Source organism: Microcoleus sp. N9_A2 (genome assembly GCF_036701775.1).
Classification (GTDB): Bacteria; Cyanobacteriota; Cyanobacteriia; order Cyanobacteriales; family Microcoleaceae; genus Microcoleus.
In genome coordinates this window covers 115,344-171,838 of record NZ_JAUBRH010000012.1, presented here as the reverse complement: position 1 = coordinate 171,838, position 56,495 = coordinate 115,344, and the positions used below count along the sequence as shown (strand labels likewise).

48 protein-coding genes and 1 tRNA gene (1 of these 49 only partly in view) are annotated in these 56,495 nt (G+C 45.7%); 22 read left to right on the top strand and 27 right to left on the bottom strand.

Annotated features, from left to right (window positions below):
- The first annotated feature begins 185 nt into the window (after nucleotides 1–185).
- The 3 genes from QUA44_RS10460 to fba all read left to right on the top strand — a co-directional run bounded on the left by QUA44_RS10460 (nucleotide 186) and on the right by fba (nucleotide 2,466).
- Entirely contained in the window at nucleotides 186–1,055 is an 870-nt protein-coding gene (locus tag QUA44_RS10460; RefSeq protein WP_445243651.1) for an aldose epimerase family protein, read from the top strand.
- Between the two features lie 67 nt (nucleotides 1,056–1,122).
- A tRNA-Lys gene (locus tag QUA44_RS10455) sits at nucleotides 1,123–1,194 on the top strand.
- 192 nt (nucleotides 1,195–1,386) lie between these two features.
- A complete protein-coding gene (gene fba / locus QUA44_RS10450; RefSeq protein ID WP_333250087.1) occupies nucleotides 1,387–2,466 on the top strand; it encodes a class II fructose-bisphosphate aldolase in 1,080 nt (359 codons plus the stop codon).
- Nucleotides 2,467–2,632: 166 nt separating this feature from the next.
- On the opposite strand, the gene QUA44_RS10445 is transcribed toward fba, so the two are convergent.
- The gene (locus tag QUA44_RS10445; RefSeq protein ID WP_333250324.1) at nucleotides 2,633–4,015 is read right to left on the bottom strand and encodes an NB-ARC domain-containing protein; all 1,383 of its coding nucleotides are present in this window, start codon (nucleotides 4,013–4,015) and stop codon (nucleotides 2,633–2,635) included.
- A 316-nt stretch (nucleotides 4,016–4,331) separates the two neighbouring features.
- Here QUA44_RS10445 and QUA44_RS10440 point away from each other — a divergent pair, with 316 nt between their 5' ends.
- Both QUA44_RS10440 and QUA44_RS10435 read left to right on the top strand, forming a co-directional pair.
- Complete coding sequence (locus QUA44_RS10440; protein ID WP_333091127.1) at nucleotides 4,332–4,868, top strand: hypothetical protein; 537 nt, start codon at nucleotides 4,332–4,334, stop codon at nucleotides 4,866–4,868.
- 706 nt (nucleotides 4,869–5,574) lie between these two features.
- Nucleotides 5,575–5,880, top strand: a complete 306-nt coding sequence (locus QUA44_RS10435; RefSeq protein ID WP_333262627.1) for a hypothetical protein — start codon at nucleotides 5,575–5,577, stop codon at nucleotides 5,878–5,880.
- A 116-nt stretch (nucleotides 5,881–5,996) separates the two neighbouring features.
- Here the strand turns inward: QUA44_RS10435 and QUA44_RS10430 are convergent, their stop codons facing one another.
- Genes QUA44_RS10430 through QUA44_RS10415 form a run of 4 tightly spaced genes read right to left on the bottom strand, consistent with a single transcriptional unit; the run spans nucleotide 5,997 to nucleotide 7,849 of the window.
- A complete protein-coding gene (locus QUA44_RS10430; RefSeq protein ID WP_333250090.1) occupies nucleotides 5,997–6,350 on the bottom strand; it encodes a hypothetical protein in 354 nt (117 codons plus the stop codon).
- Nucleotides 6,351–6,406: 56 nt separating this feature from the next.
- Nucleotides 6,407–6,691 (bottom strand): type II toxin-antitoxin system mRNA interferase toxin, RelE/StbE family, encoded by a 285-nt coding sequence (locus QUA44_RS10425; protein WP_333151983.1) that lies wholly within the window; start codon nucleotides 6,689–6,691, stop codon nucleotides 6,407–6,409.
- Entirely contained in the window at nucleotides 6,688–7,101 is a 414-nt protein-coding gene (locus tag QUA44_RS10420; protein WP_333276481.1) for a hypothetical protein, read from the bottom strand. Before QUA44_RS10420 ends, QUA44_RS10425 begins: the two co-directional genes overlap by 4 nt.
- 46 nt (nucleotides 7,102–7,147) lie before the next feature.
- Nucleotides 7,148–7,849, bottom strand: a complete 702-nt coding sequence (locus QUA44_RS10415) for an alpha/beta fold hydrolase (RefSeq protein ID WP_333250094.1) — start codon at nucleotides 7,847–7,849, stop codon at nucleotides 7,148–7,150.
- 145 nt (nucleotides 7,850–7,994) lie between these two features.
- On the opposite strand from QUA44_RS10415, the gene QUA44_RS10410 reads away from it, so the two are divergent.
- Entirely contained in the window at nucleotides 7,995–8,474 is a 480-nt protein-coding gene (locus QUA44_RS10410; RefSeq protein ID WP_333250096.1) for an NUDIX domain-containing protein, read from the top strand.
- A 599-nt stretch (nucleotides 8,475–9,073) separates the two neighbouring features.
- Complete coding sequence (locus QUA44_RS10405; RefSeq protein WP_333250098.1) at nucleotides 9,074–10,780, top strand: hypothetical protein; 1,707 nt, start codon at nucleotides 9,074–9,076, stop codon at nucleotides 10,778–10,780.
- 262 nt (nucleotides 10,781–11,042) lie between these two features.
- On the opposite strand, the gene QUA44_RS10400 is transcribed toward QUA44_RS10405, so the two are convergent.
- Nucleotides 11,043–11,780 (bottom strand): class I SAM-dependent methyltransferase, encoded by a 738-nt coding sequence (locus QUA44_RS10400; RefSeq protein WP_333250100.1) that lies wholly within the window; start codon nucleotides 11,778–11,780, stop codon nucleotides 11,043–11,045.
- Between the two features lie 7 nt (nucleotides 11,781–11,787).
- Nucleotides 11,788–11,985 carry a hypothetical protein gene (locus tag QUA44_RS10395; RefSeq protein WP_333030091.1) on the bottom strand — a complete coding sequence of 66 codons (198 nt, stop codon included), beginning with the start codon at nucleotides 11,983–11,985 and terminating at the stop codon, nucleotides 11,788–11,790.
- 569 nt (nucleotides 11,986–12,554) lie between these two features.
- Here QUA44_RS10395 and QUA44_RS10390 point away from each other — a divergent pair.
- The 3 genes from QUA44_RS10390 (at nucleotide 12,555) to QUA44_RS10380 (ending at nucleotide 17,148) form a co-directional block, all read left to right on the top strand.
- The gene (locus QUA44_RS10390; RefSeq protein WP_333250102.1) at nucleotides 12,555–15,098 is read left to right on the top strand and encodes a mannose-1-phosphate guanyltransferase; all 2,544 of its coding nucleotides are present in this window, start codon (nucleotides 12,555–12,557) and stop codon (nucleotides 15,096–15,098) included.
- A gap of 411 nt (nucleotides 15,099–15,509) precedes the next feature.
- Nucleotides 15,510–16,544, top strand: a complete 1,035-nt coding sequence (locus tag QUA44_RS10385) for an RRXRR domain-containing protein (protein ID WP_333250104.1) — start codon at nucleotides 15,510–15,512, stop codon at nucleotides 16,542–16,544.
- 46 nt (nucleotides 16,545–16,590) lie between these two features.
- Nucleotides 16,591–17,148, top strand: coding sequence for a single-stranded DNA-binding protein (locus QUA44_RS10380; protein WP_333250105.1), 558 nt, complete (start codon nucleotides 16,591–16,593; stop codon nucleotides 17,146–17,148).
- A gap of 162 nt (nucleotides 17,149–17,310) precedes the next feature.
- Here the strand turns inward: QUA44_RS10380 and QUA44_RS10375 are convergent, their stop codons facing one another.
- The 4 genes from QUA44_RS10375 to QUA44_RS10360 form a co-directional block, all read right to left on the bottom strand.
- Nucleotides 17,311–17,655, bottom strand: coding sequence for a hypothetical protein (locus QUA44_RS10375; protein ID WP_333250107.1), 345 nt, complete (start codon nucleotides 17,653–17,655; stop codon nucleotides 17,311–17,313).
- Between the two features lie 112 nt (nucleotides 17,656–17,767).
- Nucleotides 17,768–18,538, bottom strand: a complete 771-nt coding sequence (locus QUA44_RS10370; protein ID WP_333250109.1) for an RNA-guided endonuclease TnpB family protein — start codon at nucleotides 18,536–18,538, stop codon at nucleotides 17,768–17,770.
- Nucleotides 18,495–18,995: a transposase gene (locus tag QUA44_RS10365; RefSeq protein WP_333250111.1), complete on the bottom strand. Its 501-nt coding sequence runs from the start codon at nucleotides 18,993–18,995 to the stop codon at nucleotides 18,495–18,497. Before QUA44_RS10365 ends, QUA44_RS10370 begins: the two co-directional genes overlap by 44 nt.
- A 413-nt stretch (nucleotides 18,996–19,408) precedes the next feature.
- Nucleotides 19,409–19,642: a hypothetical protein gene (locus tag QUA44_RS10360; protein ID WP_333250113.1), complete on the bottom strand. Its 234-nt coding sequence runs from the start codon at nucleotides 19,640–19,642 to the stop codon at nucleotides 19,409–19,411.
- A 222-nt stretch (nucleotides 19,643–19,864) separates the two neighbouring features.
- Between QUA44_RS10360 and QUA44_RS10355 the strand changes: the two genes are divergently transcribed.
- Complete coding sequence (locus QUA44_RS10355) at nucleotides 19,865–20,086, top strand: helix-turn-helix domain-containing protein (RefSeq protein ID WP_332984474.1); 222 nt, start codon at nucleotides 19,865–19,867, stop codon at nucleotides 20,084–20,086.
- Nucleotides 20,087–20,131: 45 nt separating this feature from the next.
- Here QUA44_RS10355 and lipB read toward each other — a convergent pair whose 3' ends face one another.
- Entirely contained in the window at nucleotides 20,132–20,809 is a 678-nt protein-coding gene (lipB, locus tag QUA44_RS10350; protein ID WP_333250115.1) for a lipoyl(octanoyl) transferase LipB, read from the bottom strand.
- A 149-nt stretch (nucleotides 20,810–20,958) separates the two neighbouring features.
- Between lipB and hpf the strand changes: the two genes are divergently transcribed.
- A complete protein-coding gene (gene hpf, locus QUA44_RS10345) occupies nucleotides 20,959–21,588 on the top strand; it encodes a ribosome hibernation-promoting factor, HPF/YfiA family (RefSeq protein ID WP_333250117.1) in 630 nt (209 codons plus the stop codon).
- A 134-nt stretch (nucleotides 21,589–21,722) separates the two neighbouring features.
- Here hpf and QUA44_RS10340 read toward each other — a convergent pair whose 3' ends face one another.
- The 5 genes from QUA44_RS10340 to QUA44_RS10320 all read right to left on the bottom strand — a co-directional run bounded on the left by QUA44_RS10340 (nucleotide 21,723) and on the right by QUA44_RS10320 (nucleotide 29,689).
- Entirely contained in the window at nucleotides 21,723–22,181 is a 459-nt protein-coding gene (locus tag QUA44_RS10340) for a peroxiredoxin (protein ID WP_333250119.1), read from the bottom strand.
- 73 nt (nucleotides 22,182–22,254) lie between these two features.
- The gene (locus tag QUA44_RS10335) at nucleotides 22,255–25,920 is read right to left on the bottom strand and encodes a helicase (RefSeq protein ID WP_333250121.1); all 3,666 of its coding nucleotides are present in this window, start codon (nucleotides 25,918–25,920) and stop codon (nucleotides 22,255–22,257) included.
- Nucleotides 25,920–28,946: a hypothetical protein gene (locus QUA44_RS10330; RefSeq protein WP_333250123.1), complete on the bottom strand. Its 3,027-nt coding sequence runs from the start codon at nucleotides 28,944–28,946 to the stop codon at nucleotides 25,920–25,922. Before QUA44_RS10330 ends, QUA44_RS10335 begins: the two co-directional genes overlap by 1 nt.
- A 13-nt stretch (nucleotides 28,947–28,959) precedes the next feature.
- Nucleotides 28,960–29,229, bottom strand: coding sequence for a YciI family protein (locus QUA44_RS10325; protein WP_333250125.1), 270 nt, complete (start codon nucleotides 29,227–29,229; stop codon nucleotides 28,960–28,962).
- A gap of 22 nt (nucleotides 29,230–29,251) precedes the next feature.
- Nucleotides 29,252–29,689 (bottom strand): DUF29 family protein, encoded by a 438-nt coding sequence (locus QUA44_RS10320; protein WP_332965834.1) that lies wholly within the window; start codon nucleotides 29,687–29,689, stop codon nucleotides 29,252–29,254.
- Between the two features lie 177 nt (nucleotides 29,690–29,866).
- On the opposite strand from QUA44_RS10320, the gene QUA44_RS10315 reads away from it, so the two are divergent.
- Nucleotides 29,867–30,439: a Uma2 family endonuclease gene (locus tag QUA44_RS10315; RefSeq protein WP_333250127.1), complete on the top strand. Its 573-nt coding sequence runs from the start codon at nucleotides 29,867–29,869 to the stop codon at nucleotides 30,437–30,439.
- Nucleotides 30,440–30,686: 247 nt separating this feature from the next.
- Here the strand turns inward: QUA44_RS10315 and pheT are convergent, their stop codons facing one another.
- The gene (pheT, locus tag QUA44_RS10310) at nucleotides 30,687–33,131 is read right to left on the bottom strand and encodes a phenylalanine--tRNA ligase subunit beta (RefSeq protein ID WP_333250129.1); all 2,445 of its coding nucleotides are present in this window, start codon (nucleotides 33,129–33,131) and stop codon (nucleotides 30,687–30,689) included.
- 533 nt (nucleotides 33,132–33,664) lie between these two features.
- On the opposite strand from pheT, the gene QUA44_RS10305 reads away from it, so the two are divergent.
- From QUA44_RS10305 to QUA44_RS10290, 4 genes are all read left to right on the top strand, one after another.
- Nucleotides 33,665–35,296 carry a serine/threonine-protein kinase gene (locus tag QUA44_RS10305; RefSeq protein WP_333250131.1) on the top strand — a complete coding sequence of 544 codons (1,632 nt, stop codon included), beginning with the start codon at nucleotides 33,665–33,667 and terminating at the stop codon, nucleotides 35,294–35,296.
- A gap of 169 nt (nucleotides 35,297–35,465) precedes the next feature.
- On the top strand, nucleotides 35,466–38,537 hold the full coding sequence (locus QUA44_RS10300) for an MASE1 domain-containing protein (RefSeq protein WP_333250132.1): 3,072 nt from the start codon (nucleotides 35,466–35,468) through the stop codon (nucleotides 38,535–38,537).
- 25 nt (nucleotides 38,538–38,562) lie between these two features.
- A complete protein-coding gene (locus tag QUA44_RS10295; RefSeq protein ID WP_333250134.1) occupies nucleotides 38,563–40,371 on the top strand; it encodes a PAS domain-containing sensor histidine kinase in 1,809 nt (602 codons plus the stop codon).
- A gap of 314 nt (nucleotides 40,372–40,685) precedes the next feature.
- Nucleotides 40,686–41,198, top strand: coding sequence for a hypothetical protein (locus QUA44_RS10290; protein WP_333250136.1), 513 nt, complete (start codon nucleotides 40,686–40,688; stop codon nucleotides 41,196–41,198).
- 123 nt (nucleotides 41,199–41,321) lie between these two features.
- On the opposite strand, the gene QUA44_RS10285 is transcribed toward QUA44_RS10290, so the two are convergent.
- On the bottom strand, nucleotides 41,322–41,810 hold the full coding sequence (locus QUA44_RS10285; RefSeq protein ID WP_333250137.1) for a WbuC family cupin fold metalloprotein: 489 nt from the start codon (nucleotides 41,808–41,810) through the stop codon (nucleotides 41,322–41,324).
- Between the two features lie 76 nt (nucleotides 41,811–41,886).
- Between QUA44_RS10285 and QUA44_RS10280 the strand changes: the two genes are divergently transcribed.
- The gene (locus QUA44_RS10280) at nucleotides 41,887–43,110 is read left to right on the top strand and encodes a tetratricopeptide repeat protein (RefSeq protein WP_333250139.1); all 1,224 of its coding nucleotides are present in this window, start codon (nucleotides 41,887–41,889) and stop codon (nucleotides 43,108–43,110) included.
- 278 nt (nucleotides 43,111–43,388) lie between these two features.
- Here QUA44_RS10280 and QUA44_RS10275 read toward each other — a convergent pair whose 3' ends face one another.
- Nucleotides 43,389–44,261 (bottom strand): S-methyl-5'-thioadenosine phosphorylase, encoded by an 873-nt coding sequence (locus QUA44_RS10275; protein ID WP_333250141.1) that lies wholly within the window; start codon nucleotides 44,259–44,261, stop codon nucleotides 43,389–43,391.
- 209 nt (nucleotides 44,262–44,470) lie between these two features.
- On the opposite strand from QUA44_RS10275, the gene QUA44_RS10270 reads away from it, so the two are divergent.
- Nucleotides 44,471–44,677: a hypothetical protein gene (locus tag QUA44_RS10270; RefSeq protein ID WP_333069727.1), complete on the top strand. Its 207-nt coding sequence runs from the start codon at nucleotides 44,471–44,473 to the stop codon at nucleotides 44,675–44,677.
- A gap of 147 nt (nucleotides 44,678–44,824) precedes the next feature.
- Here the strand turns inward: QUA44_RS10270 and QUA44_RS10265 are convergent, their stop codons facing one another.
- The 4 genes from QUA44_RS10265 to QUA44_RS10250 all read right to left on the bottom strand — a co-directional run bounded on the left by QUA44_RS10265 (nucleotide 44,825) and on the right by QUA44_RS10250 (nucleotide 48,131).
- Nucleotides 44,825–45,664, bottom strand: coding sequence for a Tab2/Atab2 family RNA-binding protein (locus tag QUA44_RS10265; protein ID WP_333250143.1), 840 nt, complete (start codon nucleotides 45,662–45,664; stop codon nucleotides 44,825–44,827).
- Nucleotides 45,665–46,037: 373 nt separating this feature from the next.
- Nucleotides 46,038–47,243 carry an adenylate/guanylate cyclase domain-containing protein gene (locus tag QUA44_RS10260; RefSeq protein ID WP_333250145.1) on the bottom strand — a complete coding sequence of 402 codons (1,206 nt, stop codon included), beginning with the start codon at nucleotides 47,241–47,243 and terminating at the stop codon, nucleotides 46,038–46,040.
- A gap of 21 nt (nucleotides 47,244–47,264) precedes the next feature.
- Complete coding sequence (locus QUA44_RS10255) at nucleotides 47,265–47,807, bottom strand: peroxidase-related enzyme (protein ID WP_333250147.1); 543 nt, start codon at nucleotides 47,805–47,807, stop codon at nucleotides 47,265–47,267.
- 96 nt (nucleotides 47,808–47,903) lie between these two features.
- The gene (locus tag QUA44_RS10250; RefSeq protein WP_333250149.1) at nucleotides 47,904–48,131 is read right to left on the bottom strand and encodes a hypothetical protein; all 228 of its coding nucleotides are present in this window, start codon (nucleotides 48,129–48,131) and stop codon (nucleotides 47,904–47,906) included.
- Between the two features lie 253 nt (nucleotides 48,132–48,384).
- Here QUA44_RS10250 and QUA44_RS10245 point away from each other — a divergent pair, with 253 nt between their 5' ends.
- Both QUA44_RS10245 and QUA44_RS10240 read left to right on the top strand, forming a co-directional pair.
- Nucleotides 48,385–49,734, top strand: a complete 1,350-nt coding sequence (locus QUA44_RS10245; RefSeq protein WP_333250151.1) for a valine--pyruvate transaminase — start codon at nucleotides 48,385–48,387, stop codon at nucleotides 49,732–49,734.
- Between the two features lie 263 nt (nucleotides 49,735–49,997).
- Nucleotides 49,998–50,558, top strand: a complete 561-nt coding sequence (locus tag QUA44_RS10240; protein ID WP_333250153.1) for a Uma2 family endonuclease — start codon at nucleotides 49,998–50,000, stop codon at nucleotides 50,556–50,558.
- Nucleotides 50,559–50,844: 286 nt separating this feature from the next.
- On the opposite strand, the gene QUA44_RS10235 is transcribed toward QUA44_RS10240, so the two are convergent.
- Together QUA44_RS10235 and sat are read right to left on the bottom strand one after the other, a co-directional pair.
- Nucleotides 50,845–53,019, bottom strand: coding sequence for a caspase family protein (locus QUA44_RS10235; protein ID WP_333250155.1), 2,175 nt, complete (start codon nucleotides 53,017–53,019; stop codon nucleotides 50,845–50,847).
- Between the two features lie 207 nt (nucleotides 53,020–53,226).
- Nucleotides 53,227–54,408, bottom strand: coding sequence for a sulfate adenylyltransferase (gene sat / locus QUA44_RS10230; RefSeq protein ID WP_333250157.1), 1,182 nt, complete (start codon nucleotides 54,406–54,408; stop codon nucleotides 53,227–53,229).
- A 135-nt stretch (nucleotides 54,409–54,543) separates the two neighbouring features.
- On the opposite strand from sat, the gene QUA44_RS10225 reads away from it, so the two are divergent.
- Complete coding sequence (locus tag QUA44_RS10225) at nucleotides 54,544–55,332, top strand: FkbM family methyltransferase (RefSeq protein WP_333309660.1); 789 nt, start codon at nucleotides 54,544–54,546, stop codon at nucleotides 55,330–55,332.
- A gap of 186 nt (nucleotides 55,333–55,518) precedes the next feature.
- Here the strand turns inward: QUA44_RS10225 and QUA44_RS10220 are convergent, their stop codons facing one another.
- Nucleotides 55,519–56,495 carry the 3' portion of a glycosyltransferase gene (locus tag QUA44_RS10220; protein WP_333250161.1) on the bottom strand. Its footprint extends 136 nt past the window's final position, so the window shows 977 of its 1,113 coding nt (coding positions 137–1,113); its start codon lies beyond the right edge, outside the window; it ends in the stop codon at nucleotides 55,519–55,521.

Here is a 56,495-nt window from a genome sequence, read left to right as displayed (position 1 = left end):
GCTCTTTCCCTGATACCCCTGTAGATGAATTTTATGCCTGTAATTCCTCCTAATTGTAAAAAACCTACACCTGTCAGGGGGGAGGATAGGGGCGGTAATGGGTGAACATCAAGATACTAGCGACCAATTATTAACGACTGATTTACTGACAACCAATGATCAATGACCTACTACCGATGACAAATGTGTTTGCGATCGCGCTCAAGCAAAAGCAGTACAAAACCTATATCCTCTCCGACGAAACCGCTAACTCTACTCTAGAAGTTGTGCCGGAACGGGGCGGTATTGCCACTAGCTGGCTGGTTGAAGGCAAAGAAATCTTCTATTTGGACGCGGAACGGTTCGCCAATCCCGATCTAACTGTACGTGGCGGGATTCCCATCCTGTTTCCCATCTGCAGCAATCTCCCCGACAATACTTACACCCACAAGGGAGTGCAGCGTAAGCTCAAACAGCACGGCTTTGCTCGAGACTTGCCTTGGACAATAGGCGAACAAGTTACGGAGGGTTGCGCCGCTCTGACGCTGATTCTCGACAGCAGCGACAAGACGCTCGCTGTTTATCCCTTTGATTTCCAACTAGCCTTCACTTATCAGATTAAAGGCAATTCTTTGGAAATTTTTCAGCGCTACACAAATCTGTCTGACGAACCCATGCCGTTTTCTAGTGGTTTGCACCCCTACTTTTTGGCGACGGAAAAATCTAAGCTGCGCTTTGAGATTCCGGGGATGCAGTACAGAGATCAGAACACCCATTCCAAGGGTTACTTCACTGGGGTTTTTGACCAGACGTTGGATGAAATTGATGTTTCCTTTGACGAGCTCACTGGTCTTGCTGCTACTGTCACTGACGCGGCCCAGAACTTGCGGCTCACCCTCAGTTACAACTCCAGCTATGGGAAGTTGGTTTTCTGGATGGTGAAGGGCAAGGATTTTTACTGTTTGGAACCTTGGACTGCTCCTCGAAATGCCCTCAACACTGGCGAACACTTGATTTATTTGCAGCCGGGAGCGACTTGCGAGATGCTGGTTCGCATGACTGCAAATTTTATTTAAAAAACACTTGCTATTTCAAATGAGGGGTGCTACTATTAGAAATTGTGTGCGGTAACAATGTTTTCGCGGGTCGCTAGCTCAGCGGTAGAGCATTCGGCTTTTAACCGATTGGTCTCGGGTTCAAATCCCGGGCGACCCATAAAAAATTTGTGAGTTAAAAATTTTGAGTTCTGAGTGGAATGCTCGGAACTCAAAATTTTGTTTTTTGAACTTTTAAGTAAATCTGGAAAGATAGTGCGCGATCGGCTACAAATTGTCTTAAGATTATCCTAAGAATTGAGCTTGTCTAAAATTCACGGCCCAGAAACACAAATAACTAGGAGGAATATCTATGGCGCTTGTACCTATGCGACTGCTGCTCGACCACGCGGCTGAAAACGGTTACGGCCTACCGGCTTACAACGTCAACAACATGGAGCAAATCCAAGCCATCATGCGCGCTGCTGACGAAACCAACAGCCCTGTGATCTTGCAAGCTTCTCGCGGCGCTCGCTCCTACGCTGGGGAAAATTTCCTGCGCCATTTGATTTTGGCGGCAGTTGAAACCTATCCTCACATTCCCATTACAATGCACCAAGACCACGGCAATGCCCCCGGCACTTGCTATTCTGCCATGCGCCAAGGTTTCACCAGCGTGATGATGGACGGTTCTCTGGAAGCGGATGCTAAGACTCCCGCCAGCTACGAGTACAACGTTGAAGTTACTCGCGAAGTTGTGAAAGTGGCTCATTCGATCGGCGTTAGCGTTGAAGGCGAACTGGGTTGCTTGGGTTCTCTGGAAACAGGAATGGGCGAAGCAGAAGACGGCCACGGCTTTGAAGGTGCGCTTTCTCACGATCAATTGCTCACAGATCCCGAAGAAGCTGTTAATTTCGTTGAGCAAACCGGCGTTGATGCTCTCGCAGTGGCGATCGGCACTTCCCACGGCGCTTACAAGTTCACTCGCAAGCCGACTGGCGAAATTTTGGCAATCAGCCGCATTGAAGAAATTCACCGCCGCTTGCCGAATACTCACTTGGTAATGCACGGTTCTTCTTCTGTACCCCAAGAATTGCTGGAAATCATCAACAGCAACGGCGGCAAAATCCGCGAAACCTACGGCGTACCTGTGGAAGAAATCCAAAAGGGTATCAAGTGCGGCGTTCGCAAGATCAATATCGATACTGACAACCGTTTGGCGATTACCGCTGCGGTGCGCGAAGCTTTGTTTGCTAAGCCCGAAGAATTCGATCCGCGCCACTTCTTGAAGCCGTCGATCAAGTATATGCAGAAGGTTTGTAGCGATCGTTACAACTCTTTTGGTTGCGCCGGTAACGGTACAAAGATCAAGCAAGTTTCTTTGGACGATTTCGCAGCTAAGTATGCTAAGGGCGAATTGAGCTCTTCTGTTAAGAAGACTGTAGCTGTTTAATAATTTTAGGTTGAGATTTGAGATTTATCTGAAGTCTCAAGTTTAGATTGCCGGGTAGCTGTGAAGTTGCCCGGTTTTTTGTTTGTGCGATTTTATGTGTTTAATCACTCTGCGATTGAAATTGCTATACAAACTAAGTCTGCCTCCGGAGACTAAGAGATATCAATTACACCGCACAGGCGATCGCATATTGCTTCAGTACAGGTGAAATCGTGTAAAAATTTGCTTGTTGTTCTATCAAGCAGCGCCGCGATAGAGATTGCAAGGCATTTAGCAAATCTGAAGCCGGAATTATGTCATTTTCTAGCAATTTTGCCCGGTTGATGGGCTGGCTTTCTTTGGCTAATAAGGAGATTACTTGTTTTTCTAGTTCGGATAGGCGATCGAACTGATGCTGTAAAACATCTTTCAAATCTTCTGGCAACAATATGGTATCATTTGGTAATAACTCTGTCACGCCTCCTCCCAAGTCTTGAATCATATTCGCCACGCTTTTTAACCATAGGGGGTTGCCTTGGTAGCGATGAATGAGTGCTTCACTGCTGTCGCTTTCTTCTAACCCATAATCTCTGAGTATTTCTCGTCCGGCTGCGATGTCTAAACCTTTGAGTTGTAAGGTACGAATAGAAGTATTTTGGTTTTTAACTTGAGTCACTTCTCTCGGTTGTTCCCAACTGATTAACGTCAAGCAGCTTTGATGGGGTAATTTTTCTATTTGTTTGAACAAAGAGCGATATTTTTCGCATTCAGGTTTATATTTTCCTGCCAATTCGCCACTACAGAAAAGGTTGTGAACGTCATCTAAGACGATTAAACAGCGATGGTTTTGTAAATACTTAATCAGCGGTAAGCGTTTCTGGTTGGTTGGGAGTGAATCTTCTTTTTCGGAATGGGAAAAAAGCTGTATTAGGTTAGATTGAAATTTTTCTAGGGATGGGAATTCGTCTAGAGTGTACCAAACTGCGTACTCAAACTCGTGTTTGATTTGTTGTACGAGTTGTACTGCTAGGGTGGTTTTGCCGATACCGCTGATGCCAGTGAGGGTTATGAGGCGACAGTGTTGTTGTAGAATCCAGGTGGTGAGGGTTTGGAGTTCGGGAGTGCGATCGTAAAAATTACCCAATTCCGGCATCTCGCTTAAATCTTGATGTAGAGTTTGAGGTTGTTTTGGGTTAGATGTTTCCTGATTTGGTGGGTGTGAATTTGGTATGTTTGGCGGGTGTTTAGCTTCTCCACAGGTGTTAAAAATACCAATCCCTACAACGTCTTTTGCAAAATTGGAGACATTTGAAACTTGCCACCTCTCCATTGCCGATCGAATATTTGATTTACTGACTTGTTCTCCAAACTCTTGTGAAAGTATCCGCCATAATTCCGAACCTGCATTCCTAACACGACTTTCTGAACAGTCAAAATCTTTAGCTATTTGCTTGTATGTCTCATGTTGTAGAGTTCCGCGCAGTACCGCCTCTTGTAAATCGTCAAGGTGTTGACCCGTTTTCTCGAAGACTATGCGATCGGCGAGGTTTAGCATTTCTTTCAGATTCATCGGGTCAAGAGGATGGGATTTTTTGGGTATCATATCACATTTTTAGATATTTTAGTATATTTTTATATATTTTAGTACACAACTAGATTTAAAGAGAGTGAAAGTAGGAGAAAGTTATCGGCAAAATAGGACTTTTTTTACTAAAAAAAGCCCGGATTTATTAATAAATAATGGGAAAATTATTTAAACCTAAGTTTATGGTTAGAATGCTTGCCGTTTTATACCCTGTAGTAGCGTGTTATGCCGCTGTTGCGGTCTAATAAATAGTTAGCTAGAAGATTGACGATTTTTGTACATTTTTAGCTGGGAGGCCATTATGAAAATACTCATGAGACTTTTAATTTCTATCGGTGTCGTAGCTACAGTTTTTAGTTCGATTGAAGCAGCATATTCACAAATATCTGGATTACGAGGAAAGTTTGATGGCACACAAACTCAGGAAGCTCGGATTCGAGAGGTAGGCTCTCTTGCTGTAGCAGTAGAAGTTAATGATGGTAAAACCTGGCAACAATGGTATGCAACCCGTCGGGGAGATACGAACTTCTCAAAAATAGTTAGTTGTACTGTTGGTGAATTCAATGGTGATAAAAAGTCCGATATTGCTTGTCTGTATGACTATGGAAACTTTGATGTTGGAATATGGGTATTGACCTCGGACGGGAAGAACTTTAACTCTAGCATCTGGTGGAGAAGCGGTAAAGGTAACTTGAACCCAAATTCTGTTGTTGGGCGGATTGAGTCCATCGATAATAATAATGATGGTCTGTCTGATCTGAAAATGCCCTACCTTTATCCCAATGGTATCCGTAACGATATTGTTTTTTATTCCGATGGTCAGAAATTTTACCGCTAGTTTTTGGGATTTATTTTACCCAGTAAATTAGGCTGGATGTGCTAGTATGTTGGGTTTCATGAATTCAACCCAACTTTTTTTACAATCACAATTTTATCATTTCCACCATTCTCATGGGATGCTTGTAAAGATAGCGATCGCATCACCAATCATAAAGAGCGATCACTATTTGCTTTTTCTGATAACCATTGGTGACAAGTTAAGACTTAATTGCATTTGTCAATCAGTAATATTACTCAAAAAAACTGTTTTTTTAGGAGTGGAACATTCACGATTTGAGAGGGAGTAAGTATAAATATCACCCTCGGCACGATCGCACGATCGCCCAAATCTCAGTTTTGGGCTCAAAATCCAAGTAAATGTTGAGCATAATTGCTGATTGACAAATGCTTTCTTAGCTTAACTTGTTACCAATGAGCAAGATGTGAGAATTTTGTATATTAGATCACTTTTTAACAACATTGTACAAAACTGTACTAAATAAATTTAAACAGAGTACAAAAAATCAAAAATTGTGAACAAATTGAATTTTTTTTATAAAAAATATCCTGATTTCTAAGAACCATAGGAGAAAAATTAAACAGTAAATTTAGGGATTAAACGCTTGTCGTTTAATCCCTGTAATAGTGTATTAAGCCGCACATTGACTATTAGGGTATGGTGTAAAGATATGAACGGGATTATTAAGTTCTTAGATCATAATGGAATGCGTCCTATTATTGCTTTGGTTGTGATTATTGGTGCTCTGGCGATCACTCTCAAAAGTGATAAAATTTGTGTAGTGCAAGTAGAATACCCCCCAGTTACTTCAAGAGCTGCTGGAACTCAACCCCAAATCATTTTTAGAGACAATCCTGTTTGCTCAAAGTATTTTGAAATAGCAGCATTGGTACTGGGTGGACTTCTGGGATTAACCGCACCAGATAAATCGAGCAGATATCAATCGGAAGATGAGGCGGCCAGAGAGAAGCAAACAACATCTGAGAAAAAGCAATCACCGAGGGATGATTGATTTATGAGCTGGTAGGTTGGGTTGACGCAATGAAATCCAACCTCTTTTTCCACTCACAATGTTACCCATTTCTACCATTCTAATGCGATGATTGCCCTAATAGCGATCGCCCTTACCTAATTCACAGCCAACAAACCCGACATATTCAGCACTTTCTCCGACCAAATCCTTCCTTGTTCTCCCACTCTCATTCGTTGTTCTGCATCCTCCCAAATCCTTGCCCAAGAATACTGCCAGCAAGCTAACTGAATCTGCAACTCAACTAACTCAGCAGCTATTTCTATCTCTGCATCTTGAGGAGTCCATTCAATAAACAGCTTACTTTCTTGCAGCAGACTTTCAATTATTTCGCCATTAGCTGCATTTTGACAGCGAGATTTAATTCGTGCCAAATTAGATGCTAAATTTCTCAAACGAATGGGTAGATCATCTCGCAAATAGCGTTCCTTTAAAGTATTCCCATCTCTCATAATCCTCCTAATAACTGTATGAGGATCGAGTTACGTCTCTTGATTAAAGGATGAACTCAATAAACTTCGTCATGGCTACCAATATCAATCAGAAGGATCTCTTCAACATCTGAATCTGAATATTTTTTGAAATTGAAGACTATTCGACAGTCGTACTCTACAGTACAAGCCCAAGCACCAGATAGTTTACCTTTCAGCTTGTGGGTTTTAAGTGAGGGATGAAATGGATCATTTGCCAATAGTTCTAGTCGCTCAGCTATTTTTTCCTCCATTTCAGGTTCTTGGCGGATTAAGGATTTGAAAGCTCGTTTGAACGAAGAGGCTAAGACAAGAGTTCTCATCTTTTTAATTCTGCCATGATATCATTTACTGTGCCTCGGAATACTTGTTCATGCAAATACTCTTCATCGGCACGAACAATATTAAGAGCGATCTCATCTCTCCGTTTTTCTTTAAGTCGTCGTCCGATCAAATCGATGAGAGTGATCTGTTCGTCATCAGACATTTCTTCGACTAACTCTATAATGGCATCAAAGCTATAGGTTTTCATTGTTCTAAGCTTCGTAAGTCTACAATTATCAGTATAACAAATCACTGCACCCAAGCGATCGCCCCTCGCACCAAATACCAAACACTGCGATGATTCTACGAGTGGCGATCGCACATAATCATCATCCCTAATTTTTGATCGACCTCCCGCATCAATTCTCCACCAAGCATCCGGCTCAAATTCGTTATCTGCGTCCCGCACAGTAGCACGGGAACGGCTTCGCCGAACGCGTCTTCGCGGTTCATTTCTAACGCAAATACTCAATCCAAGCCGGCAAAACCTCCGGCGAACCGTACCACTTCCCCGAAGAACGAGGCGAATGCCAAACCCCCTCCAACACCAAATTTTCGGCCCCGTCCAAAACAGCAGCTTCCACCGGCGTAATTCCATCTCCCCAAGTTTCGCCCTTCCCCACAGTCAACTCGTAACTTTTATAAGCCAGCCAAGTTCCAAAACCCCGCTTGCCAAAAACCGCCTTCCCAGCAGCGCACACGTAGCGCACCTGCGGGTGAAAAGCGCCCGGATAGTGAATTTTGACAAAATCTAGATTTTTGCGCGTCCAGCGCTCTTGAGAGACGTGCGGCGTGCCTAAAGTGATTAAAGTATTCACATACGGGTGAGCTTCCCACAAACCCGCGTCCTCAAGCACGTCGCCGTGAATTGTGTAAGGCTTTTCGCCCAAATAAATGCGAGAAATCCAGCCGCCGGCGGAATGACCGACGAGATTGATCTGGGGAACGCCGTATTGCTGTAACATTTGTTTGACCGTGCGATCGAGCTGTCGCAAAATTGGCACCATCGACCGCCCGCCAAAAGTCGGCAACCAATCTCCCTTGCCCAGAGGCACTGTTACTGTTGGGAAACCTTGATCGACCAGAGACTTTTCTAATTCGCGATAGTCGGAAGCAGCAGCAAAATATCCTGGTAAAATCACGGTTGGTAATGGCATTGTCAATTTTAGATTTTAGATTTTAGATTTTGCGGCCGGAGTGCTACGATCTGTTTTTCAAGTTCAAAGACGCTTGCCGAAGCATCCTTTGAATTGCTAACATCTGTCCCTCGTTAAACCTTTTGCTTAGGGAATATCTACTTCTATGGCTCGCGAGCCGATTCAAACATGGTATTTTACCCTAGTTGTCGTTCACTTAGAAGACCGTTTTCTACTGGTACAAGAGCGCAAGTACGAGCAGCAGTGGTATCTCCCAGCAGGGCGAGTGGAAAAAGGGGAGACTTTGCTCGAAGCTGCTATGCGTAATACCATTGAGGAAGCGGGCATTTCCATCATCGTTGAGGGAATTCTCCGAGTAGAGCACACAGTGATGCCTAGGGGCAATGTGCGCCTCCGAGTCATTTTTGTGGCTCGTCCACAAGATAAGACGCCGCCCAAGAGCAAGCCGGATGAGCATACTTTGTGCGCGGGCTGGTATTCTCTCAAGGAATTAGACCAGTTGTCGTTGCGGGGAGAGGAAGTTCGGGAAATGTTTCAATATATGGCAAGTGGTGCTCCAATTTATCCCATCGACTTGCTCACCATCGAGGGAGCTCCTTTTAAAAATTACCGCTATCGCTGGTGAATCAAGGGAGTTTGGAGATGGCCGCCCCAGCCGGCGCGTACAACGCGCAGCCACTCGATGAGTTTTGAGTTTTTTGATGCCGTAACCGAATTGGAAACGCCGATCGATCCGTTTGCTCGATCGTGTTTAATGAATTAGTGGCGCTCCAGATCCCGGAAAAAGACGGTATAGCAGCGGTGCAGTCTGTTTTTTAGATCACCCCAGTCCGGCCCGCCTGACGCCCGCTGACCATTCTCAACAATACCTGAGAAACCGCGTATAGGATTCGGCCAAAGGCATTCGGCAAGAAAAACAATGGTTTGAGCAATTAACAACGTCCTCACCCTATTTGCGGTTGCTATACAAGCGTGGAAGCAGTCAAAAAACCGGGTTTCTAAGCTTGAGTGCTTGATGTGAGGGTCGCGAAATCTTAATAAAAGTCGATCGGGCAATTTCCATACCGACCGTGCTAAAATTATACCTTTGAATTATCCAACAGCAACTTTTAAAATCACTCAAAAAAAATATCAATTAATAACTATTAACTTCCAATTCCCAATTATCAATTCTCAATTACCAATTACCAATTACCAATTCCCCATTCCCCATTCCCCATAGTCATGACTGACTCTTCCTCCCTAGCCAACACCCTTTCCGAACCGCTGCGCCAGCCTTTTTGGTGGGCAGCCCTAGCTTCTGTCGGCCTCCACGGAGTGCTCGGAGCAACCGCCCCGACGCTCTCAAACATACTTTATGGTGGAAATTCCTCAAAAAATATCCCCGGTTCTGTCGGCTTAGTAGAACTAACTCCCACAGAAGCCAGCCGCCTCCCACAAACCATACCACCGAGACCCTCTAATACGCCGTTTTCGATCGCACCAGTTCCCCTTCTGCCAGCGCCAAAGTTAGCCCCGCCCTTGCCCCCCGCACCTGATACCATCAACTTGCCCGCCATGCCGCCGGGAATGCCCCCTCCTGGATTCTTTTCCCCTCTGCCTTATTCCCCTCTCCCGCCCTTCACAGCCCCAACAGCCCCGCCACCTCCCAAAACTCCATCCCCAACAGTCAGAGCACCCTCCCAGCCAACACCCACTTTCGTCCCACCCGTACCTCCCAGCGGTTTTCTTTTCCCGCCCTTACCCGGTAATTTTGATCGCAATATTCCGCCGCCACCATCGCTGAATGAAGTGCCCCAGCTTCCCGGCGACGCCTCGGAAGACGAAGCAGAGACACTCAAAAGGATTATAGCCAGTAGAGGCGGACTCCCACTATTTCCAGACGGAGCTCCAGTCTTTACCCCCGAATTCCCAATTGGCAGGAATGTGGGACCCGATGGAGTGCCGAAATTGACTCAAAAAGATCCGAATAAAAGGAATCTCATCGCAGAAACTCCCGAAGAAAGAATCAGGAGACAACAATTTGAAGAGGGACAGCGACAGCTAGGACAGTCCGGCCAACCGGCTTCAACCTTACCCACCGACAGAGAGACACAGCTTGCGGCTGCAGATACCTATGTTGCTTTGTTTGAGAAATTCAAAAAAGCTTATCCTGACTTGGAAATGACGGTGCCAACTCCTGTGAATGTCCCTTATCCCGTCACAGCTTGCTCGCAAAAACTCCAAGGAAGAGCAGTTTTTGGAGCAGTTGTCAGCCCTCAAGGCTTGCTCAAGGCCGAGCCACAGCCGATCGTCCCCACGGGTTACAGTATTCTCGATAATGCGGCTAAAATTGCGATTATTAGCCCTTCTCTAACATTTTCTGCAGCCAGCACGCACAAGCTTTACCAACTGGCTGTCGAGTTTAAGTACGACGAAAAACTTTGTAGTGGCATTCCTGTCACCCCAACCAGGCCCAACCCACCAGGTCAGCAGCAGCCAGCGCCCGCCCCCACAGCGCCCAGCAGACCAACAGGCCAGCCGCCCTCCCCAGCGCCTACTGAAGTGAAACCGCAGTTTGAGAAGCCGCCGGCCCCCTCAAACAAACCGCAGCCAGGGGCCCAACCGTCGCCGCCCGCACCCAAGCCTGCGGCTCAACCGTCGCCCTCGCCTGAACCGAAACCAGCCGCGGAACCGTCGCCTTCTCCTCAACCGCAACCCGCCGAAGAGTCCCCGCAGCCCGAAGCAGCACCATCTCCGGCCGCCGAAGTGTCCCCGCAGCCCGAAGCAGCGCCATCTCCGGCCGCCGAAGTGTCCCCGCAGCCCGAAGTGTCGCCATCTCCTGCCCCGGAAGTGTCGCCATCTCCGGCAGCCGAAGTGTCGCCACCTCCGGCAGCCGAAGTGTCGCCGTCGCCTGAAGCTGCGCCTTCTCCTGCCGCTACCGAAAATTAATTGGGCATCGGTAATTGGGCATCGATAATTGGCAATCCGGTATGGGAATGGGTAATATCCAATCTGCTTGCTTGACTATTGTGAGTTAGTAGTTAGTAGTTAGTAGGGTGCGTCAGCTTGAATATTTGTTGCTTCTCAAACTAATTTCTACTTGCTGACGCACCCTACTTTCTCCACTAAGAATGAAGTTTTTTTTCGTTTGCCCGGCCCGGGGCGATTGAAGTTTTGACTACAAAACTAATTACCTATTCCCCTTAACCTCTCAATTGTATTCAACTTTATACATTTGAAATAAGTCGCCACTTTGCTTTTTGACAACCTTAGCGCCCGCAGCTTTAATCATTTTTTCCCAATCTTCTATTGTCTCTAAAAATACTTCGCCGGCTCGATAAGTTTCCAAAATTGCCCAATCTTCTGCTAGGGGAGAATTGGGATTGAGGACATCAAAAACAAAATGACCGCCCGGTTTTAGTACCCGCTTTACTTCTCCCATGACAATACTCCAATAGTCTATGGGATAGTAACAGCTAAAGCCTGTAGCGAGGCATAAATCGAACTGAGCCTCTTCGTAATTTAACTGGTGAGCGGGAGCCCATTCTACCCCTTTGAACAGCTTAGAATTGAGCTGAGGGCCGCGAGCGTTTAAGGCGTCTCGCGCTGCGCTGCTGATTTCTTGACCGTAAAAAAGGGCTTCCCAATCCCGCCAAGGGTAGATGAGAAAGCTGACTCCGCAGCCAATGTCTAAACAGCGCTGATTTTTTTGAGGTTTGGCAATTTTCCAGAAGGGAGAAACTGTTTTTTCTTGGAGAGTTCCTGCAACTGATTCTAGGAAAATCGGCATTGCTTCGACTTCTTCGGGTAAGGCGAAAGCTTCTCCTCGGTATTCGCGATCGAATCGAGAAGCGACTTGCGACAATAAAACTTGCCAGCTATCTGATTTTCCTTTAGCAAACCAAGTCTGCTCCTGGCCCGCTACTGGGCGATCCGACTTTTTAGACATTCTTGAATTACCTTTTAGAAGCTTTGAGAGCTTTTGTAAAGTTTTGGCGGTAAGGCTTATTAAAAATTAACGCGGGCCAAAGCAGGGACAGCTTCAGGCGATTTGCAAAACTTCTGTCGAAGTTAGTGCGATCGAAACCATTCCAAAATTTCCAAATACCGCCACCGTAAGCGATCAGCAATGCCAAGCTAATTAACGTACTCATTTAAAAAACCCCTAAGCAATGGATAGGATTTTGGGTCAGCTAGTCAAAGCGCTACCCTTAATCTATCATTTATCAGACGCCAAGGCGCACCGATAGCCGTAGTAATTCCACCTTCAGAAAGAGACTGCAAAATCCCCGTTGGCCACAAACTTAAAAATAACAGCCAGGAAATAGCTTTCACCGAGCAAGCAAAAAGGGACTTCTGCCAAAAGTTGATGATTCTGAGGACTTATAAGATTGAAAATTGAAGAATGAAAGAATTGGGAATGACTGATGACAGAAGGGTTTCGAGCACGGGCCTACAGTTGCATTCTTTTTTTTTACTGGTATTATCCAACATCCCTTACAAATCCGAGCTCGACCGGGGGATTGGTGGGATGCCGCAAGTTCTAATTCGGTTGAAATCGGTTGCTGTTGGGGGACGGCCTGGCCGAAGGGGATTTCCCAGACGTGTCACTACTCGAAGATATTTAAGTAAGAACTGATTGCTGGCGGCCCACGAATTACAGCAGGCAAACTTTTTCTAGCGGACAATAGCGGTAGAGAGCTTTCTAAGCAAGGAGGATTTTATGCGTGCAGTGCTGATGGCTGGGGGGTCGGGAACGAGGCTCAGACCCCTGACGTGCGATTTGCCCAAACCGATGGTGCCGATTCTAAATCGCCCGATCGCCGAACACATTATTAATTTGCTAAAAAGGCATCAGATTACGGAAATTATTGCGACGCTGCACTACCTTCCCGATGTCATGCGCGAATATTTTACTGACGGGGCAGAGTTTGGCGTTCAAATGACTTACGCTGTGGAGGAAGACCAACCGCTGGGTACGGCTGGTTGCGTCAAAAATATTGCTGAACTGCTGGATCGAACTTTTATGGTGATCAGCGGTGACAGCATCACAGACTTCGACTTGACAGAAGCGATCAAATTTCACCGCAGCAAGCAATCCAAAGCCACGTTAGTTTTAACTCGCGTTCCCAATCCGATGGAATTCGGGGTCGTGATTACCGAGGAAAATTACCGCATCAGCCGTTTTCTGGAAAAGCCTTCTAGCAGCGAAATTTTCTCCGATACCGTCAATACGGGTATCTACATTTTAGAACCCGAAGTCTTGGACTACCTGCCGGCAAATCAGGAGTGCGACTTCTCGAAAGACTTGTTTCCCTTGCTGCTGGAAAAAAACGAGCCGATGTACGGTTACATCGCCGAGGGTTACTGGTGCGATGTCGGCCAGCTAGATGTTTACCGGGAAGCTCAGTACGACGCGCTGCGGGGAAAGGTCAAACTCGATTTGACCTACTACAACCAAGTTCGATCGGGACTTTGGGTAGGTCAGAATACTTTTATTGACGATAGCGCGATGATCGAAGTACCGGCAATGATCGGCAGCAATTGTCGAATTGGAGCCCGAGTTAAAATCGATGCCGATACGGTGCTCGGAGATAACGTGACTGTCGGGGCCGACGCCAACCTCAAACGTCCCATCGTGTGGAACGGAGCAATTGTCGGCGAAGACGCTCATCTTAGGGCCTGCGTGATTTGCCGGAGCACCCGCGTAGACAGGCGCGCTCACGTCCTCGAAGGTGCTGTCGTCGGTTCAATGTCGATCGTGGGAGAAGAAGCGCAAGTGGGGCCAAGCGTGCGCGTCTGGCCGAGCAAAAATATTGAATCCGGCGCTCTGTTAAATCAAAATTTAATTTGGGGAGAACAAGCTAAGCGGAATTTGTTCGGTCAGCGTGGTGTTCAAGGACTGGCAAATGTGGATGTTACTCCGGAATTTGCGGTGAAATTGGGCGCGGCTTATGGCTCCACTTTGAAACCTGGGACTTCGGTATCGGTTTCTCGTGACCAGCGGAGCATTTCGCGGATGGTTTCGAGGTCTTTGATTGCGGGTTTGATGTCGGTGGGAATTAATGTGGTCAATTTGGAATCGACGGCAATTCCGATCGCGCGCACGGTTTCGTCTACGCTGTCGATTGCTGGCGGCATTCATGTTCGCATTTCGCCCGATCGCTCCGACCACATTTTAATTGAATTCTTCGATATCAAAGGCATCAATATTACTAAAGGAGCTGAGAAAAAAATCGAGGGGGCTTATTTTAAGGAAGATTTGCGGCGAGCTCTAATTCCCGAAATTGGAGAGATGTCGTACTTTAACCAAGCTCTCGACGTTTACAACCGGATTTTTGAGCGGCAGATGAATGTTGAGGCAATACGCTACAGCAATACTAAGGTGGTAATCGATTACGTTTACGCGGTTTCTGGAGCAATTTTGCCCCAAATGCTTGCCAAGTTCGGTTGCGATGCGGTGGTACTCAATGCCAGTCTCAAGCAGACTTCTCTAAGCAACGGGGAACGGGAATATTTGCTTGACCAACTCGGCCGGGTGGTGAAAGCACTCAGCGCTAATTTTGGAGTGCAGGTATCGGCTAACGGCGAACAGCTCATTTTGGTAGATGAGTCTGGGATAGCGATTCGTGGGGAAATGCTGACGGCGTTGATGGTAAATTTGATGCTGACTTCTCATCCCAAAGGTACAGTAGTAGTGCCGGTTCATGCGTCTTCTGCGGTGGAGGCGATCGCCCGCCGCTATCAAAGCAAGGTAATCCGCACGAAGGCGAACCCAACTGCTTTGATGGAAGCCGCTAACAGGAACCCGGATGTAGTTTTGGGCGGCAGCGGCCTTATGGGTTTTATTTTCCCGCAGTTGCATCCCGGATTTGACGGAATGTTCTGCATTGCTAAAGTGATAGAAATGATGACGATTCAGGAGCGATCGCTCGGACAGATCAAGGCGGAACTTCCCCGCATCACCCACCGCAGTTACAGCGTCCGCTGTCCTTGGACTATCAAGGGTTCGCTGATGCGACATTTAGTAGAAACTCATTCGCCCGATCGTTTAGAATTATTAGATGGAGTGAAGATTTTTAACTACAGCGACGACAATTGGGTATTAGTTTTACCCGATGCTAGTGAACCGACCGTTCATATCTTCGCCAACAGTGAGGATCGAGATTGGGTATCTGAAACGTTGAAGGAGTACCGCGCCCTCGTTCACGATTTTGTCAGTCAAGCCGAGACGGCGGTTCTCCAAGATAAATTTGGTAACGTGTAATCGGGAATTGGGCATTGGGCATTGGCAATGGGGAATTGGTAATGCAAAAGTAAAAAAATAAAATGCGTTATTTTAAGTTTTACCTTTTTACTTGAAAGTTCATGCCCAATTCCCAATCCCGAAGTCCCTGTTTGGCCAATTCCCAATTCCCGATGCCCAATTCCCAATTCCCAATTACGCACAGATAACAGGTCACTAACCCCACCCTAAAAGGGATGGGGCTTGAAAGAGGGAGCAACACCCGCTTCTTAATTCAAGACTAAAACAGTGTCTAGCCTGCGTCTTCAAGACAAACTGAGCCATCTGGGAGTGGTATCCCAACTGACGTTAAGAATACCTCCCTAGTTTTTAACCGCTCGGATGTGCCAGTGGCGAAGGGAAATACAAACCTAGAAATAGGACTTACCGTAAATGTTTGTTCCAGTCTTAGATAGCGAAAACAGACCCTTAATGCCGACAAATCCAAGCAGGGCAAAGCGTTGGATTAAGTCTGGCAAGGCGACACCATTTTGGAAAAAAGGAGTGTTTTGCGTTCGACTCAACATAGAACCATCCAACACGCACCGCCAACCAATTGCAGTTGGTATCGATCCCGGATCGAAGCGAGAAGCGTTTACGGTTAAATCCAAAGCGCATACTTATCTCAACATTCAAACCCATGCTGTTGATTGGGTGAAAGACCATGTTGAGATCAGGCGAAATATGCGGTGCGCCAGGCGTTTTCGCAACACGCCATGCCGCAAAAACCGAGCCAACCGACTGGTCAACAAATATCGACTGCCTCCATCAACTAAGGCGAGGTGGCAGTGGAAATTAAGGATAGCTAAATGGCTAACTTTGATGTTCCCAATATCAACTTTCGTTGTAGAAGATATCAAAGCCCGAACCTGGAAAAACGCACGCAAGTGGAATGTATCGTTTAGTCCGCTAGGAGTAGGCAAGCAATGGTTCTATGCAGAGCTTGAGAAAATCGCTCGTGTTGAAACTAAGACGGGCAATGATACTTATGAATTACGTCAATTGAGTGAACTCCTCAAGTCAAAGCAGAAGCTATCAAACAAATTTGAGGCACACTGCGTTGATTCTTGGGTGCTAGCTAACTGGTGCGTTGGGGGGCATTTTAAACCCGATAACACTGCATTGATAGAAGTAATTCCTCTTGAGTTTCATCGACGCCAGTTACACCGATTGCAACACGCTCCGGGTCACATCCGTTCGAGGTATGGTGGCACTTTGAGTGCGGGATTCAAACGCGGTTCAATCGTCAAACACCGAAAGTATGGGTTTTGCTACGTAGGTGGCTGGCAAGAGTCGCCTACGAAGAAAGACCCAACTCGGAAAACAATTAGTTTGCACAGCTTAGGTACTGGCAAACGGTTGTGTCAAAATGCATGGTCTGCGGATTGTAAGTTTTTGTCTTACAACTCATGGCGCATTGCAAATTAATTGTAAAGCCGTCCTAGAAGGACGGGGTTTCACACCCATTTTTCTGATGAATAGCTGCATTTTGATGGCGGAAATAATTCAACAACCGCAACTCCGTTATACTCCTGACAATCAACTTCAAATCGCTGAGATGCTGGTGCAGTTTCCAGGCCCCAAACCTGAAGATCCGCCCGAACATTTGAAAGTGATAGGATGGGGAAATTTTGCTCAAGAAATTCACGAGAAATATCACGAGGGTGATCGCGTGATTATTGAGGGGCGGCTGAGCATGAATACGATCGAAAGAGATGGTATTAAAGAAAAGCGCGCTGAACTGACAGCTCAAAGGATTTACAGTGTCGGGGCTGATGCAATGAGTTCGGCTCCCGCAGCTAGAACCGCCCCGGAACCGGCTCAAATTCGCGACACCGCCCCGGCTAATGTGCCGAGCAATGTAGTACCTTTAGGCTCGCACAAGCGCAGTTCTAACAGCGCTCCAAGCGGCTCTAACCGCACATCTAGTTCGGATTGGAACTCGCATCAGTCTTCAAATTCTGAGTCCGATCGCCAGTCGAGTTCGCCTAACGAGCCGGAAAATCCCGATTACGATCCGATTCCGTTTTAAAAAGTAGAGTGCGTCACTTTACGAGGGATCGCCAAACTTCGCCGTTCGATCGAAAGTGACGCACCTTAATTTAAGGGCGATCGCACTTCAGGAAAAAAAGGGCGATCCTCTTCGAGGGCTGCACTAACGAATTTGGCCCAACTACGAGCTAAATTGCAAATTTTACAGCTCGAACGTCACAATTTTTTTCTTGCTTTTTTCGTCGCGCAACACGACTGTATTGTAGGGTGATGTATCCGTCCCCAGCGGAATTGGCAGCTTAAAGCTACCGCTCTTATGCTTAAGTTCGCCTAAATCAATGCTTTTCGTTATATTGCCATCTGTTGCCAGATAAGCGGTAAGTTCACCTTTATAATCTTCAATCAAAAAGTCTCTGAAGAAAACGACTTCCCCAGCCTCGGCATCGATAGCAAGAATGACCGTACCGCTAAACGTTGCGCCTTTTTGTTCTTCATCAACCGTCGCCATTTTAATTTCCGAGGGGTCTTGACCGGACATATCTGCCATAAATTTTTTCTCCTGATCGGAGCGCAATAATTAACAAGAATCCTACCAGACGCTAGGGGCGATCGCAAAACTCTTAGGAGGTATTTCTGCATCGGTCTTGCTTCTCTGTGAATTACCCGACGTTCATCTGAGTACAGATAGAACGCGGGCTTCCCAATTCAACCGCAACAGCCTCTACAGTAGTAGACTTGCGTCCATACCGTTTTGGTCTTACATTGCGTCCAAGGGCAGTAGCGCTGATTCCCAACGCCAAAATCCGTAAGCCTTCATTTCTGATATTGATCGCCGCATTCACATCTCGGTCATGTCGCTGATTACAACGAGGGCAATCAAACGAGCGGACACTGAGATCCATCTTTGGGATTTGTAGCAGCGTATTTGAGCAAAGGTGAGAAGAGGGAAAAAACCTGCCTATTTCTAGATAAGTCTTGCCGTCAAACTCTGCTTTGTATTTGAGCATGGTGCAAAACATTCCCCAACCTGCATCACTAATTGCCTTGGCAAGGTTATGATTTTTGACCATGTTTTTCACTGCTAGATTTTCCACCACGATAACTTGGTTTTCGTTAACTGTCTTACGGGACAGCTTGTGGAGGAAATCCGAGCGCACTCTCGAAATTTTAGAATGCACTTTTGCCACAGCAATACGAGCTTTACGCCGCTTGTTTGTGGTCTTATCCTTTTTGCGAGATAGCTTTCGCTGTTTGCGTTTTAAGTTAAGCTCATGCTTCTTAAGATGCCGTGGGTTTTGGTATTTTGAGCCATCCGAAGTGACGGCAAAATCAATTAGCCCCAAGTCAAGCCCAATCGTCTTGCCTTCACTACTGGGTTCTGGCGAGTCAAGACCATCCTCGACCAATAGCGAAGCATTCTGAGCGACCATCAGGCATCCTCGACACCGTAACAGTCCTCAACTTTCCTTCTATGTCTCGATGAACCTTAGCTTTTACCGTTCCTAAGTAACCTGAGAATTTAATTTCGCCTTGGCTCAATAGTTTGACATTTGCGGGATATTGAAGGGATTGCCGACCATGGCGATTTTTGAAAGATGGATAACCAGTACGTCCGTCAAAAAAGTTAATGAAGGCTTGAGATAGATTTAGCACAGATTGCTGAAGACATTGTGAATAGCAAGTTTTTAGCCATTCGTGTTCAGCTTTCCAGAACGGGATCTGCTTTTTCATATCAAGAGCAGACAAACCTTTACCCGTCTCTTTGTAAGCTATTGACATAACCGCAAGTGACTGATTCCAGACCCAACGGGCACACCCAAAAGCTTGAGCCAAATGAGCTTGCTGTGCATCCGTGGGGTAAAGTCTGACCTTGACTGCTTTTAACATTCCATTATGTAAACACGGTTTACAGAACATGATAAATAATAGGGTGGTGGCATAGATTATTTGCAAAGTCGGCGGGGCATCGAACCCCTTGACTCGCACAGCGAACATCCCGTCGCTCAAGGTCGTACCATGTTTGGCGCGGGGCTTCCCGCGACTAAGCTAAGGTTAGGGAAGCCCGCGATCGCGCCTTATACCACCAATTCTCTCAATTCTTGAGTTAGTAAGTACAGACCATTAAAATTATCTCTATGATACCCCCCAAGTCTCGCAAACACCGCCGCGTTAATTCGATTCGATATTTAGCATCCTTAGTCTGGAGTTTTTAGGTGATTGGATGGGGAATTAAGCCTAATGTTTTTGATGATTTAAGAGCGATCGCACTTTGCTCAATAAAGGGCGATCGCCCTTAAAGATTATTCTTTCCAGTAACGGGTTAAAATCCGCATTACTTCACCTGCGATCGGCGATGGTAGAGGCGGGCTCCATTCCCCAACTTCTGCAAAACCTAAAACGTGCAGCAGATTAACGATACTTTCTACCGCTTTGGGAATCCCGCAAATCAACAATCGGATCGGTTGCTTTCCGGTGGGTGCGTCGGGAATTTCTTCGCGCAGGAGTTCGGGAACTGACTTTGGCTGTGATATCATGAGTTTTAACTAAACAATAGTCGGATAGCGATCGCCCTTAAGTTTTCCACGCTCGGGGGGCGATCGCTTTTCCGTTTGTACATCCTCAGCATAGTTCATTCGCTGCTGCAAATCAAGCGATACGACAAAGAATATTGCCGATACGGCAAAACAAGTGTTAGTGAAGGTTGCAGGATGTTAACATCACCTTGCAAAGTCCTGGCTAGTAGTTGAGCACCCGCAGTGATCCGTTGGAAATTGGCAGTTGTGATGGCCGATCGCAATATCAGCAATAAAGAATTGGCGGCTAGAGTTGGGATGCACCCAACATCTGTTTCTAAAATCAAAACCCGCCGCCGGCTGACAAGAATTGATGAAACAACTCTTGATGCTTTGTGCAAAGCACTAAACTGCCAACCGGGAGATTTAATGGTGTATGAAGAGGAAAATTCCGATCGCACTTAAAAAACTGACTGCGATCGTTAGTAGTAAGGTTGACAGCGACGCACCCTACAGATTCGATCGCACAATTTCCACTGCAAAAACGCGAGCAAACTCAGCGACAAGGATCGATCGCACTCGATCGACCTCAATTCCCGGTATAAATTGCTCCAAACTGCCAACCGGTCGATCGGAAATCCCGCAAGGTACAATTTGCCCAAAACCTGCTAGATCCGGGCAAACATTTAAGGCAAAACCGTGCATCGTAATCCAGCGGCTGACTTTAATGCCGATCGCCCCCACCTTGGTGCCATTCACCCAAACCCCAGTCATTCCCGGAACCCGCGAACCCTTCAGCCCGCAAACTTCCAACACTCCCAGCAGCACTTCCTCCAACTGCCGCAAATACCAGTGCAAATCCTGCTGATGACGGCGCAAATTTAAAATTGGATAGCCCACCAACTGGCCTGGACAATGGTAAGTCACCTCACCACCGCGCTCAACTCGGTGCAATTCTGGCTGAGTTTCGGTGTCAAATTTCAGAAATTCCAACTTTGATCCCAGCCCCAAAGTGTAAACCGGCGGATGTTCCAGCAAAATCAGCACATCAGGCAAATCAGGATTCTCGCGGCGTTCTTGCACCAGTTTTTGCTGGATTTCCCAAGCTTGGGAGTAAGGCACTTGTCCCCAATCGAAGAGTAAGCAGGGTTGTGCATTTAGGTTTTGAGGGATAATAGGGGAAAGCATGAAAAAAATCAATAGTGTTTTTACGGAATATTGGTGCAGTTTAAATCAAGAATTGTCAACATATAAAAAAAATTGAAAGAAAAGTGTTTTGTTGAATACATAATGCTATTGTATAAACTATACCCAAGTTACAGAAGGGAGGGAGCTCTATGAAGCTTGTTATCCAGGGTAAAAATATAGAAATCACCGATGCGATTCGCGAGTACGTCAACGAAAAGATTGAAAAGGCGGTTAGCCATTTTCAAACTTTGACTACTGAAGTGGACATTCATCTATCGGTGGCTCGTAACCCCAGGATCAATCCTAAGCAGACTGCTGAGGTGACAATTTATGCTAACGGTAGCGTGATTCGGGCTGAAGAAAGCACGGAAAGCCTTTATGCCAGCATAGATTTGGTTGCCGACAAGATAGCTCGTCAACTGCGGAAATTTAAGGAAAAACGCCACGACAACAAAATCCAGAATAGTCCCAAAACAATTGCGGTAGTTGATGAACATCCTGTAGCAGCGGATTTGATTGGCGATCGAACTCCCGAACTTCCAGCCGAGGTAGTCAGGACAAAGTATTTTGCGATGCCTCCAATGACTGTGCAAGAAGCTTTGGAACAATTGGAGATTATTGATCACGATTTCTATATGTTCCGTAATTCGGAAACAGGCGAAATTAACGTGCTTTACGAACGCAAGACTCACGGTGGCTATGGAGTTATCCAACCCCGCAACGGCAACGGCAACGGTAATAGCAAACATAGCAAAACAGCCGAAAGCGCTGCACATTAAAAATCTAGTGTTGGGAAAAGCTAGATAATTTCTAATTGTTAATGGCTGCAAGTCGTTAGCAAAAAAGGACTAAAGTCCTCACTACGAACGAAAGGTTTGTAGTAAGGACTTTAGTCCTTTCTTGGTTTTTCCACCTAACTTTTAATAGCTTCCAAAGTCTTCAGCGCCTCCGAAACGTGAGCCTTAAAATCCAACATCGAGTCAAAAATATGCTTGACAACCCCTTGTTTGTCAATGACATAAGTCACTCTACCGGGCATAATCCACATAGTAGCTGGAACGCCGTATAATTGCCGAACTTTATTACCAGTATCGCTCAACAGTGTAAATGGTAACTGATATTTTGACGCAAATTTCTCGTGGGATTGTTGCGAATCATCGCTAATCCCAATTACTTCTGCACCGGCGTCTTTGAAAACTTCGTAACTATCCCGAAAAGCGCAAGCTTCCGCTGTGCATCCCGGTGTATCGTCTTTGGGGTAAAAATAGACAATGACATTTTTTTGACCACGAAAGTCCTTGAGGCTAACTGATGCGCCAGTTTGCGACGTTAAGGTAAAATCCGGTGCCGTATCTCCTACTTTGACTGCCATATTTGTTTAACCCTGTTTGCAGGAAATTTTCATTTTTGTTATTGTACAATTTTTTATGGAAAACCGGGCGGTTTCAACCGCCGTCTTGCTTCGACAAAATCAAATTGAGTACGTTCAACTCATTAGAACTCAAAAGGTATTTATCGGTAAACATCTTTTCCCGACTTTGCTCTAAACTGTAGCTTCTAAACACGATAAACGGGAATTCGTGGTACTTATGCCCGATCGGCATTACACTGTCTATCGGATAGGTCGATCGCACGTAAGCCGACAAAATATCCCGAAACCTCCTGTCTTCCGGTTCCTCCAGCTTCGTCTGTGCAAAATACTCCTGCATTTCCTCCCCGCTGACAAAAGCAAACAAAGGTATAGCATAATAGCGATCGAACTGCTGACTCTGCTGCTCGAAATACTGAGTTTTCTCGATTTCGCCGTTGAGAATGTGCAAAAGCTCGATCGCGCCACCCCGAATAGCCGATTTTACATTCTCAGGAGAGGATTTACTATTTGCGATCGTCTCCATTTTTTTCAGCAACTGATTCTCCAAACATTTCTTAATTTCCCCATTCAGCCGCATCTGATAGTTTTCCTTCAAACTTTTATCAGCCAAAGGAACTAATAACAAACTCCCCAAAACATGACCAATCTCTAAATGATCGTAACCCAGCAAACCCTCAAGAGGATTGCACATCTGCAAAAACTTCCGATTAAAATTCTCCCGCATTTCCAAGTAAGAATTGCCCTTTGCACGAGACTCCTCAGAATTTGGCAAAACCTCATACTCTCCGCGACTCAAAAGCTCCTCCAGCCCCTCATAAACCTCCTTAAAATACACATTTTGGGGGCGACTGCGATGTTCGCTTTTCAACGCTTTAATCAAACTCGCTATTTTGCTGCTAAAAGTATCGCCCACAGCAGAAATTGACTTTCCGCCAATCGGAATCATCAAAAACTTTTCCCTACCCAAATATCCATATCCCACAATCCGCGTCATCACCGCAGTCTTCAGAATCAGCAGCAAATTCAACAAACTCAACTTGCTTTCCTGTAGCGAAAGTTCCGCATCATCAGCATAGTAAAATGCCGTATCAGACAAGTAAAAAACCAACTCCTTAGCTTCACCATCCAGCGTATTACCATCATCATCTTCCCCGCGCCCCCGATAAATCACCTGAATCACCTCCATCAGATTTTTCTCAATCTGAAAGCGGGGAATATCTACTAAAATATGCTTAGTTTTCGGGAAAGACAAGCCGCGACTTCCCGATGCAGTCATGAAGATTACTTTAACTGTGTTTTTGCACTTATGTATTTGCTCTTTTTCCTCTTCCGAAATATTCGCGTGGACTTCCAGATAATCGAGAAACGGATCGAATCTGTCGCGACTAGATCGAATTCTCACAATTAATTCAGTCAATCTTCGCTTATCCTGAATGTAGACGATAATTTGTTCTACACCAGGGATTGCTAACCGCTGATTGATATCTTCAATTATTTGAGACTGTACCCGTTTAACTAAATCATTCTTTGGATTTAAGGAAATATCTTCAGTGAATTTGACACATTCTACAAATACTTTGTAAGTTATATCTAAACTGCTAGCGGGATAGGAATTAGTATTGATTGCTTTAGCAGCTAACCGTTTGAATTCAAAAGGAGTAATCTGTAGTGGCGGGATTTCCTCTGAATTTTTCGGTAATTTTTTGAAATATATTTTATCCGGTTCCGGTGAGGTATCATTTAGGTGTTGTTTAATCACATCCGGGTCAACAATCGAAGCATCTGCTACAATAATTTTAGTATTAAAACCGTGCCGCGCATCCGCCAATTCATATTCTTTGACAATTTGAGTAATTTCTGACAAAAACTCGACACCGCCATCATCTCCCGTGACTTCATCTATCATGATGAATAAGTGTTTGATGCGACTCGATATTTCCTGCATTTTAGCAGGTATCACATTTCCTGTACGTTTGTTGAAAACATCTTGAAATATCTTGACAAAATGTTTGAGGGTGTTTTCTCCGTTTGCTGTAACTTTCAAAGATTGGATAGAAACCGTAGCGACAATATTATTAGAAATTTGACGGTTGATCAGGGTATAAATTGCATCGCAAGTGCTGTTTAGCACTCCCATAGTTTTGACGCTTGCGGGTTGAAGTACGGTTTCACCTCTTCTTTCAATTTGCCGCTGGTGATATTCTCTTCTCTGATTTTCGGCATTGTCTTTGAAAAAATGAACCGTTTTTTCTGTGAAATCTCCATCGCGGCTATTTGAGGCGTACTTGACGGTACGTCGTCCCCCATTGCTGGCAATAATATCGGAGTTTGTGTTAATACAGAATAGGCTATTGTCGCACAGCAAACCTGTTTTTTTATCTTTGAATTTCTCGATGATATCTAAGTTAACTTGCTTGCGGGGACTGACGTAAAAAAATAGGAAACCGTCGTTAATATGTGCTTTCAGGAAATTGGCGATCGCAGTTGTTTTCCCAATTCCCGGATTCCCAGTTAAAAAAACATATGTTTCCTCAAATTGCAGTGATTTTACAATCAATTCAGCATGAGCGTCTCTCAAATGCAATCCGCGAGAAATTTGCAAATCATCTGCCAGTTTATCTGATATAATATCGATCGAATTAGCAAAACCATCAATCCGCTCAGTATGAGGTATAAGGCTAGCCTCTTTCCCGATTCCTAACAGAGAATCGACAAACTTTCTGCCTTCTTTAAAACTGCGAGTCGCGTTGATTTGAATAACTCTTAAAACCTTGCTGCGAGCAGTGTTAATATCTTTATATGTGTCTTTCTTTTTGTAGATTTGCGAACAAGTGGACAAAATATTAATTTGGTCTTGACGCAGCGAAATAGCATTAACACTGCGATCGCTATAACCGACTACATTAAACAATACATTAGCTTGGCTAGATACAATTTCTGTTTCTTGCAAAAATCCATAGAAACTGTGAGCGTAGCTACCCGCTTGAATTAACTTACTGGTTTCCTTATCCTGATAGTTAAAAGCTTTAAAATACTCTTGCAACTCCTCCGAAAAATCAATTCCTAAAATGCTGGTATCAATTCCCAGGTTAGAAAAAACACTTTTCGATCGCAAATAGCTAATTTCTCTCACTAGCAGTTTCCGGACCACCTCAAATTCATGCAAATCGGGAAGCTCAGCAGCAGCGGGAGAAAACACAGATAAATCAACACACAAAATTCTAAAATTCTTGCCTTTCTGTAGCAGCAAAAGCGTATCCGCCCACAGAAATTTACCCGTTTTTGAGTAGCGATTGATGTACAAATTAATATCGGCAGTTGACAGACTGGGTTTGACAGCTTTTAGTTGCAGTAAAACTTCTTTAAAACCTTCTTTATCTTCTTTTTGATAGGTTCCAATACTGTTAGTATTAGCAAAACTGCACTGACAGTATAAAATTTTCCAATGCTGCGGTTTTGGGCCAATCGCTTTGAGGTACTCCCGGAAAAAATTCAAGCCGCCTAGAAAACCTTTGTGGATATAAAACACGCTCCATTTTTCTACTATTTTAATGTTCAAACTGCTTGGGATGTTGTGCGACTTGATAATTTCGGCTATCATCTTTGAAAGCTCAAGCTGCTGCAAATCCAGGCGGTAGGAGTCGCCGAAATTGTGAGGAATTTTTTGCTGCTGAATTCCCGCCAGAATCCCGATATTAAATCCAACTTCAAAGAGTCTGCCAAAGTTTGCTGCTATCATTATGTTCGACCTTTATCTGCTACATTTAACACTTCTCTTACCTTGTTCAAAAATGCCAGCGAGTTAAAATTCGCACGACCACCCGCGTGACTGAATTCAGATAAAGCTCCAACAGAATTATCGCCAATAATGCGATCGAATGGATCGAGCTTTAAACTAATCTGCTGGCGAGCTTCGTACTTGGAAAAGTGAAATATTGTCAAATAGTGCAGCAAAGTATCTTTAATTTCACCGTCATAAATCAAACCTTGACGAATATTTTGATCGTCAAGAATTCCTTCGTAAATATTCAACAGCGTCGAATAGGAAATCACCCCGTAGTAAAAGTTTTTTCCCCCTTGCTCTACCTTAATCCCGTTAAACAAATTGAAAAACATAGCCGCTTGCTTGCTCCTATCTGCAAATAAGCTGGCAAGCTCCGCTGTATCTTGAATATAAAAAGATTCTCCCCGATGCTTTTGGGGACTGTAGACATAGTATTTATCAAAAAATACCGGATAAATTCTAATATCTTGTCGTTCTCCTTTCAAGGTGCGGATGATGTCTTTCGACATAAAAAACAATTTCTCATCTTCATCATTTTGAGTAATGTGCAGCGTGCTCATGTAAGGTGCTTGCGAGATATACACAAAATTTCGATATCCTCGATTGTAAAGTTGGCTGACAATATCTTCGAGAATTGACGGCTGAGTATAAAGATGCTCAAGGCTGTAGTTTTCTGAGAAAGTTTTCAGCAATCCCACTTGAATAGTCCCGTCTTCATAGCGCCTAATTCCGGTAACTTCGCCTAGCAAACAGGCTTTTCTCGATGCGCGATTATCGCCCCTGCCTTTTCTCGCGTCGCTGTCTCTTGTAGATACTGCAATAATTGCTAAATTATCCAATTCTGGAGATAGCTGTAGGTCGTTAAATCGAAACTTTTTAGGAAGTATTGAATACAGCGAACTCAAACCGTTTCTGATTTTAAAAGCGCTCAAAGTGCCCCTGATGCGGAATCCCTGGGAATTTGTGCGGTGCTTTTCGCTCAAAATGTGAGACAATGTTTTGGAAAGATGCCGCATAAACTTTTCCGAAGGGAAAGGATGATCGTGGTCGCCTTCGTGAATTCTCACCATCGGCACAAATGTATTATTTGGTAAGTTTTGCAACAAGATTCGCAAGCAAATATACGACAGTAGCAAAACTGCAAACTTGTAAATAAAAGCTGCTTCCTTTTGTAAACCTCCTTTGCTGTCTAAGCGTCGGTATTCGTAGGGAAATACAACTAATTTACCCTTAAAATTTTCATTTAAAATTTCTTGAGAACGCTTGGCATTGGGAACCCAAAGTATAGGCAAAGCCTGGATATCTTTGATGTTGTATTCCATGCTGAAACTTTGGAATTCATCGGTTGAAAAATAGCGGACATCTTCAATGATAATATTGACTGGCAATTGACAGATAGCTTCTGGGTTGACATTCGGCTGTCCCACGGAAATATACTGAAGCGTTTCCTTGGGATTGCGTTGTACTACTTTTTTGAAAAAATCCCCCGTCGTCAAGGTATTATTTATTTTTATGAGGATGCCTGTTTCAATCAATATGTGTCGCGCTTCTGCACGGGGCTGCCAAATAGTTTTTGCTTTAATGAAGTCTTTTAAGAAGTTTTTAAGAGTGTTAATTTTTGTCTCGATATTAAATTTCTCAAATCCTTTAATAAAATTGCGAAATAGCTCTTTTTTCGCATCTTCGTTAGATTCATTGAGTATGGGAAATACCTTGCGATCGAAATTGGCGATCGGATCGTAATCAAGTTCAGATTCTGCGTTATAATTGGGATCTAGCGGATTGCTGTTAGAAGCAAATACAAAATAGTATAAAAATGCTATTTTTAGTACCTTGCGAAAGAAAGTTTCGTGGTAGGCAGGTTCCTCTAATGCGGCTAAGTGTTCTGGGCTGTCAGGATTTAGTAGGCTGAGATTGTAGTCAAATACGCTATTAGCGCCGTGGGATGGAACTGGGTTGCCAAACTTGAGTTTTAAGCCAAATACAAATTGGCGATCGCCTTCATAAGTATCAGTCGTTTCTCCCAGATTACCTGCTATAATCGGAATAATGGGCAGCGCATCCAAAGCTTCCGATCGCGAAAACATATCTTTATAATTAACCTCAATTCCCTGATAATTAACCAGGTAATCTCCCTCACCTTTATTCTCGGTGTCCTTGATATACTTTTCTATCAACCGCAAACGCCGGATTAAATCTTCCAAATAAATGCAGCCGCGAGTATCTGCTTTATCCGGGCTGATATTAGCTAAAATATACTCCAAATAAGTAATTTTAGCTTCTTTCTTGAGTTGTCCCAGAGTTTCCTTATCGACAACTCGAACCAACCGATGAAAATCAGAATTTTTATCTGTCACCATTTCCTCAAGCAGGCGATTCAGTGCTTCCTTGTCATCGTCAGTTTCAGCTTTTTCATCAATATAATTTTCTAAACCCTTTTGTAACTCTTCTTCAAAAATATCTGCATTTCGGACAGAAACCGTCACCTTGTGAAACTTCAGCAGCGAATCGCTGCCAGTGCCCAAGGGTTCCAAAGTCAGCTTTTTTTTCTGTAAATTATGATGTTTTTTGTCGAAATCGTATTTGAGGCCTAACTGACTTCCGCTGCCTTTAAGAGACTCTAGAGGACTGGTTAAACTAGCTGCAAATTTTTCAACTGCAACATTTTGTCCTAAAATTAATTCTAAGTTTTGCTGCAAACATTCTTTGATCTGCCTGACTTTGCTGGGAAAACTCGCCTCAACTTCCTGCAGAAAATTGACCGTAGCAGAATGTGCTTCACGTTCAGAAGAACCCAAGGGTGGCCGTACTTCCTTTTGGGCAACATCCGCAGCAATCGTGTCAATATCAATTAACAAGCGACGGCGGTCTTCTGATACGTTAAACGGGTTCTTTACCTGCAAAGTTTCTAAAATCTTGTCCAGCAAGTCGCCATAATCTACTGGAACCAGTTCGTCGTCGCCTAGTCTTAAGATATTCACCCTGTTAACTCCTTTAAAACGCTTGAATCCACTCTTTAATGTCGTATTCTGTCCAAACCTGATTTACCCAATAGGGATCGGTTTCAACTAATTCTCGCACTTGGGCTTCGTCTGCGGCTTCGTAAATCGCGAAAACTTTAGTTAAGTCTTTGGTGGGGCCGATGGTAATCAATACACCCGATTCTTTTTGCTTGGCAAGTCCGGCTAGGTGCGCGTCTCGAAATGGTGCGCGTTTTTCGAGAACGTCTTGGCAGTAGCTTCCCCACATCACATATTTAGTCATATCTGTCAACCTCTCAAACAATCTAAATTTCAGGTTGTTTATCTAAAATCAACCCGATCGCCATTTTCATAATATCATCTCGGTTCACCATCTTGGCAATTTCTTCGACATCATAAATTCCTTCAAAAGCCTCTAAAGCCGCCGACTTCAACCCAGATTCATAGGCATCCTCCAAAGTCTCGACTAATTCCTCTTCCGTGAGATAAGTGCCTTTCGCTTTATGTCGCTTGTTAGTGCGTTGAATTTGCTTAACCGCATTAAAAATCGAAGTTTCCCAAGACTTAGTAGTACGGTTTTCAGCAACTTTTTTAATCAGATGCAGTAGCAGAATAATCCCATAACTAAAAATTTTATTAAGTTTATCGGACTTACTCATTTCTTCCAATTCTTCCACCAACACTAGAGCCTCCGCAACCTTACCTCGGTGTAGCAACTCCTTCAACTCCATTAATTCTTCCATAAGTTTGACATTATCGCTATTTAAATTATTAGTCCCACGGGGCCCAGAAACCGGGTTTTTTACCAAAAGACCTTGTTATAACCCGCGATTCGACTAAAAACCCGGTTTCTTCAGTCGGAGTACGGGACTGATTATAACTTATACTATAATATTACTAAATTCATAGAGGAGCAAGCTATGACTTTATTAGACATTCGGCTGTTGACGGTTCAAGAATATGACCTGATGACGGAAATTGGTATTCTTGATGAAGATGAACGGGTGGAATTACTGGCAGGGCAGATAGTAAAAATTGCAGCTAAAAGCATAGCACATGGTGCAACAATTAAATGTACAGTAGAACTACTGCAAAATCGTTTAGGTAGCTTGGTATTAATGAGCATACAAGATCCTGTTCGGCTCAATGATTACTCTGAACCTGAACCGGATATTGCTCTACTTGTCCGAGATCCACGTTACTATGCAGCCCGTCTTCCAACTGCTGCTGATATTTATCTGATTGTCGAAGTTGCAGATAGCAGCCTGAAAACGGATTGCGGGATTAAAGCGACCATTTATGCTCAGTCTGGAATTGCTGATTATTGGGTTTTGGATGTGAATAATCAGCAACTTCATCTTTTTAGAGAACCGAGTCAGGATGGTTATCTGAGTCGGGTGATTCTTGGTTATGATGCGAGTATTTTTCCTTTGCAATTTCCTGATATTTCTTTTTGTGTGTCAGAGATGTTGTGGCAGTTAAATGATGATTAAATTGTGCCGTAATCTAAGACTCGCTTGGCCACAGAAACCGGGTTTCTATGAATATATTGGTTGGGTGGCGGGAAATGTTGGAAGAAACCCGGTTTCTCAGTCTTTGGAGTGAATTTAGGACTAGCTTGGCCGCAGAAACCGGGTTTCTATGAATATATTGGTTGGGTGGCGGGAAATGTTGGAAGAAACCCGGTTTCTCGGTTTTTACGTGTGAGTTAGGGGAAGGTGCGCAGTGCGCACCCTACGGTTAGCTTCTGAGGCTGACTCCGAATTTTTCGACTAGGATGTCGCGGACTTTTTGTTGGGCTGGTTCGACATCGGTTTCGCTTAATGTTCGATCGCCCGCGCGGTAAATTAACCGAAAAGCCAAACTCCGCTGTCCCGCCGGCACGTTGTCGCCCCGATATTCGTCAAACAGTTCCACGGAATCCAGCAAACTACCCGCCGCCTTTTTCATCGCACTCTGCATCTCAACAACCGCAACCTCTACAGGCGCGAAAAATGCAATGTCTCTGTCTGAAGCGGGGAAACTCGAATAACCTGCGAATTTGCGAGTTAAGTTGCTCGATCGCGCTAATCCACCCAACAGCACCGCTAAATCTAATTGAAACACGTAAACCTGCTCAGGCAAATCCTTTTCTTGCTGCAATTGCGGGTGCAACTGTCCAAAAACTCCTAAATGTGTCCCGTTTAACGATAACGCAGCGGTGCGGCCCGGATGCAAGCGTGTATCCGAGGAATCGCTTTGATATTCCACCGCCAAACCCAACGCCTGAAACACGCTTTCCAAAACCCCCTTGGCCTCAAACCAAGTCAAAGGTCGATCGCGCCCTCCCTGCTGCCATTTCCACACAGTCGGATCGCCGCCGATAATCCCCGCAACGGCATCGGCTTCCTTCATTGCATCCCCATCTTTCCAGAAAATGCGGCCGATTTCAAAACCGTTTAGTGCCCCATTTCCCTGTTCCAAATTGTACTGGAAAGCATCAATCAAACCCGACAGCATTTCTGTCCGCAAAGCCGAATACTCCACAAACAGCGGATTCGCCAGCACCACCTGATTATCTCCCTCAGTTTTCACCAAAGAATAGTGCATCAACTCCGTCAAACCTGCCGCCCGAAAAGCCGATCGCACATTCCGAATTGCCGCATATTCCGACGACAGATAACCGGGTTCCGTTTTGCTAGGTAAAGTATCGCAGAAATTGTCATAACCGTGGAGTCTGGCAACTTCTTCAATTAAGTCAATTTCCCTTTCTAAATCGCGGTAGCGGTAAGGAGGAACAGTTATCGCAAACACCCGTTCTTTTTCCGTCGCAACAACTTCGCATCCCAAGGCTGTGAGAATATTTTTTACCTCTTCCGGTTCCAGATATTTAGAACCGCCCGTTTCTCCTCTTTTCAACTGTCCCAAAACCAGATTTACTCGATCGAGACGCAATTCGAGCGATCGCGAAAAACTCAAATCTTCGCCGGAACTCGCCGTTTTCTGCACCGTTGCAGTGCCTCCAGCCAACTCCAAAATTAGGGCTACAGCGCGGTTGCAAGCCGTCGTCAAAGCCGCCTGATTCACCCCCCGTTCGTAGCGGATCGATGCCTCGCTCCGCAGGCCTTGAGCGCGCGCAGAACGGCGAATCGTTGCCTGGTCAAAAATCGCTGCTTCCAAGACTAAATTTTGCGTTCCTTCGTGAACTTCCGTGTCTTCGCCGCCCATTACCCCAGCTAAGGCAACGGGTTTGTCGCTAGCAGTAATTAACAGATTTTGTGCTTGCAAATTGCGGTTTTGTCCGTCCAAAGTTTTGAAGGATTCGCCAGTTTTGGCAAAGCGGACGCCGATGCTGATATCTTGAGTACCCGTGAAAGATTGCAGGCGATCGCGATCGAAAGCGTGCAGCGGTTGTCCCCACTCCAATAAAATGTAATTAGTCACGTCAACCACATTATTAATCGGCCGCACTCCCGCCGCCTGCAACCGCTGCTGCAACCAAGCTGGAGAAGCAGCAATTTTCACACCTTCAATTGCCGTGCCGATGTAAATCGGGCATCCTTGCGCTTGGGATATTTCTACTGCCAAACCTGGACTTTCTTTGCCCTCAATCACAACACCATTCGCTTCGGGAATTCTCAAACTCGCCCCAGTCAGCGCCGCCACTTCCCGCGCTACACCCACCATGCTCAAAGCGTCAGCACGGTTGGCAGTTGCTGTCAAGTCTAAAATCACATCGTCTAAACCCAAAAGTGGGCGAATATCGCTGCCCAATTCGGGATTTTCTAACTCGAAAATGTGAATGCCGGCTGACTCTTTAGATAGTCCCAATTCCGCCAGAGAGCAAATCATTCCTTCGGAAGGAACGCCCCGCAATTTAGCAGGTTTAATCTTTAAATCAATAGTCGATAAATAAGTGCCGACAACAGCGACAGGCACGTAAATGTCTGCCCTAGCGTTCGGTGCGCCACAAACAATATTTAAAGCTTCTGAGGAACCCACATCCACTTGACAAACTCTCAATTTGTCTGCATTCGGATGCTGTTCGCAGGCGATGATTTTGCCCAAAACTACGCCGCTTGCCCACGGGCGGCGGTCTTCAATATCTTCGACTTCAAACCCGGCCATTGTCAGAGTTTCGGCTAATTCTTCTGGGGATATTGTCACATCGACCAATTCCCGCAGCCAGTTTAGAGAAATACGCATAATTTAGTCAGTAGTTAGTTGTCAGTGCTCGGTAGTTATTAGTCAAAAGTTGGTGCCTACAGGCTACGACTTTTGAGTCCCAGAATTTATTCGGGAAAGCTTTTAATAGCATACTAATTCAAATTTGTCAAGACTGTTATGGTACACATCAGCAAAAATTAGGGATCTGCCCAAAGGTCGATGGCTACTGGGGGATGAGTAGCATTCTCATTCAGAGAATGAGGTATGCTAGATACATCTAACAACGCAAAAAGCACTTAAGTTTAGAAAGACTTTACACAAAAAAGCACAACTTTAGCAAGTCTTTAAACTATTTTCAAGGATAATCAACCGAAAAAACTCACAGCAGCGAGATAATCAAAATAGGGAAAAGATATCTGCCTAAAAGACTTAGGTGCAATTCCAATTCGCAATCGAAGGCACGGCTTGCCGAAAACTGATAGATTAGTATGTCTACCAGAAGCAGGAACAGGCTATTTGTGCAGTCGAGCGACGCTGACAAGATCAGAACAACATAGGCAAACTCAATCAATATGAGCTACTGCGTAAATCCGGGCTGTCCCCATCCTCAAAATCCTGCTGACTCTATTCTCCAGTGTCAGACTTGCGGTGCGCGGTTATTGCTGCGCGCTCGCTACCGAGTTATTGAACCGTTAGGACAAGGAGGTTTTGGAGCTACATTTCTGGCAAAAGACATCTCGTTGCCCGGTCAACCGACTTGCGTGGTTAAGCAATTGCGACCCAGTAGTTCGTCGCCGCGAGTTTTAGAAATGGCGCGGGAATTATTTAAGCGAGAGGCAAAAACCCTCGGCCAACTGGGCGACCACCCGCAAGTACCGAGGCTGCTAGACTATTTTGAAACCGAACAGCAATTTTACTTAGTTCAAGAGTATGTTAAAGGCTCGACTTTGAAACAAGAAGTCAAGCACTCAGGCCGTTTCAACGAATCCGACGTTAAAAATTTTCTATTAGAAATTCTGCCAGTAGTGCAATATATCCACAGCCAAGGAGTAATTCACAGAGACATCAAACCCGCCAATATTATTCGCCGAGTTCAAGACAGCCACTTAGTTCTGATTGACTTCGGAGCGGTAAAAGACCAAGTTAGCCAAACCCTATTATTAGACCCCGCCGACCAAGGCGCCAACACGAAATTTTCAGTCGGCACATTTAGTTTCGCTCCCCCGGAACAAATGGCGCTGCGGCCGATATTTGCCAGCGACATCTACGCCTTGGGCATGACTTGCTTGTACTTGCTGACAGGAAAATCGCCCAAGGATTTAGATTTTGATGGAGTAACAGGCGAAATTGTTTGGCAGCCACACGTTCAGGTGAGTCCAAATTTTGCGCGGATTCTCCATAAAATGCTGAAGCCGATGGTTGGTCACCGCTTCCAATCGGCAGCAGATGTCCTCAGAGCTCTCTCTGGCGAATTTGAAGACCCAAGTCTTGTCGATGGCTTGGCAACTCAATTCAACGGCTCTTCTCGTACTGTTGAAGAACCGACAATATTTAATGACGAGGGTTCTTCGTGGTCACCGCCGAGGAGCAAAAGTAATCAAGATTTACGATCGAACCACACCCGCGCTGGTAGAACTTCCTTCAGCCAATCCGGGAACACGGGGATGCAGCCGAGAGTTTCCCGAAGTCTGGCTGAGTCCGGCAGAACTTTCGGAACCGTTGGACCTTCTAGCGACAATTTAGCAGCGTCAAAGCTATCGAAAGTTGCTCCTAAGTGGGACACCAACAGCTTGCGATCGGCATATTTTAAAGGCAAGCGCGATTTTGCTGACTGCGAACTGTCGGGTTTGCAACTGCAAAAAGTGCAGTTAGCGGGAAGTAATTTTTATCAGGCTAGGTTGGTGAAGGCAAATTTGCAAGCAGCGGATTTGTCGGGGGCGAATTTGGGTCACGCGAGGTTAATTCAGGCGAATTTGCGAGATGCTAATTTGACTGAGGCTTATTGCAGCACTGCCAATTTTGAAGGCGCGGATTTCCGAGGTGCTGATTTGACGGGGGCTTATTTGACTAAGGCGAATTTGCGGGGAGCAAATTTGTGCGGGGCGAATCTTACGAACGCTACAGTTTCTGAGGAACAATTGGCAATGGCAAAGACCAATTGGCTGACTGTTAAGCCGGATGGTAAGCGGAGTTTTGGATTTTAAGCAGTAAGTAGTAAGTAGTCAGTAGTAAGTAGTCAGTTGTCAGTAGGCAGTTGTCAGTAGGCAGTTGTCAACAGTCAACAGTCAACAGTCAACAGTCAACTCCCCCAGTCAGGTGATTCGTCAGGAGGAAGCCCGATCGCCCCAAAGCCGCCTAAATTAAAAACTAGGAATGGAGGATTCGATCGCACTAAACATGAAATTGCTCAACCCCCGCACTCGAATGCTTCTGTACACCGGCATCCTGGCCCTGGCCTACTTTGTTACCGGAAAACTCGCAGCGTCGATGCTGGGACTGGTGAAAGCCGAACCCTCCCCCGTGTGGCCGCCAGCCGGTATTGCTCTAACGGCACTGCTACTGCAAGGGCGACGGATGTGGCCGGGAATTGCCCTCGGTTCGGTGCTGTTAAACTCTACCGCCGGTATACCGTCGGCTGTCATTGCCACATCGGCCTTTAGCGTCACCCTGCAAGCGCTGGCTGGAGAGGCTTTGCTGACTTGGAGCGGATTTTCTACCAAACTCGATCGACTGCGAGATGTTCTGGCTTTGGTAGCGGGCGCTGTCATCGGGTCTACTTTCCTCGGCTCTATCCTCGGCAACTTGGGTACGTGCATTTTTGGTTGGGCTCAGTGGAGCAATTTCCCTCGGAACTGGTGGACTACGTGGCTCGGAGACGGCATGGGAATTTTGATTGTGACGCCAGTGCTGCTGACTTTAAAGCACGCCGTTAATAATTTTAAATCTCCACTAAAAAAACCTATTATTTCATCTTTTATCACATTTTTTAACAGAGAGAATAATCAACTACCAATTACTAATCGCAGCCACACATTTTCTGCAACTGAAAACCGTTATAATCTATTATTTTTAATTATTAATTATTCAGAAATAGCGCTGTGGCTGACTCTCTTGCTGAGCGTGAGCTGGCTGTTTTTTTGCTCAAAAACACAAGCGGCGATCGCTCAGTATCCGCTGGAGTATCTGCCTTTTCCTCTGATAGTTTGGGCTGCCCTGCGGTTTCAATCGGCGGGAGCGATTTTTGCTTATTCGATCGTGTCTTACATCGCGATTTGGGGAGCAGTGCAGGGAGGCGGCCCGTTTTTGGCCAAAAGCGATAATCTCAAACAGGCGGTTTTATTTTTACAAGCTTTTACCGGTACGATCGCCCTTGTGGCTCTGATGTTGGCTGCCACCGTAGCAGAACGCCAGCAAGCACTGGTGGAGGTGCGCCGCACGGCCGCCATGCTGCGCGATCGCGAAGCTAGTTTAGCCAACGCTCAGCGCATCGCTCAGTTGGGAAATTGGGATTTAAATTGCGCCGCCCTCACAGCCACTGACAACTCCGAAGAATCCGCAGAACATCATATATCCAATATCGAATTGCGGTGGTCAAACGAACTTTACCGCCTCTTGGGTTTTGCTCCGGGAACTGTCAAACCGACACCAGAAGTTTTTTTGCAAGCCGTACATCCAGAAGACCGAGAATTGGTGGCGCGATCGCAGTCTCAAGCTATGTTTGAGCGCAAACCTTATTGCATTGATTACCGGATCGTGCTTCCAGACGGCGGAGTGCGTACTGTCTGCGAACAGTCGGCAATTAACTCAAACGTCATTTCCGCCACAGTGCAAGACGTTACCGAACGCCACAGCGCGGAAGTGGCTTTGCGAGCGTCCTCCGATCGCGATCGCTTGCTCTCAGAAATCGCCCTGCGAATTCGCAACTCCCTCGACCTCGAAGAAATTCTCAATACTACTGTTGCCGAAGTCCGGAAATTTTTCAAGGCCGATCGCGCTTTCATCGGTATTGTGGACGCGGACGGGGTAAATCTTCCTAGCCCGGTGTACGGTAAAATTGTCGCTGAGTCTGTCGGTGTCCAATACCGTTCTATTTTGGGGTTGGTGCTCACTGACGAGAATCACCTCGAAGCGCAGAAAACTTTTTATGCTAACAACCGCGTCCGAATTGTCTCCGATGCTGCTACGGTGCAAGGGGCCGATCGAGTTGTCGAATTATACAGCGACTATCAAATTCGGGCGACGTTAAATGTGCCGATCGTCCTGGGAGATGAATTGTTCGGGATCTTGGCCGTCAACCAGTGCTCTGGGCCCCGGCAGTGGCAGGAATTTGAAATTGATTTGTTGGAAAAACTTGCTACCCAAGTGGCGATCGCTCTCCAGCAAGCCCAACTTTTGCAGCAGGTAAAAGCTCTCAACGCCAACTTGGAATCTCAAGTGGAGGAACGCACCCGCCAACTACAGCAAAAAATGCACGAACTGCAAGAAAGCAACTGCCTGAAAGACCTATTTTTGCACGCAGTTTCTCACAATCTCCGCACTCCAGTTATGGGAATGTTAATACTGCTGAAAAATTTGCTCAACAAATCGGCCTCTGACTCTCTACAGGATGTTCCGGTTTCTCGATCGATTTTGCAGCGGATTGTTCAAGCCAGCGAACACCAGTTGACTATGGTTAATGCCCTACTCGAAGCTCACGCTAGCGAGGTCAAAGGTATTGTTCTCAATACTTTACCGCTGCATTTGCCGTCTTTAGCTTCAGCCATTGTTGCCGATTTAGAACCGATGTTGGCAAAAAATCAAGCAACTTTAACTCAGGAAATACCAGTGGATTTGCTACAAGTCAAGGCCGACAGCAAACACTTGCAGCGGGTGCTAGAAAATCTGTTGACTAATGCTATTAAACACAATCCTCCGGGAGTCAATATCACTTTTAAAGCCGAGGTAATTGCAGTTGAAACAGCGCTAAGTTATGAAGAAAATTCACAGGTTTTAACATCGCCCAATAATCCGCTTGGCCGCTGTATCGCTAACCGGATATCTACTGCGGGCGATCGTCCTAGGATAGGCGAAACCACCCAGAAAAATCAGGAAACCCTGGCCAAATTTAACCTCGACGGCAGTTGCAAAATGCCCCGCTATCAGGGTCAAATTGGCAATATCGGCAGCAAATTGCCCGGATTCACCGTAAAAATGGTTCGCTGTACTGTAACAGATAATGGAGTGGGAATCAGCGCCAAACAGCAGGAATCTCTATTTGAACTTTACGTTCACGACCCTAATAGCCGACAATTAACAGGGCTGGGTTTGGGCTTGTACCTCTCCAAGCAAATTATCAAAGCTCACGGCGGCGAAATCGGCGTCGAAAGCACTCCCGGCGGTGGTTCGACTTTCTGGTTTTCGCTACCTGCTGTTAACTCGGACGATCGATCTTTGTCAATTCTTTAATCTAAAATCTAAAATCTAAAATGTTATGAGCTATTTGGGCAATGCAAAATCAGTTCAGGCGTTAACGGTTTATGAGGTGTGGCGCGATCGCTTCCTCCGAGATCGGCTGCGCCCTGCTGTCGGAATTGCCATCTTTTTTGCCTTCACAATAACTGTCTATTTTCTGGGCGAAAGATTCTTCGCTCGCCAGGAGTTTAAAAGTGTTTATTTGTACACGAGCGCTGCTGTAGAATTGGGTTTATTGACCTGTTTTGTGTTGCAAAAAACCTCCTTTGGACAGCGCTATCCCGGTTTACTATTTTTGGGTTTTTCGTGGTCGCTGACGGTAGTTGTACAGGTTGGGCTAGCTGTCGCACAAGCCGGGGAATTACCAATTTTTACCTGGATTTTAGCGTTTCTGATCCAAGCTACGCTGATGCCCGTCCGCTGGCGTCTGCACCTGATTTCTCAACTCGGCGTTTTGTGTTGCCACGTCGGGATAAATTTGGTTTTAAATCTAAGTTTTGCTAAGTATACTCCTTTTAAGTTGACCGGGTTGTACTTATATTTGTTTTGGATTTGTTTGATTTGCGATTTGTCGGTTTATTGGTACGAATGTCTGCAACGGAAAGAGTTTAGTACCAGGCGTGAGTTGGAATCTGCTTACCAGCAGTTGGAGGTGGCGGAGGCGAAGTACCGCAGCATTTTTGAGAATGCCGGCGAGGGAATTTTTCAAAGCACTCCCGATGGTCGTTATATTACTGCAAATCCAGCTTTGGCGCGGATTTACGGCTGCGATTCCCCGGAAGAAGTGACGGCAAAGTTTACTGATATTGAGCGGCAGTTGTATGTCGATCCGTCTCGCAGAAATGAGTTTTTGCGATCGATCGAGGAAAGCGGCACAGTATCGGATTTTGAATCTAAAATTTACCGCTGTGACGGCAGTATTGTCTGGATTTCTGAGAAGGCGCGGGCGGTACGGGACAGCACTGGCTCCCTGCTTTATTATGAGGGTTTAATTGAGGATATCACGCAGCGCAAACAGGCACAAGAATCGCTGCGGCTGTTTATCCACGCTCTTTCTCACGACTTGCGAAACCCGGTGGCTGGAATGTTAATGGTGCTAAAAAATTGGCAGACGAAACCTGGGGATTCGATCGCAATTCCCCGTTCTATTTTGGAGCGGATGATTCAAGGTAGCGAGCAGCAATTGCGCTTGATAAATTCGCTGTTGGAAGTCCACGCCGGGGAATTGCGTGGTTTGGTTTTGCACTGCGAATCGGTTAATTTGAGGGCTGTAGTTGAAGCTGCTGCGACCGATTTGGAGCCTTTAATGAATGAGGGTAAAGCTACTTTTAAAAATTTGGTGCCGGATGATTTGCCAGCCGTGAATGCTGACAAAACTCAGTTGTGGCGTGTGTTCTCTAATTTAATTGCTAATGCTTTGAAACACAATCTGCCGGAACTAAATTTAACAGTTTCGGCTCAAGTAATCAAGGCGGGTAAATTAATTATAAATCAAAGGACAGCAAAACAAAACATCGACAAATTACCGATTGCCAATCCACAATCTCCCATTACCAATCCCCAATCCCCAATCCCCAATCCCGGAAGTAGGATGATTTACTGTACCGTCGAAGATGACGGGGCGGGAATATTGCCGGAACAGTGCGAACATCTTTTTGACCTTTACGTTAGGGGTGATCAATCCCGACACTCGGTTGGTTTGGGTTTGGGCCTCTATCTTTGTCGGCAAATTATTGGCGCTCATGGCGGCCAAATTGGGGTAATTAGCACTCCCGGTGCTGGGGCAAGTTTTTGGTTTACTTTGCCGCTGGCTGAGAATTTTAGGTGATTTTTTTGTATTTTAAATTACATTTAATCTAGCAATCGTGCCAGATATTTAGAACGTTATTCATTGCTGAAACCCATGCGAAATATGCTTCTTTCTTCTGCCTGCGGCTATTCTTTTGTTGTGCTGTCGCAGGTGCTGTTTGAGTGGTTCAAGCCAAATCAGTCGATCGGACTATTTTGATCGGACTATTGATATTAATTTAAAACCGTGCTATAGTGACCTGAATGTTTTTAAGGAAAAATAAATTTCAGATATTCAGATTTTCTTTAAAAACATAATTTAATCTAGAAAATCTCTAAAACTAGATAAAAAATATGCAATTTATGTTTATCGAGCAAAGCTCAGAAAATACAGCTAAAGACGATGCAGCTAAGTACGACTCAGCTAAATATAACGAGCGGTCGTTCTCAACTTTAATTCGGGCGCTGCGTCTTTCCCAAGGTTACTTTTCTTTCGTTTTAGTTAACTGCAACTCGCTGGCTTTGCGGCAGCAAATAGTCGATCGGCTGCAAGCAAATTGTCCCGTGCAACCGCGGCAACTGTTTTTGCCGAAATCGGCGACAACTCTCTACACGACAATCGCAGCAGAAATAGACGGCGAAAAGCCTCCAGCTTTAATGCTCCTCGGTTTGGAATCAGTGGAGGCGATCGATCGATTGCTCGTTTCTACCAACCTATTATGCAGCGAATTCAGCAAAACATTTTCGTTTCCCCTCGTCTTTTGGGTGACGGATGAGCTCCTGAGAAAAATCATTCGCACCGCCCCGGATTTATACAATCGGATGACGACAATTAGATTCATCAGTCAGTTGACAGTTGACAGTTGACAGTTGACAGTAGTCAGTCATTAGTTAGTCAACTGCGATCGAGGGTTAGCACGTTCTTAATTGATGAAACCATTAATTTTCTTCCTTCTTCCTTCTTCCTTCTTCCTTCTTCCTTCTTCCTTCTTATTTAAATTCTGCTTCCCAAATCAGGACTAATTCTCGCGCCGCCGCAGTTCCCTCAGCCGGAAAACTTGCCAAAAAATCTTTATCCGCCGCCACTTCGTAAGGCCCTTCCTTGAACTCCAAAATCACAGTATCCTGTGTCAAAGCTACTAACGTGTGAATAGTGCCCTCTGGCAGTTCGACAGCGCGAGTCGGGCCGGCCGCGCTGACTCGCAGGGAGCGCAGGATTTGACCGTTTTCGTTCAAAATAAGAATACCCACTTCTCCTTGAATCACTGCGAAAAACTCAAAACCGTTAACTTCCGGCGCGCGCAGGTGTTGGTGAGGGCGGACGTAAGTGCCCGGTTGCAGCACGTTGACAAACCGCTGCACCTTTTCTGACAAATCGTGGAAATTGTAGTTTTGTCGCTGGCGGGGACTGCGGCGGGAGGAAGCGGCAACTTCGTCTAGCAATTCTTGCGTCAGCAATTTGATCGGAGGGGACTGCACAACAGATATCCTGTATTTAATAGTTTTTGAACAAATGGGCTAGTCTGGGATCATCGTTATCAGCATCTCTTGACACATGGAAATCGCAACTCAGGTGCGTATCACTAAGGCAATGCGTTTGTCAAGTATCTTTAGAAAAAGTATTAGCCCGATCGCCCTTTCGACTATTCTAGTCTGCGCCAGTAGCGTTTCTGCCTCTGAACCGAGGGCAGCACTGTTAATTCAGCAGGAATTCCCACAGCAGCAACTTAAAGAAGAAATTCGCGATCGAGTTCAAGAAGAAGTTGACATTGCTTTCGGGCGCACGGCGGTAATGCTGAACGGGCTGATAATTGCCCTAACTTTGTTTCCGACAGCAGCCGGAGTCGGTGTTTGGTTTCTATTGAGCAAATTATCCAAGCAGACAACAATTGCTCGCCAAGAAATTGAAAGTCTCCATTACGATACAATCTCTCAATTAAAACTATTAATTTCCGACGCTGAAACTATCTTAGGCGAAATTCAACACCAAAGTCACCCGGCAGAGGCAGAAACAGACCTTTTATTCCCCGATGCCCAAATTCAAGAATTTGCTCCGGTTAACTATGGCAATTACCAACAGTTATTGACGGCCAGCGACTACGCTAAACAGGGAGATGCTTGTTTCTTTGAAAATCGTTATCAAGATGCGATCGCAGCTTACGATCAGGCCCTGCAAATTCAGCCGGATTTAGCCGATACTTGGAATAACCGAGGAGTAGTGCTCACGAGAATGCAGCGGTATCCAGAGGCGATCGCCTCCTACGAACAAGCTACGACAATTCGCCCGCAATATCCCGACGCTTGGAACAACCGAGGCGTAGTATTGTTGGAGTTGCAGAAGTACCAGGAGGCGATCGGCTGTTACGAACAAGCAATTCAAGCCAAACCCGATTACGCCGATGCTTGGAACAACAGAGGCGTTGCTTTTTCCAAAATGCAGGAGTACGAACAAGCAGTAATTTCTTACAATCAAGCCCTACAAATCAAAAATGATTATACGGACGCTTGGAACAATCGAGGCGTTGCACTCTCAAAATTGCAAAAGTACGAAGCTGCGATTGATTCTTATGAAAATGCTGCTAAAATCCGACCTGACTTTTACAGAATTTGGTACAATAAAGCCCGATGTTATGCGCTACAAGGTAAAATAGAATTAGCCATTGAAAATTTAAAGCGCGCCCTCAATCTCAATCCGAATGTGTGTAAAGAGTTGGCAAAAAGTGAAGCTGATTTGGAGAAGATTCGCGAACATGAGGCATTCAAGCAATTGATAAGTTAATACGTGGGGCGTGGATAGTGAGAAACGGGGTTTCTACGAATAATTTCGGTGGAGTACGAGAAATCTAGGAAGAAACCCGGTTTCTGAGATTAGGTGTAAGAAACCCGGCTTCTAAGATTAGCGTACACCAAGACTTTGTAAGTAGCGAGAAACCGGGTTTCTACGAATAATTTCGGTGAGTACGAAAAATCTAGCAAGAAACCCGGTTTCTGAGATTAGCCTGTACCCAGACTTTGTAAGGTAGCGAGAAACCGAGTTTCGTAGAACTTTTTGCGAACCTACAAATATTTCTGCAACAACAAACCCATTTTCTCCTTAGTTGCGGCCGGCACTTGATCCAGCCGAGTCAGAATTGCATATTTCAAAGCTGAATGCGACTCGGAAACGGGGGGATTTTCTGTTAGTCTACGGACTGTTTCTTGAATGACTTTTTGAGCATTCTCTGCATTGCGGTGCAAATTTGCTATTACCATTTCTACTGTTACGCTGTCGTGATCTTCGTGCCAGCAGTCGTAATCGGTGACTAATGCTAAAGTTGCGTAGGCAATTTCTGCTTCTCTGGCTAATTTTGCTTCGGGCAAATTTGTCATCCCGATGACTGTCGCCCCCCAACTGCGGTAAAGGTGGGATTCTGCTTTTGTGGAAAATGCGGGGCCTTCCATGCAGACGTAGGTGCCGCCCCGGTGCAGGGTAACGTCGGGGAGGTTCAAGGACTCGATCGCACTTGCCAACACTTTTGCCAATTCGCCGCAAACCGGATCGCCGAATGTGATGTGACCGACTATTCCTTCTCCAAAAAAGGTAGAAACTCGATTTTTTGTACGATCAATAAACTGATCGGGCACTACCATATCTAAAGGTTTCGCCTCAGCTTTGAGGGAACCAACCGCCGACGCTGAGATTAAATACTCAACTCCCAAACTCTTCATTGCATAAATATTTGCGCGATACGGCACTTCTGAGGGCAAAAAAGTGTGGTTGCGGCCATGTCTAGCCAGAAATGCTACTGGCGTACCGTCCAATGTTCCCACAATTGCGGCATCCGATGGGGATCCAAAAGGTGTATCAATTTTCACCTCTTCAATATCCTTGAGGGCCTCCATTTTATACAAACCGCTGCCGCCGATAATTCCGATTTTTGCTTGTGCCATTTTTACCCTCTGCTTGAGTTTTACCACAGTGATTCTATCGGGCCATCGTTAAGTTGGCGTAAAGATAATTGAAGATTTGGTGACAAAAGTCACCCTACATACACTATTTTGTCACAAAATATATGTGATTATAATCACAAAGTAGCTTCACAAAATCTTTAAAAATAAAGGTACATAGTTCTGTTACTTATTTTTAGCGTGTTAAGACCATGACAGTCAGCTCTGCTAACCTCCCCAAAATCTCGATCGAGGCGATCGTCCAGCGCATCTTTGCTTTTCGTCAAATTACCCCCCTTGACAGACGGCTACTGAAATCAGCAATGCTAGCCCAGAAAGGTCTGAACGAAAAAGACCAGTGTCACATTAACCGAGTTTGTCAGGGCATCCAAAACGGCTTGATTTTAGTTGTAGAATAAATGGGTCGCACTATCTCTTGTTAGCTCAAGAAGCTGTTTTAAAATTTGTGCTTGAGTATGTATCGGCGGGAACTGAGTTCGGGCGGTGTTTTACTATTTTTAGGCGCGCGAACCCTCGACATCACAAATAATATTATTTACATCTTATTATCGATCAAAATTCAACAGCCAAAAGCCTGTATAAGTCATGCCACTATCATCTGGCTGGACTAACAAAAAATGTAATCCTTTACTTAATTGCTTACGCTGTTGGTAAATTTGGGCCGCGGCTTTCACCTCGCTATCTTCAAAAGTAGCCACAACCCACCTATCTACTAACCCAGCTTCCAATATCAATCCGTCGGGAGCTCCAGCAATATAATTCAAAGCAAAAGGTTTGGCATCCTGAAGCCATCTAGCCAAGCGCATAGACTGGCGTCCGCCGTCAATCACCACTCCTGGTACGGGTACTGTTGAAGCCAAGCCCAAATTCAGCGGTAACAGCAATTCTGGCATTTCCAAAATTGGCAGGGGACGCCCTTGAAAAGCATCTTCAATGTCGCCGGCGGGTAGGGAAGCAAAACGCCAGCCATCGCCCCAGAGGTTTTCGGGTAAGGGCACGGGCGGCGGCGAGTCGAGGGCGATCGCGCTATAAGTTTCACCCGTATAATTAGGCATACTCAAATATTCTTTGGCGCGTTGTTGCAGCAGCAATTTCAGAGCCGTAGTGCGCCGAGTCGCTTCCACCTTGACACCCAAAACTTTGCCCGCAGCTTGGATTAAGCTCAGAGACTGAGGCCTAAATACTTCAATCAAGTCGGGCAAATTTTGGGTTTGAGCTTGCTGCTGCAACTGCGAAGCTAGCCAATTAGAATTTGCTTCCGACTGACGGCAAACAGCGCTAAATGGAAAGCTGCCTTCCGATTCGCAAATTAAGAGTTCCCAGAGTGGTTTACCAGTTTCGTCTTGGAGAGGGCGGCGGTAAAAATCTGCTTGCCAAATACGCATAAATAATTAAAAATCAAAATCTACAACTCGATCATTTTAATATAGCTTGGGGACACTGCGAAACAATACCGATCGCCTGAGAAAAAACTTCAAGCGATATATTCTCCGTTCATAGTTGAGTTGAATTTCAATATCTAACACCGGTTAAAAAAAGTGCAACTGTAAGCCAGTGATCCAAACCGTGGTAAGCTGCTACGCATCTAAATTGTATTTTTGGGCGGGCGGGACGCCCACCCCACAAGAATTTGCTCGAATTTGATTGTCAAATTTAGATGCGCCTCAGCTTAGTAATCAGTAATTCCCCAATCTAAAATCTAAAATCTAAAATGGTATAACGGCTCGGTTAGCCATTCCCCATTCCCCATTCCCCAATTTATTTAAGATTACGAACCAAATACATATCCAATTCACCCTTATTTTTAGCATGAATTTTTCCTCGGTATTCGCATTCACAAAAATCTCTAACTAATTCAAACGTTGCGTGAGAGATATTGATACTTCCAGGTACGCCGGAAGATTCCATCCGAGATGCAGTATTAACTGTATCTCCCCAGACATCATAGGCAAACTTCTTATTGCCAATTACCCCAGCAAGTATTGGGCCTGAATGAATACCGATGCGGAAATCCCAATAAGGGATTTTTTGTTGAGCTTTCTGCATTTTTCGCAGCTCCAGGAACTGTTGAATTTCTAGAGCCCCAAGTACAGCGTCAAGGGCGTGTGTTGCCCTAGGGACAGGAATTCCCGCCGCACACATATAGCTGTCGCCAATAGTTTTCAACTTTTCCATATAGTATTTATCCATAACGCGATCGAAATAAGAAAAACAATAGTCTAGTTCGTCAACCAACTCTCGCGGCGTCATTTTTTCAGATAACTCAGTAAAGCCTTGAAAGTCAGTAAATAAAACTGATACGCAATCATAATAAACTGGTTCCACTTTGCCGTTATTTTTGAGTTCCTCGGCAATTTCAAGCGGGAGCACGTTGAACAGTAGCTGGTCAGATTTGTGCTTTTCGGCATCGAGATCGGAATACAGCCTATTTATCTCTTTAAAGCGTTCGGCGTTGCGGATGGCTGAGGATAGTTGCAAAGCCAAAAGATAGCCAATCCGCATATCTTCTTGAGTGTAAGCTCGCGGCTTAGTTGTGGCAAAATTAATTGTTCCTAAAACCTTACCCTCGCTTTCCAAAGGAATGATAATTTGCGAAGCGTAGGGAGACAAAATAGTAGTAGCACCCGCTTCTTGAATTAATTGAGGTTGACGTGTTGTGAAAGCCTTGTTAATAGGGCCGCCCTCTGGTAGGGCAGCAATATCTACAGGGATATGCTTGCCAAATAAGGTCGTGCAAGCGTTAGTGCTGTGCAGGCAAACGCTACAGTGTTCAAAGTCGAGCAGCCATTTGGCTTGCTTGCCTACTACCCGCAAAATCTGATTGAGATCGAGGGTGCGGTTAATGGCAGTGGCAACTTCGTTGACGGCGGAAATGCGGATGGAAAGCGCTTGAGCTTCTGCTAACAAACGGCGGGCTGTCAACAGAAGTTCTTCTCGATCTTGATCTTCTAGCCGCTCGCCCATAATATGGGTATGAGATATAGATTACAAAGCATCAATTTCGAGGGCAATTGAATCGGTATATCGGTTGACAAAGCTAAACAAGTCTGCTGTCGCAATAATCTCAAAGATTTCTGAATCATCAAGTCCTAAATCCCGCAGGTTTTGGTAATCGGCTTCTGTCATTTCCAGGGGTTTTGTAGCAGCCAGCAAGCCAAAGGTAATTACGGCTTTATCACGTTTTGGCAAAGGGCAGTTGGCAAAGTCAGAAACTAGAGTTCGCAGTAGTTCTTCGCTCATCCCCAAGGCTGACAATCCGTGCAGGTGAACTTGGAGAGCGTACTCGCTATTATTTGATTGGGAAATAGCGACGCCGACCATTTCTTTCAGCGTGCGGGGTAAGTCTCCTTGCAGGATTGTTCCCCGGAATTTTTTCCAATTTGCTTCTAATAGGTCAGGGTTGATTGCCATTGACTTGAACAGGTTGGGGACGATGCCAAACCCCAAGTCTGTCAAGATTTCTTCGTACACTGCTTTGGCTTTAGGATCTGTAAGTTGCTCGTATTCTGTAAGCGGAAAGTATGTCATTGTTTTGTTAAAATTTACGGCTGTTAATTTGCCTTTGGATGTACGTATTTGTGATGTAACCCCACTGAAAGGGCGAGGTTACGAGGTATCTGGGCTTTAGTTGGATTGATGATTAAATGCACCGCTGTCAGCAAACCGCGAATCATGAAGATGAGCTAGCAACAAATCTGATTCTTGAGGCTGGATTAAACCTGCAATTATAGCAGTAACAGGAGCCCATAAAATTCTGTTGCGATCGGGATATAGTGCTAATCTTAGATTCTGCCAATGGTTGCTGTCAAGTATCGGCAATTCATGTGGCGCGGCGGCGTGAAATCTTACCAAAACTATTGAATTGGATAGTGCTGCCCCGTTCTCTAATTTTCAGGCAAAAAAACAGTTCGATCGATAGGACTCCACAAATGCCGAGAATCTGATGATCCGGTGCACAGGGGAAAAACAAAATGCTGTGCGATCGAGTTTATTGCATTAATCAGATGCTCGATCGACAACCCATACCCCAGACAAGCTACGCTAACGCCTGCGACTGGAGTTATTATAGATAAACTAAACTTCTATCTTTGTCGCTGCATTTACCATGAACCCTGCCCTTACTCAATTTGGCGCTCAAATGTCCCACCTCACGGGAGTTCGGGCAATTATGAAAGATATTATTGAAACTCTCAGAGCCGGCAGCGGGCAAGAGTTTATTAATTTGAGCGCGGGAAATCCAGTGATTTTGCCGGAAGTCGAGCAGTTGTGGCGCGACTGCACTGCGGAACTTTTGGCGAGCCCGGAATACGGCGAGGTGGTTTGTCGCTACGGTTCCAGTCAGGGTTATCAGCCGTTTATCGATGCGGTATTGACGGATTTTAACCAGCGTTACGGACTGAATTTGACCGATCGCAATATCCTAATTACCCCCGGCAGTCAATCGATCTATTTCTACGCAGCCAACGCTTTCGGCGGCTACACCGCACCCCCCCCATCCCCCCCTTACCAAGGGGGGGCAACGGCTAATCAATCCCCCCCTTACCAAGGGGGGGCTAGGGGGGGTAGCCTTAAAAAGATCGTCCTACCGCTGAGCCCAGACTACACGGGTTACGGCGGCGTTAGCTTGATTCCCGAAGCGGTAGTCGCCTGCAAACCCACCCTCGATATTGATGCGAGTGCTCACAGGTTCAAATACCGCCCGGATTTCAGCCAATTGTCGATCGACCAAACCACCGGTTGCGTCATTTTTTCCCGTCCCTGCAACCCCACCGGCAACGTTCTCAGCGACGACGAAGTTAAGAAAATTGCCGATTTAGCGGCCGCTTTTGACGCGCCGGTGTTCGTTGATTCCGCCTACGGCCCTCCCTTCCCCTCCTTGAATTTTACCGAAATGACGCCGATTTTTGGGGGCAATATCGTGCACTGTATGAGTTTGTCGAAAGCCGGATTACCGGGTGAAAGAATCGGAATTGCGATCGGCGATGAAAAAATCATTCAAATATTAGAATGTTTTCAGACCAATATGTGCATTCATTCGCCAAGATACGGACAGGCGATCGCAACTCGTGCCATTGCTTCCGGCGCTCTTGCCGATATTTCGATTAACGTAATTCGGCCATACTATCAAAGCAAATTTGCGATCGTAGAAACCACCCTAGAACAAGCAATGCCGAAAGATTTGCCGTGGTTTTTGCACCGGGGCGAAGGAGCAATTTTCGCGTGGTTGTGGCTGAAAGATTTGCCAATGACTGATTGGGAACTGTATCAAGAGTTGAAGAAAGTTGGAGTCATTGTCGTGCCAGGAAGTTCTTTCTTCCCCGGTTTGCGGGAAGATTGGCAGCACAAACATGAGTGTTTACGCATCAGTTTGACTGCAACAAATGATGAGATTGAAACTGCTATGAAACGCTTGGCTCAAATGGTAGAAAAGCTTTATAAGTCAGTTGACAGTTGACAGTTGACAGTTGACAGTTGACAGTTGACAGTTGACAGTTGACAGTTGACAGTTGACAGTTGAAGGGTAGTAAGCTGTTGTGCATTTAAACTTAACTTTGGGGCGGGCTAGGAGCAGCGCCCCACAATAGTTTCAATGAAAATAAGTATACAAATTAAATGCACGACAACTTACAAGTTACCAATTACCCAGGGCCGATGAACATAACTTCTGCCTTTGCCGATCGACTACAATTTTAAAAATAATTAGCAGCGCGGTGGGTTATGGCAGTGCAATTACTCAAAAGGTTGTTGAGCGTAGAAGAATATCATTTAATGACCAAAGCGGGTATTCTTTCTGAGGGCGATCGGGTAGAACTGATAGAAGGAGAACTGATCCAAAAGGCAGCAATTGGAACTCGTCATGCTTCCTGTGTGAGACGATTCATTGGAATGTTCAGCGAAATTCCCACTAACCGGGCTTTTCTGGATGTGCAAAACCCCATCCAGTTGAGCGATCGCACCGAACCTCAACCTGATGTAGTATTGCTGCAACCCCGTGCAGATTACTATTCAACGGCACATCCTACACCGTCAGAAGTTTTGCTGTTGATAGAGGTATCTGATAGTACGGTGGATTACGATCGAGAAGTGAAAGTTCTGATTTACGCTCGATCGCTCATTCAAGAAGTTTGGCTAGTAGATTTAGAAGCACAATGCTTAGAAGTCTACCGCCAGCGGACACCCAACGGTTACAGCTTAATCCAAAAGTTTTGGCGCAGTCAAAAAGTTTCGCCTCTAGCATTTCCGGATTGGGAAATGAATATCGATTTCGTACTCGGATAGATTCAGATTATAGGTTAGACAAAATTGCAAAAATAACTAAGACGGACTATCCAACATCCCACAAAAATTATTTTTTCTTGTGGGTGTCCCGCCCGCTGTGAAAATTTGATTGTACCTCTGGCATTCCCAAGCTCTCAATGCCTTCAATTATCTGCGTTTATCTGTGTTTATCTGCCTGACATCTGCGGTTTCTGTATCAATCAAAGACTGATGCAATGCAAGTCTATTAAAAAGACTTTTGCAAGAGGTATGTTGTAGAAAACATTCCCAAGTCCCCATTCCGAAATTAAACCACCCGATAAACAAAACTCAGAGTTGCCCAAACATTCACATCCAAAGCCAAATCATCAGTGGAAATCCCCAATTTCTGCACCCCCGGAATGCTAGCCGCGTGCAAATCTTCGAGTACCGCCCGCGCCACATTTAAAGGATTCAATAGCACTCGAATTGGCAGGGCATCCCTCGTTTGCTGCATTTCGGCTTCTATTGCAGCTAGAGTTTGAGCGAAGGGACTCTCACTAAATATAATGAAAGTTTCTGCAAGTCCGATCGGTCCCGATACCGCCCACCTGATCGCCTCAGCCGCCGGCACGGTCAAATTCTCCCCAGGAGCGATCGCCCGCGACATCCCCCCCACAGAAGAATCTTTGCCCTCAGCGCCGAGCACGGACAGCCGTCCCGCGCTGTCCGTGCAAAACACCGCAAAATAAACCGGGCGATCGCTGTCGTTATACAATCTACACTGGATTCGGCTGCTTTTGCCCAGACTTAGTATATGAGCATTGGCTGATTTCTCACTTTCCCCGCTCAACGGTTCCAGCCGATAATCACCGCCGGCTCGCACCGGCTCTCGCTGCGCCACAGCCCGCGCTTGCGGTGCCAGAGTTGCCAGAACCGCCCGCACCTTCAGGCGCGAAGACCCCTCATTGACAGTCAGCCGCAGCAACTTCCCAGCCTGCAGCGCTTTCAACTGCGGAGTCAAGCGCTGCACAGCCACCTTGACTGCTTCTCCCCCGTCGCCCTCAGTATCGGGAATCAGTATTTGAGCCAAAGAAAACAAACCGTAACGGCTTTGATACAAAGCAGGCTCGTGAGGCGAGACGGTTTCGACTTTAGTCGTTTCCGGGACTCTGCCAAACCGACAGTCAGCCAATTGCTCGCTGCCTACCGCCGAAACTTGTGGCACAGTCGCGAAAGCACTGGTGGCGTCCACGCGCTCGATGCGTTCCAAACCTGAGTCCAAAGCTACTGTCAAACCGATGTTTCGCGGCAATACCCGAATTTCTTCCCTCACCAATTCGCCGGCTGTTAATTCGCCGTTTGTTGAAGCAGACCCATCTACAACTTGGGCTTTAGCAGAGAGGCCCGTGCGTCCCCGCAGCAAAAGCCTCGCGCCCTCGGAGGAATCCACAGCAAACACAGAACCCCCGCAGCACTCCAAAACCCCCGGCGACAAACCGCCCAGCCACAACTGCACAGTTTTGCCCCCCTCTTCCACCGCCGTTACAGCGCCGTCAGATGCAGGGGAATTCAACATTAAATTTGAAAAATTCACCGCCGGCGCGGTTGTTAAATTGTGATTGAGAATTTGCGGTTGCTGCGATAACCCCGCGATTTGCTCGACATTACCCGCGGCGCGACTGAAATTGACGCTGAAGCTGCTAGCGGGAGTTGCCAACCACAAAGTTTGGGTGAGGGCGTAGGTAAACAAACCGGCGGTAAATCCGTTCCACTCTTGTTCGGCGGCGAGTTGGGAATCCGCACCCGCGGCAAGTACGGTGGCCGCAGGACGGAGATTTTGGCTGGATTTAAGGCCTGCGGCAAACGTTAATTCTCCCAGGCTTGGCTGCCCGATGGTGGGGCGGGGGCGGGAGCGAATGCGAAAGTTGCCATTTGTGGGGAAACCCCGATAGTGGTAGCTGGTGTCGAGGATGGCGATCGCATTTTCTGTCGCGAGCGATCGCATCAGCAGCAACAGCGTTTCCTCTAAAATATCGTTCACCGCCCGGTTTGCTAACAACGGCAAAACATCATCCGCCGGCACCAAACTGTTTTGGATTTTTCCGGGAGACTCACCAAAGCTGACTCGACTACCGCAGCCGCTAAAGTGAAAAACTACCACGTCACCGGGTTTTGCTTGTTGAGTCAAGTGAGTGACAAAAGCCGTCTCGATATTCTCCCTGGTAGCTTGAGCGTCAGTCAAAGTCAGAATGTCCGACGGCACAAACCCAAACCGATATATCAGCAGTTCCCGCTGCAATTCCACATCCGTGACGCAGCCGTGCAGGGGCGAGTCTGGATATTTGTCAACGCCCACCAACAAAGCCAATTTCCTGGCTGTCGGCTGCGCTAAGGCTTGGAGGTAGCGATCGCCCAACGGCAGCCAGATGGCCTCGCTGATTCCGATGGCGGCCAGCACCCGGCCAGCTTGCTGTAAAAATTCCCGCCGCTTGAGTCCCATTTTTAAATAGCTTTGAATTTTAAGTTTTGAATTTTAAGTTAAATTCCCCTCAATAATTTTAGGGGAATTAATTAGATTGTGAGTCTTTCGTATTAAGGGAGTTTTTAAGTTTTAACTTTTGAGCTTTAAGTTGAAAATTTTCCATTTAAAACTCAAAACTCAAAATTCAAAACTCTCCAGAATGTCGCCCCCACCAATGTTCAAGATTTAAATCTCGTAATTGAAAATATTCATTGCCTTGGCTAATTCTGCCGCGACTTCCGGCCGGGAAAACTGCGGCGGCGGCAATTTACCAGCGCGCAGCATTTCCCGTACCTTGGTTCCCGACAAATGCACCCGTTGTTCGGGAGTGCTGGGACTTGTTTTAGTTGTAGCCATTTGTTCCGTCAGTTTGCAATAGAAAGCGTGCTCGAATTTCATCGGCACAATTCCCAATTCTCCCGGCTCAAATTCGTCAAAAATATATTGGGCATCGTAAGTGCCGTAATAATCGCCAACTCCAGCGTGATCGCGCCCCACGATAAAGTGAGTGCAGCCGTAGTTTTTGCGAATTAAAGCATGAAAAATTGCTTCTCGCGGCCCGGCGTAGCGCATCGCCGCCGGATTAATTGCCAAAATTACGCGATCTTTTGGATAGTATTTTTCTAGCAGAATTTCGTAGCAGCGCATCCGCACGTCAGCCGGGATGTCGTCATCTTTTGTCGTCCCGACTAGCGGGTGCAGAAACAAGCCGTCTACTGTTTCTAAGGCGCATTTTTGGATGTATTCGTGGGCCCGGTGGATGGGGTTTCGGGTTTGGAAACCGACTATGGTTTTCCATCCTTTTTCTGTGAACAGCATTCTCGATTTCGCCGGGTCAATTTGGTATTGGGGAAAGCGGACATCTAGTTCGCGTTCCAGCAGCCAAACATCGCCTGCGAGGTTAACGGGTCCGGATTTGTCTACTACTTGGACGCCCGGGTGTTTGAGGTCGTCGGTGCGGTAGACGTTGAGGGCTTCTTCTTCTTTGCTGTAGTGGTATTTTTCTGCAAGTTCCAAGAGCCCGACAAATTCGCCCGCCGGGGTGTCGAGGCGCACTAAAGTTCCTGCTTTCAGGGGGGCGGCGACTTCTTCTGTTACCGAGAGGGTGATGGGAACCGACCAGGGAAGGCCGTTGGAGAGGCGCATTTGTTTAACGACCGATCGATAATCAGCTTCGTTCATGAACCCTTTGAGGGGACTCAGGGCGCCGATGGCGATCATTTGCAGGTCTGAGATCGATCGATCCGAAAGCTGGACTCGCGGCAGGGACTCTGCTTTGTCGAAAAATTCTTGTCTTTGGTCTAGTGTGGCAATGCGGTTGACCAGGATGCCGCCGTGAGGGGCAATGCGGTCTGAATGCTGGCTCATGTCGATTTGAAGTTGTGGGTTTTAGCTGCCAGAGTATATCCTACCAAAGTATTGTTACAATTAATTAATTTTCCTCACTAAGTCGGGACACATGGTTTTGAATGTTGGTATTAACCATACTTTATTTCGCCACTCATGACACTTTATAATTTATTAGTGAAATCTATCGATTTCTGGCAAAAGCATTCAGGATTGAGCAATCTCAAAACTCATACTATTTATTCTAAAATCCTCGACTCTGACTCTTTAGTGATCGATTTAGGCGCCAATTTCGGTCAATTTAGCGAAGCGATAACTCGCGAATTCAATTGTACCTGTTACGCCATAGAAGCTGTTACTTCTGTGTATTCTCAGCTACCAGAAAATGGCTTAGTTAAAAAGTTTAATTATGCTATATCAGACCGAAATGAGCCATTAAAAATATATACTTCCGATAATCGAGAATGTAACAGTATTAGTCAGGAAGCTGCTAGTGTCTACGGCCTTCAGGGAGAGATATCAGTGGATGGTATCACTTTAGAAACTTTTCTGAACAACCAGAGAATCGAGTTAGTTGATTTGTTGAAGATAGATATTGAAGGTGCTGAAGAAGCCGTTTTTAACTCAACTAGGGATGCCACGCTCTGCAATGTTAAGCAGATCACTATAGAGTTTCACGATTTTATGCCAGGTTCTATTAGCACTGAGGAAGTTAACAAAATTACCAACAGGTTAAAAAGATTGGGTTTTATCTGCATCCCCTTTTCATACCTGTTCCCTGACATGGATACCTGTGACTTCTTGTTTATCAATACGAATCGATGTAAAATTCCGTATAAAGACTGGCTGGGTTTTCAAATGATTAAGTTGCTTTTAACAATAGAAAAAACTAAGTCATCTCTACTCCGTTCCGCTGGAAACCGCGAACCGAGTATTGCCAATTAGCGCGGTGAATAAATCGACGGCAAAGTCGATCGTAATCCCCTTCAAATCTATCACTTTTATTTGTCTACAATCAGATCTGGCATGGCAATCCAGCAATTTAGTCCCGGTTCCCCCAGATTCATTCCTTCGCAGACTCAGGAGAGGAGTAATTCTCCAATCCCAAATCCCAAATCCCAAATCCCAAATCTAAAATCGGCTGAACATTTTTTCATGAATCATCTTTATCTGTGACAATTCTTCCAGCAGTCCCTGCGGTAGGGGAATTTTCACAGCTTCCAGCATACTTTGAATCCGATGCCTCCAATCGTGACGGGCTAAACTCTCAACATAGTTGCGTTTGTATATAGAATTAAGCCTCACCTCGTCCTGTAAAAGTTCATTAATCAATTCAACACTTTTTTGCGGGTCATCGGGCAACTCAATAGTCGCATCTTTCCAATTCATCAACTCATCCATTAGAGGTGTAGTTGGACGCTTCCCAACTACCGCACTGCCAGTCGCAGTAGCATAAAACCAACGCAGTGTAATAAACGAGTAAGGAAACCGACGCATACCAGGATAGAGTGGGTCAAAAGCCAAGGTGAGTTTGGTATGTCTGAGAATGTGAAATAGCAGGCGAGTATCTGGCTCGTCTCTACGCATTTCGTAAGGCAATTTCGGAAATCGCTCTGCTGTTCTGGGCGTAGATTTATAGTAAATTTGTTCCGAACCAGGTTGATTGAATTTATTGCTAAACACAGTGTCATACTGTGAGGGTATCCGCCCGAAGCTTGTTAAATCTATTGAACGCTTGAGTTGACCCGAACCCTGAGTGAGAACATCAGCAGCAAAAGGGAGCAGCGATACTGGTATAGCAAAACGTTTTTTCAGTTCATCTATAATTTCTGGAACTGCCACGAATAAATGATCTAAATGAGTGACGTTTTTTGAATAAATTTCCGGTTCCCAAGAATCGAAAATATAAGCGATGACAACATCAAAACGCTCCCTCCACTTAGGTATACTTGAGAGTAGTTCTAGATCGGCTCCGCATATCCCAATCATCAGTAAAACATTGGGTTTGTCCGACAATGGAGGTAAAAGTGGTAAATTATATAGACCTGTAGTAGACTTAACAGCTTTACGGACTATTCGATCGGCTAGCGGATAAAGTGTGGATGACC

What these genes read in the sequence shown, in the direction of transcription:
- fba (WP_333250087.1), top strand. Translation starts at nt 1,387, where the DNA reads ATGGCGCTTGTACCTATGCGACTGCTGCTCGACCACGCGGCTGAAAAC.
- QUA44_RS10445 (WP_333250324.1), bottom strand. Translation starts at nt 4,015, where the DNA reads ATGAATCTGAAAGAAATGCTAAACCTCGCCGATCGCATAGTCTTCGAG.
- QUA44_RS10440 (WP_333091127.1), top strand. Translation starts at nt 4,332, where the DNA reads ATGAAAATACTCATGAGACTTTTAATTTCTATCGGTGTCGTAGCTACA.
- QUA44_RS10435 (WP_333262627.1), top strand. Translation starts at nt 5,575, where the DNA reads ATGCGTCCTATTATTGCTTTGGTTGTGATTATTGGTGCTCTGGCGATC.
- QUA44_RS10430 (WP_333250090.1), bottom strand. Translation starts at nt 6,350, where the DNA reads ATGAGAGATGGGAATACTTTAAAGGAACGCTATTTGCGAGATGATCTA.
- QUA44_RS10425 (WP_333151983.1), bottom strand. Translation starts at nt 6,691, where the DNA reads ATGAGAACTCTTGTCTTAGCCTCTTCGTTCAAACGAGCTTTCAAATCC.
- QUA44_RS10415 (WP_333250094.1), bottom strand. Translation starts at nt 7,849, where the DNA reads ATGCCATTACCAACCGTGATTTTACCAGGATATTTTGCTGCTGCTTCC.
- QUA44_RS10410 (WP_333250096.1), top strand. Translation starts at nt 7,995, where the DNA reads ATGGCTCGCGAGCCGATTCAAACATGGTATTTTACCCTAGTTGTCGTT.
- QUA44_RS10405 (WP_333250098.1), top strand. Translation starts at nt 9,074, where the DNA reads ATGACTGACTCTTCCTCCCTAGCCAACACCCTTTCCGAACCGCTGCGC.
- QUA44_RS10400 (WP_333250100.1), bottom strand. Translation starts at nt 11,780, where the DNA reads ATGTCTAAAAAGTCGGATCGCCCAGTAGCGGGCCAGGAGCAGACTTGG.
- QUA44_RS10395 (WP_333030091.1), bottom strand. Translation starts at nt 11,985, where the DNA reads ATGAGTACGTTAATTAGCTTGGCATTGCTGATCGCTTACGGTGGCGGT.
- QUA44_RS10390 (WP_333250102.1), top strand. Translation starts at nt 12,555, where the DNA reads ATGCGTGCAGTGCTGATGGCTGGGGGGTCGGGAACGAGGCTCAGACCC.
- QUA44_RS10385 (WP_333250104.1), top strand. Translation starts at nt 15,510, where the DNA reads ATGTTTGTTCCAGTCTTAGATAGCGAAAACAGACCCTTAATGCCGACA.
- QUA44_RS10380 (WP_333250105.1), top strand. Translation starts at nt 16,591, where the DNA reads ATGAATAGCTGCATTTTGATGGCGGAAATAATTCAACAACCGCAACTC.
- QUA44_RS10375 (WP_333250107.1), bottom strand. Translation starts at nt 17,655, where the DNA reads ATGGCAGATATGTCCGGTCAAGACCCCTCGGAAATTAAAATGGCGACG.
- QUA44_RS10370 (WP_333250109.1), bottom strand. Translation starts at nt 18,538, where the DNA reads ATGGTCGCTCAGAATGCTTCGCTATTGGTCGAGGATGGTCTTGACTCG.
- QUA44_RS10365 (WP_333250111.1), bottom strand. Translation starts at nt 18,995, where the DNA reads ATGTTAAAAGCAGTCAAGGTCAGACTTTACCCCACGGATGCACAGCAA.
- QUA44_RS10360 (WP_333250113.1), bottom strand. Translation starts at nt 19,642, where the DNA reads ATGATATCACAGCCAAAGTCAGTTCCCGAACTCCTGCGCGAAGAAATT.
- lipB (WP_333250115.1), bottom strand. Translation starts at nt 20,809, where the DNA reads ATGCTTTCCCCTATTATCCCTCAAAACCTAAATGCACAACCCTGCTTA.
- hpf (WP_333250117.1), top strand. Translation starts at nt 20,959, where the DNA reads ATGAAGCTTGTTATCCAGGGTAAAAATATAGAAATCACCGATGCGATT.
- QUA44_RS10340 (WP_333250119.1), bottom strand. Translation starts at nt 22,181, where the DNA reads ATGGCAGTCAAAGTAGGAGATACGGCACCGGATTTTACCTTAACGTCG.
- QUA44_RS10335 (WP_333250121.1), bottom strand. Translation starts at nt 25,920, where the DNA reads ATGATAGCAGCAAACTTTGGCAGACTCTTTGAAGTTGGATTTAATATC.
- QUA44_RS10325 (WP_333250125.1), bottom strand. Translation starts at nt 29,229, where the DNA reads ATGACTAAATATGTGATGTGGGGAAGCTACTGCCAAGACGTTCTCGAA.
- QUA44_RS10320 (WP_332965834.1), bottom strand. Translation starts at nt 29,689, where the DNA reads ATGGAAGAATTAATGGAGTTGAAGGAGTTGCTACACCGAGGTAAGGTT.
- QUA44_RS10315 (WP_333250127.1), top strand. Translation starts at nt 29,867, where the DNA reads ATGACTTTATTAGACATTCGGCTGTTGACGGTTCAAGAATATGACCTG.
- pheT (WP_333250129.1), bottom strand. Translation starts at nt 33,131, where the DNA reads ATGCGTATTTCTCTAAACTGGCTGCGGGAATTGGTCGATGTGACAATA.
- QUA44_RS10305 (WP_333250131.1), top strand. Translation starts at nt 33,665, where the DNA reads ATGAGCTACTGCGTAAATCCGGGCTGTCCCCATCCTCAAAATCCTGCT.
- QUA44_RS10300 (WP_333250132.1), top strand. Translation starts at nt 35,466, where the DNA reads ATGGAGGATTCGATCGCACTAAACATGAAATTGCTCAACCCCCGCACT.
- QUA44_RS10295 (WP_333250134.1), top strand. Translation starts at nt 38,563, where the DNA reads ATGAGCTATTTGGGCAATGCAAAATCAGTTCAGGCGTTAACGGTTTAT.
- QUA44_RS10290 (WP_333250136.1), top strand. Translation starts at nt 40,686, where the DNA reads ATGCAATTTATGTTTATCGAGCAAAGCTCAGAAAATACAGCTAAAGAC.
- QUA44_RS10280 (WP_333250139.1), top strand. Translation starts at nt 41,887, where the DNA reads ATGGAAATCGCAACTCAGGTGCGTATCACTAAGGCAATGCGTTTGTCA.
- QUA44_RS10275 (WP_333250141.1), bottom strand. Translation starts at nt 44,261, where the DNA reads ATGGCACAAGCAAAAATCGGAATTATCGGCGGCAGCGGTTTGTATAAA.
- QUA44_RS10270 (WP_333069727.1), top strand. Translation starts at nt 44,471, where the DNA reads ATGACAGTCAGCTCTGCTAACCTCCCCAAAATCTCGATCGAGGCGATC.
- QUA44_RS10265 (WP_333250143.1), bottom strand. Translation starts at nt 45,664, where the DNA reads ATGCGTATTTGGCAAGCAGATTTTTACCGCCGCCCTCTCCAAGACGAA.
- QUA44_RS10260 (WP_333250145.1), bottom strand. Translation starts at nt 47,243, where the DNA reads ATGGGCGAGCGGCTAGAAGATCAAGATCGAGAAGAACTTCTGTTGACA.
- QUA44_RS10255 (WP_333250147.1), bottom strand. Translation starts at nt 47,807, where the DNA reads ATGACATACTTTCCGCTTACAGAATACGAGCAACTTACAGATCCTAAA.
- QUA44_RS10245 (WP_333250151.1), top strand. Translation starts at nt 48,385, where the DNA reads ATGAACCCTGCCCTTACTCAATTTGGCGCTCAAATGTCCCACCTCACG.
- QUA44_RS10240 (WP_333250153.1), top strand. Translation starts at nt 49,998, where the DNA reads ATGGCAGTGCAATTACTCAAAAGGTTGTTGAGCGTAGAAGAATATCAT.
- QUA44_RS10235 (WP_333250155.1), bottom strand. Translation starts at nt 53,019, where the DNA reads ATGGGACTCAAGCGGCGGGAATTTTTACAGCAAGCTGGCCGGGTGCTG.
- sat (WP_333250157.1), bottom strand. Translation starts at nt 54,408, where the DNA reads ATGAGCCAGCATTCAGACCGCATTGCCCCTCACGGCGGCATCCTGGTC.
- QUA44_RS10225 (WP_333309660.1), top strand. Translation starts at nt 54,544, where the DNA reads ATGACACTTTATAATTTATTAGTGAAATCTATCGATTTCTGGCAAAAG.